The organism is Pseudomonas sp. IT-347P (genome assembly GCF_949768005.1).
Taxonomy (GTDB): Bacteria; Pseudomonadota; Gammaproteobacteria; order Pseudomonadales; family Pseudomonadaceae; genus Aquipseudomonas.
In genome coordinates this window covers 113,176-169,125 of record NZ_CATKPQ010000058.1, presented here as the reverse complement: position 1 = coordinate 169,125, position 55,950 = coordinate 113,176, and the positions used below count along the sequence as shown (strand labels likewise).

General features: G+C 60.3%; 54 protein-coding genes and 2 pseudogenes (2 of these 56 cut by a window edge). 26 read left to right on the top strand and 30 right to left on the bottom strand.

Annotated features, from left to right (window positions below; translation table 11 throughout):
- Positions 1-261, top strand: the 3' end of a protein-coding gene (locus ACM6IV_RS25030) for an alpha/beta hydrolase (RefSeq protein ID WP_414872074.1). It extends 693 nt beyond the left edge of the window; 261 of the gene's 954 nt are visible here — the last part of the coding sequence; its start codon lies beyond the left edge, outside the window; its stop codon occupies positions 259-261.
- A 142-nt stretch (positions 262-403) separates the two neighbouring features.
- On the opposite strand, the gene ACM6IV_RS25025 is transcribed toward ACM6IV_RS25030, so the two are convergent.
- From ACM6IV_RS25025 to ACM6IV_RS25015, 3 genes are all read right to left on the bottom strand, one after another.
- Positions 404-997: an HAD family hydrolase gene (locus ACM6IV_RS25025; protein WP_414872073.1), complete on the bottom strand. Its 594-nt coding sequence runs from the start codon at positions 995-997 to the stop codon at positions 404-406.
- Positions 994-1,863, bottom strand: coding sequence for an acyl-CoA thioesterase II (gene tesB, locus ACM6IV_RS25020; RefSeq protein ID WP_003228466.1), 870 nt, complete (start codon positions 1,861-1,863; stop codon positions 994-996). The genes ACM6IV_RS25025 and tesB overlap by 4 nt, the downstream gene beginning before the upstream one ends.
- Positions 1,864-1,974: 111 nt before the next feature.
- Positions 1,975-2,544: a GNAT family N-acetyltransferase gene (locus ACM6IV_RS25015; RefSeq protein ID WP_414872072.1), complete on the bottom strand. Its 570-nt coding sequence runs from the start codon at positions 2,542-2,544 to the stop codon at positions 1,975-1,977.
- Positions 2,545-2,626: 82 nt separating this feature from the next.
- Between ACM6IV_RS25015 and ACM6IV_RS25010 the strand changes: the two genes are divergently transcribed.
- Positions 2,627-3,547 (top strand): histone deacetylase, encoded by a 921-nt coding sequence (locus ACM6IV_RS25010; RefSeq protein WP_414872071.1) that lies wholly within the window; start codon positions 2,627-2,629, stop codon positions 3,545-3,547.
- A 293-nt stretch (positions 3,548-3,840) separates the two neighbouring features.
- On the top strand, positions 3,841-5,088 hold the full coding sequence (locus tag ACM6IV_RS25005; protein ID WP_414872070.1) for a TIGR03862 family flavoprotein: 1,248 nt from the start codon (positions 3,841-3,843) through the stop codon (positions 5,086-5,088).
- A 363-nt stretch (positions 5,089-5,451) separates the two neighbouring features.
- Here the strand turns inward: ACM6IV_RS25005 and ACM6IV_RS25000 are convergent, their stop codons facing one another.
- Positions 5,452-6,789: a DEAD/DEAH box helicase gene (locus ACM6IV_RS25000; protein WP_414872069.1), complete on the bottom strand. Its 1,338-nt coding sequence runs from the start codon at positions 6,787-6,789 to the stop codon at positions 5,452-5,454.
- A 52-nt stretch (positions 6,790-6,841) separates the two neighbouring features.
- Complete coding sequence (gene yedA / locus ACM6IV_RS24995; protein WP_414872068.1) at positions 6,842-7,777, bottom strand: drug/metabolite exporter YedA; 936 nt, start codon at positions 7,775-7,777, stop codon at positions 6,842-6,844.
- A gap of 164 nt (positions 7,778-7,941) precedes the next feature.
- Between yedA and ACM6IV_RS24990 the strand changes: the two genes are divergently transcribed.
- Positions 7,942-8,397 (top strand): Lrp/AsnC family transcriptional regulator, encoded by a 456-nt coding sequence (locus ACM6IV_RS24990; protein ID WP_414872067.1) that lies wholly within the window; start codon positions 7,942-7,944, stop codon positions 8,395-8,397.
- A gap of 47 nt (positions 8,398-8,444) precedes the next feature.
- Here ACM6IV_RS24990 and ACM6IV_RS24985 read toward each other — a convergent pair whose 3' ends face one another.
- The 4 genes from ACM6IV_RS24985 to ACM6IV_RS24970 form a co-directional block, all read right to left on the bottom strand.
- A complete protein-coding gene (locus ACM6IV_RS24985; RefSeq protein ID WP_414872066.1) occupies positions 8,445-9,386 on the bottom strand; it encodes an IS110 family transposase in 942 nt (313 codons plus the stop codon).
- 314 nt (positions 9,387-9,700) lie between these two features.
- Complete coding sequence (locus tag ACM6IV_RS24980) at positions 9,701-10,306, bottom strand: PolC-type DNA polymerase III (protein WP_414872065.1); 606 nt, start codon at positions 10,304-10,306, stop codon at positions 9,701-9,703.
- A gap of 22 nt (positions 10,307-10,328) precedes the next feature.
- Positions 10,329-10,808, bottom strand: coding sequence for an NYN domain-containing protein (locus ACM6IV_RS24975; RefSeq protein WP_007949802.1), 480 nt, complete (start codon positions 10,806-10,808; stop codon positions 10,329-10,331).
- A 138-nt stretch (positions 10,809-10,946) separates the two neighbouring features.
- The gene (locus ACM6IV_RS24970; RefSeq protein ID WP_414872064.1) at positions 10,947-11,702 is read right to left on the bottom strand and encodes a DUF2076 domain-containing protein; all 756 of its coding nucleotides are present in this window, start codon (positions 11,700-11,702) and stop codon (positions 10,947-10,949) included.
- 178 nt (positions 11,703-11,880) lie between these two features.
- Here ACM6IV_RS24970 and ACM6IV_RS24965 point away from each other — a divergent pair, with 178 nt between their 5' ends.
- From ACM6IV_RS24965 to ACM6IV_RS24955, 3 genes are all read left to right on the top strand, one after another.
- The gene (locus ACM6IV_RS24965; RefSeq protein ID WP_414872063.1) at positions 11,881-12,555 is read left to right on the top strand and encodes a YciC family protein; all 675 of its coding nucleotides are present in this window, start codon (positions 11,881-11,883) and stop codon (positions 12,553-12,555) included.
- A gap of 75 nt (positions 12,556-12,630) precedes the next feature.
- Positions 12,631-13,710 (top strand): endonuclease/exonuclease/phosphatase family protein, encoded by a 1,080-nt coding sequence (locus ACM6IV_RS24960; RefSeq protein WP_414872062.1) that lies wholly within the window; start codon positions 12,631-12,633, stop codon positions 13,708-13,710.
- Positions 13,711-13,761: 51 nt separating this feature from the next.
- A complete protein-coding gene (locus ACM6IV_RS24955; protein ID WP_414872061.1) occupies positions 13,762-14,682 on the top strand; it encodes a hypothetical protein in 921 nt (306 codons plus the stop codon).
- A 133-nt stretch (positions 14,683-14,815) separates the two neighbouring features.
- Here the strand turns inward: ACM6IV_RS24955 and ACM6IV_RS24950 are convergent.
- Positions 14,816-14,971, bottom strand: a pseudogene (locus tag ACM6IV_RS24950) (ABC transporter ATP-binding protein); the annotation flags it as partial.
- Between ACM6IV_RS24950 and ACM6IV_RS24945 the strand changes: the two are divergent.
- Positions 14,967-15,095 (top strand): annotated as a pseudogene (locus tag ACM6IV_RS24945) (LysR substrate-binding domain-containing protein); the annotation flags it as partial. The pseudogenes ACM6IV_RS24950 and ACM6IV_RS24945 overlap by 5 nt on opposite strands.
- Positions 15,096-15,173: 78 nt before the next feature.
- On the opposite strand, the gene ACM6IV_RS24940 reads toward ACM6IV_RS24945, so the two are convergent.
- The 3 genes from ACM6IV_RS24940 to hrpB form a co-directional block, all read right to left on the bottom strand.
- Entirely contained in the window at positions 15,174-15,599 is a 426-nt protein-coding gene (locus tag ACM6IV_RS24940) for a hypothetical protein (protein ID WP_093434651.1), read from the bottom strand.
- Positions 15,600-15,612: 13 nt separating this feature from the next.
- A complete protein-coding gene (locus ACM6IV_RS24935) occupies positions 15,613-16,185 on the bottom strand; it encodes a hypothetical protein (RefSeq protein ID WP_414872060.1) in 573 nt (190 codons plus the stop codon).
- A 128-nt stretch (positions 16,186-16,313) separates the two neighbouring features.
- Positions 16,314-18,833, bottom strand: coding sequence for an ATP-dependent helicase HrpB (gene hrpB / locus ACM6IV_RS24930; protein WP_414872059.1), 2,520 nt, complete (start codon positions 18,831-18,833; stop codon positions 16,314-16,316).
- A 364-nt stretch (positions 18,834-19,197) separates the two neighbouring features.
- On the opposite strand from hrpB, the gene ACM6IV_RS24925 reads away from it, so the two are divergent.
- Both ACM6IV_RS24925 and ACM6IV_RS24920 read left to right on the top strand, forming a co-directional pair.
- Positions 19,198-19,617, top strand: a complete 420-nt coding sequence (locus ACM6IV_RS24925; RefSeq protein WP_414872058.1) for a polyribonucleotide nucleotidyltransferase — start codon at positions 19,198-19,200, stop codon at positions 19,615-19,617.
- A 12-nt stretch (positions 19,618-19,629) separates the two neighbouring features.
- The gene (locus tag ACM6IV_RS24920; RefSeq protein ID WP_414872057.1) at positions 19,630-20,538 is read left to right on the top strand and encodes a cation diffusion facilitator family transporter; all 909 of its coding nucleotides are present in this window, start codon (positions 19,630-19,632) and stop codon (positions 20,536-20,538) included.
- Here the strand turns inward: ACM6IV_RS24920 and ACM6IV_RS24915 are convergent.
- Entirely contained in the window at positions 20,532-21,539 is a 1,008-nt protein-coding gene (locus ACM6IV_RS24915; protein ID WP_414872056.1) for a DUF6515 family protein, read from the bottom strand. The two genes, ACM6IV_RS24920 and ACM6IV_RS24915, sit on opposite strands and share 7 nt — an antisense overlap.
- A gap of 441 nt (positions 21,540-21,980) precedes the next feature.
- Between ACM6IV_RS24915 and ACM6IV_RS24910 the strand changes: the two genes are divergently transcribed.
- Both ACM6IV_RS24910 and ACM6IV_RS24905 read left to right on the top strand, forming a co-directional pair.
- Positions 21,981-22,460, top strand: a complete 480-nt coding sequence (locus ACM6IV_RS24910; RefSeq protein WP_008081091.1) for an Lrp/AsnC family transcriptional regulator — start codon at positions 21,981-21,983, stop codon at positions 22,458-22,460.
- A gap of 293 nt (positions 22,461-22,753) precedes the next feature.
- The gene (locus ACM6IV_RS24905) at positions 22,754-22,963 is read left to right on the top strand and encodes a DUF2788 domain-containing protein (RefSeq protein WP_007909655.1); all 210 of its coding nucleotides are present in this window, start codon (positions 22,754-22,756) and stop codon (positions 22,961-22,963) included.
- Here ACM6IV_RS24905 and ACM6IV_RS24900 read toward each other — a convergent pair.
- The 4 genes from ACM6IV_RS24900 to ACM6IV_RS24885 all read right to left on the bottom strand — a co-directional run bounded on the left by ACM6IV_RS24900 (position 22,958) and on the right by ACM6IV_RS24885 (position 29,443).
- Positions 22,958-23,593: a pseudouridine synthase gene (locus ACM6IV_RS24900; RefSeq protein ID WP_414872055.1), complete on the bottom strand. Its 636-nt coding sequence runs from the start codon at positions 23,591-23,593 to the stop codon at positions 22,958-22,960. The genes ACM6IV_RS24905 and ACM6IV_RS24900 overlap by 6 nt on opposite strands.
- Before the next feature lie 70 nt (positions 23,594-23,663).
- Positions 23,664-25,163, bottom strand: a complete 1,500-nt coding sequence (gene amn, locus ACM6IV_RS24895) for an AMP nucleosidase (RefSeq protein WP_163019592.1) — start codon at positions 25,161-25,163, stop codon at positions 23,664-23,666.
- A 180-nt stretch (positions 25,164-25,343) separates the two neighbouring features.
- Complete coding sequence (locus ACM6IV_RS24890; RefSeq protein ID WP_414872054.1) at positions 25,344-26,993, bottom strand: acyl-CoA dehydrogenase family protein; 1,650 nt, start codon at positions 26,991-26,993, stop codon at positions 25,344-25,346.
- A 95-nt stretch (positions 26,994-27,088) separates the two neighbouring features.
- A complete protein-coding gene (locus ACM6IV_RS24885; RefSeq protein ID WP_414872053.1) occupies positions 27,089-29,443 on the bottom strand; it encodes a 7TM diverse intracellular signaling domain-containing protein in 2,355 nt (784 codons plus the stop codon).
- A 303-nt stretch (positions 29,444-29,746) separates the two neighbouring features.
- Between ACM6IV_RS24885 and ACM6IV_RS24880 the strand changes: the two genes are divergently transcribed.
- The 4 genes from ACM6IV_RS24880 to ACM6IV_RS24865 all read left to right on the top strand — a co-directional run bounded on the left by ACM6IV_RS24880 (position 29,747) and on the right by ACM6IV_RS24865 (position 33,265).
- Positions 29,747-30,544 (top strand): hydroxymethylpyrimidine/phosphomethylpyrimidine kinase, encoded by a 798-nt coding sequence (locus ACM6IV_RS24880; RefSeq protein WP_007909650.1) that lies wholly within the window; start codon positions 29,747-29,749, stop codon positions 30,542-30,544.
- An 18-nt stretch (positions 30,545-30,562) separates the two neighbouring features.
- Positions 30,563-31,186 (top strand): thiamine phosphate synthase, encoded by a 624-nt coding sequence (thiE, locus tag ACM6IV_RS24875; RefSeq protein ID WP_414872052.1) that lies wholly within the window; start codon positions 30,563-30,565, stop codon positions 31,184-31,186.
- 15 nt (positions 31,187-31,201) lie between these two features.
- Entirely contained in the window at positions 31,202-32,485 is a 1,284-nt protein-coding gene (hemL, locus tag ACM6IV_RS24870) for a glutamate-1-semialdehyde 2,1-aminomutase (protein WP_414872051.1), read from the top strand.
- A gap of 225 nt (positions 32,486-32,710) precedes the next feature.
- The gene (locus tag ACM6IV_RS24865; protein ID WP_003228518.1) at positions 32,711-33,265 is read left to right on the top strand and encodes a tetratricopeptide repeat protein; all 555 of its coding nucleotides are present in this window, start codon (positions 32,711-32,713) and stop codon (positions 33,263-33,265) included.
- 112 nt (positions 33,266-33,377) lie between these two features.
- On the opposite strand, the gene ACM6IV_RS24860 is transcribed toward ACM6IV_RS24865, so the two are convergent.
- Complete coding sequence (locus tag ACM6IV_RS24860) at positions 33,378-33,707, bottom strand: DUF1820 family protein (RefSeq protein WP_003185742.1); 330 nt, start codon at positions 33,705-33,707, stop codon at positions 33,378-33,380.
- Positions 33,708-33,840: 133 nt separating this feature from the next.
- Here ACM6IV_RS24860 and miaB point away from each other — a divergent pair, with 133 nt between their 5' ends.
- From miaB to lnt, 5 genes are all read left to right on the top strand, one after another.
- Positions 33,841-35,169, top strand: coding sequence for a tRNA (N6-isopentenyl adenosine(37)-C2)-methylthiotransferase MiaB (miaB, locus tag ACM6IV_RS24855; protein ID WP_414872050.1), 1,329 nt, complete (start codon positions 33,841-33,843; stop codon positions 35,167-35,169).
- Positions 35,170-35,385: 216 nt separating this feature from the next.
- On the top strand, positions 35,386-36,384 hold the full coding sequence (locus ACM6IV_RS24850; RefSeq protein WP_414872049.1) for a PhoH family protein: 999 nt from the start codon (positions 35,386-35,388) through the stop codon (positions 36,382-36,384).
- Positions 36,377-36,871, top strand: coding sequence for an rRNA maturation RNase YbeY (gene ybeY, locus ACM6IV_RS24845; RefSeq protein ID WP_414872048.1), 495 nt, complete (start codon positions 36,377-36,379; stop codon positions 36,869-36,871). Before ACM6IV_RS24850 ends, ybeY begins: the two co-directional genes overlap by 8 nt.
- A gap of 5 nt (positions 36,872-36,876) precedes the next feature.
- Positions 36,877-37,716: an HlyC/CorC family transporter gene (locus ACM6IV_RS24840; protein ID WP_007909641.1), complete on the top strand. Its 840-nt coding sequence runs from the start codon at positions 36,877-36,879 to the stop codon at positions 37,714-37,716.
- A gap of 14 nt (positions 37,717-37,730) precedes the next feature.
- The gene (gene lnt / locus ACM6IV_RS24835) at positions 37,731-39,254 is read left to right on the top strand and encodes an apolipoprotein N-acyltransferase (protein ID WP_414872047.1); all 1,524 of its coding nucleotides are present in this window, start codon (positions 37,731-37,733) and stop codon (positions 39,252-39,254) included.
- Between the two features lie 105 nt (positions 39,255-39,359).
- Here the strand turns inward: lnt and ACM6IV_RS24830 are convergent, their stop codons facing one another.
- Both ACM6IV_RS24830 and ACM6IV_RS24825 read right to left on the bottom strand, forming a co-directional pair.
- Positions 39,360-40,139, bottom strand: a complete 780-nt coding sequence (locus tag ACM6IV_RS24830) for a YdcF family protein (protein WP_414872046.1) — start codon at positions 40,137-40,139, stop codon at positions 39,360-39,362.
- Positions 40,140-40,243: 104 nt separating this feature from the next.
- Complete coding sequence (locus tag ACM6IV_RS24825; RefSeq protein WP_414872045.1) at positions 40,244-40,567, bottom strand: hypothetical protein; 324 nt, start codon at positions 40,565-40,567, stop codon at positions 40,244-40,246.
- Positions 40,568-40,822: 255 nt separating this feature from the next.
- Between ACM6IV_RS24825 and leuS the strand changes: the two genes are divergently transcribed.
- From leuS to ACM6IV_RS24800, 5 genes are all read left to right on the top strand, one after another.
- On the top strand, positions 40,823-43,429 hold the full coding sequence (gene leuS / locus ACM6IV_RS24820; protein ID WP_414872044.1) for a leucine--tRNA ligase: 2,607 nt from the start codon (positions 40,823-40,825) through the stop codon (positions 43,427-43,429).
- Between the two features lie 87 nt (positions 43,430-43,516).
- Positions 43,517-44,122 carry an LPS assembly lipoprotein LptE gene (gene lptE, locus ACM6IV_RS24815; protein WP_414872043.1) on the top strand — a complete coding sequence of 202 codons (606 nt, stop codon included), beginning with the start codon at positions 43,517-43,519 and terminating at the stop codon, positions 44,120-44,122.
- Between the two features lie 39 nt (positions 44,123-44,161).
- On the top strand, positions 44,162-45,199 hold the full coding sequence (gene holA / locus ACM6IV_RS24810; protein WP_414872042.1) for a DNA polymerase III subunit delta: 1,038 nt from the start codon (positions 44,162-44,164) through the stop codon (positions 45,197-45,199).
- A 138-nt stretch (positions 45,200-45,337) separates the two neighbouring features.
- Positions 45,338-45,502 carry an alternative ribosome rescue factor ArfA gene (gene arfA, locus ACM6IV_RS24805; RefSeq protein ID WP_414872041.1) on the top strand — a complete coding sequence of 55 codons (165 nt, stop codon included), beginning with the start codon at positions 45,338-45,340 and terminating at the stop codon, positions 45,500-45,502.
- Between the two features lie 60 nt (positions 45,503-45,562).
- Positions 45,563-46,885 carry a lytic murein transglycosylase gene (locus ACM6IV_RS24800; protein ID WP_414872040.1) on the top strand — a complete coding sequence of 441 codons (1,323 nt, stop codon included), beginning with the start codon at positions 45,563-45,565 and terminating at the stop codon, positions 46,883-46,885.
- Positions 46,886-47,000: 115 nt separating this feature from the next.
- Here the strand turns inward: ACM6IV_RS24800 and ACM6IV_RS24795 are convergent, their stop codons facing one another.
- From ACM6IV_RS24795 to mrdA, 9 genes are all read right to left on the bottom strand, one after another.
- The gene (locus ACM6IV_RS24795) at positions 47,001-47,951 is read right to left on the bottom strand and encodes a S66 peptidase family protein (RefSeq protein ID WP_414872039.1); all 951 of its coding nucleotides are present in this window, start codon (positions 47,949-47,951) and stop codon (positions 47,001-47,003) included.
- Positions 47,952-48,090: 139 nt separating this feature from the next.
- Positions 48,091-49,089: a lipoyl synthase gene (lipA, locus tag ACM6IV_RS24790; RefSeq protein ID WP_162130488.1), complete on the bottom strand. Its 999-nt coding sequence runs from the start codon at positions 49,087-49,089 to the stop codon at positions 48,091-48,093.
- 25 nt (positions 49,090-49,114) lie between these two features.
- Complete coding sequence (gene lipB / locus ACM6IV_RS24785; RefSeq protein WP_414872038.1) at positions 49,115-49,762, bottom strand: lipoyl(octanoyl) transferase LipB; 648 nt, start codon at positions 49,760-49,762, stop codon at positions 49,115-49,117.
- Complete coding sequence (locus ACM6IV_RS24780; protein ID WP_027612895.1) at positions 49,762-50,037, bottom strand: DUF493 domain-containing protein; 276 nt, start codon at positions 50,035-50,037, stop codon at positions 49,762-49,764. The genes lipB and ACM6IV_RS24780 overlap by 1 nt, the downstream gene beginning before the upstream one ends.
- 85 nt (positions 50,038-50,122) lie before the next feature.
- Positions 50,123-51,280, bottom strand: coding sequence for a D-alanyl-D-alanine carboxypeptidase family protein (locus ACM6IV_RS24775; RefSeq protein WP_250607770.1), 1,158 nt, complete (start codon positions 51,278-51,280; stop codon positions 50,123-50,125).
- Positions 51,281-51,467: 187 nt separating this feature from the next.
- A complete protein-coding gene (locus tag ACM6IV_RS24770; protein WP_250607768.1) occupies positions 51,468-52,478 on the bottom strand; it encodes a septal ring lytic transglycosylase RlpA family protein in 1,011 nt (336 codons plus the stop codon).
- Positions 52,478-53,488: a lytic murein transglycosylase B gene (gene mltB, locus ACM6IV_RS24765; RefSeq protein ID WP_414872037.1), complete on the bottom strand. Its 1,011-nt coding sequence runs from the start codon at positions 53,486-53,488 to the stop codon at positions 52,478-52,480. The genes ACM6IV_RS24770 and mltB overlap by 1 nt, the downstream gene beginning before the upstream one ends.
- Before the next feature lie 17 nt (positions 53,489-53,505).
- Positions 53,506-54,609, bottom strand: a complete 1,104-nt coding sequence (gene rodA, locus ACM6IV_RS24760) for a rod shape-determining protein RodA (RefSeq protein ID WP_414872170.1) — start codon at positions 54,607-54,609, stop codon at positions 53,506-53,508.
- 31 nt (positions 54,610-54,640) lie between these two features.
- Positions 54,641-55,950 carry the 3' portion of a penicillin-binding protein 2 gene (gene mrdA, locus ACM6IV_RS24755; protein ID WP_414872036.1) on the bottom strand. The gene runs 586 nt beyond the window's last position, so only the last 1,310 of its 1,896 coding nucleotides appear in the window; its start codon lies beyond the right edge, outside the window; its stop codon occupies positions 54,641-54,643.

Here is a 55,950-nt window from a genome sequence, read left to right as displayed (position 1 = left end):
AGCAGTTACGTCAAACGCGAGGTGATTTATCTGCTCGGGCAGCAGGATATCGACCCCAAGCATCCGGCGCTGGACAAGCGTTGTGAAGCTGAGGCACAGGGTGCGTATCGCCTCGAACGTGGGAAGTTGTACTTCGGCTATTTGCTGCGTCGGCACCCGGAAGGGGTGAATCAGCGACTGGTTGAAGTGCCCGGGGTCGGGCATAACGGCGATGGGATGTTGACCTCGCCGGAGGGGCAGAAGGCCCTGTTCGAGCAATGAGTTTTGGGGGGTTGATCGGGCCTCTTCGCGAGCAAGCCCGCTCCCACATTACATCTTCAGTGCACAGAGATTTTGTGCATTGCACAGATCCAGTGTGGGAGCGGGCTTGCTCGCGAAGGCGTCCCTTCTGACAACATAAATCTCAGGCCAGAAGCATCCGCCGCAACTCGACACAATCCTTCGCATGCCAATCGGTCAGCTCGGGCCACGGGTTATCCGGCAGATTCACCAACACCGTCCGCGCTCCCGCCGCTCGCCCGCAATCGAGATCAAAGCGGTAATCACCGACCATCACCATCTCGCTGGCCGGCACGTCCCAGGCGTCAGCCAGTTTCAGCAAGCCACCCGGATGCGGCTTCGGCGGCGCTTCATCACGGCCCAACACATCGTCCACCGCAAAGCAGTCGGCCAGGCCAATCGCTTCCAGCGTCACATGCGCCAGTTCCCGCGCATTGCGGGTCAGAATGCCGAGGCGATAACCGCGCGCGTGCAGATCACGCACCAGCTCCACCGCCCCGGTCGCCGGGGTCGAACCCAGCGCCAGATCCCTTTCGTGTTCCAGCAGCCAGGCGTGCTTTGCCGCTGCTTCATCCGCCGGCAATGCCGCGAGATGAGTCAGGATGTCGTCCTCCGGCGGAATCGCCAGCGCCACGCGAATCGCCGCAAAGTCATGCACGGCGACGGTCAGCGTGCCGTCCATGTCGAACACCCAGTGCCTGACCTCTTTGAGGCTCATGCCCAATCCTTGCGATGGCGGATCAGGCCTTCCTGCGTCACCGACGCGACCAGTTGCCCGGCGCGGTTGTACACGCTGCCACGGGAGAATCCACGGGAATTGCCGGCCCACGGGCTGTCCATCGCGTAGAGCAACCAGTCATCGGCGCGCAGATCATTGTGGAACCACAATGCGTGATCGAGGCTGGCGACCTGCATGTCTTTCTGCCAGACCGATTTGCCGTGGGGCAGCATCGAGGTGGTCAGCAGACCGAAGTCCGAGGCGTAGGCCAGCAGGTATTTGTGCAGCGCCGGGATGTCGGCCAAAGCGCCGTCGGCACGGAACCATACGTACTTCACCGGATCCGCCGGTTGCGGGTTGTACGGGTCTTTTTCGGTGACCGGGCGCACTTCGATCGGTTTCGGGCACAGCAGCTTTTCACGCATGTGCTCTGGAATCAGATGCGCGCGTTGCTGAGTCAGCTCCAGCTCCGACGGCAGGTTTTCCGGACCGACCACCACCGGCATCTGGCTCTGATGCTCAAAGCCTGCCTCGTCGTATTGAAACGAAGCGCTGCAGGTGAAAATCGGGTGACCCTTCTGGATCGCCGTGACGCGGCGAGTACTGAAGCTGCCGCCATCGCGCACGCGATCAACCGAATAGACCACTGGTAACTTGGCGTCGCCCGGACGCAGGAAATAACCGTGCATCGAATGCACGTGACGCGCCTCTTCAACGGTCTGACTGGCTGCCGACAGCGACTGGCCGAGCACCTGACCACCGAACAACTGACGGAAACCCAAGTCCTGACTACGGCCACGGAACAGGTTTTCTTCGATCGGTTCCAGGGTCAGCAGGTCGACCAGATCTTCCAACACTTGGCTCATTCAGACTCTCCTCACACAAAGCACTATGCCGCGCAGTCTTGGCTGCGGCGGCCGATTCAGATTCTGGCGCGGGCCAATGATATGGCGGCCATTGTAAACGTCCGTGTCGGCTTATCCATGCAAGGTTTGCAGCCATTGTTCGCGGCTGATGCGGTACAGCACATGCCGTCTTAGCGGATGATCGACAGCAAGCTTCGGGTGATCAAAATCGTCTTCCGGGGCGTGATGCATGCCGATCGCCTGCATGACTTTTTCCGAGGGCAGATTGGATTGCGCGGTGAAAGAGACGATTTCCTTCAACGCCAATCGATCAAAGCCGCAGCGCAGAGCGGTCCACGCCGCTTCACTGGCATAGCCCAGCCCCCAGTGTTCCTTGGCCAGGCGCCAGCCGATTTCCACTGCCGGGGTGAACGGCGCATCAAAACCGACCACGCCGAGTCCGGTGAAACCAATGAACTCACCGCTGTCCTTGCGCTCCAGCGCCCACAGGCCAAAACCGTGCTCGGCAAAATGTCCGCGCACGCGGCCAATGAGCGACGCGCTTTCCAGGCGGCTCAACGGTGCCGGGAAATAGCGCATCACCTGAGGATCGGCGCACATCGCGGCAAATGCCGGCAAATCCTCGTCCTGCCACTGACGCATCAGCAAGCGCGCGCTTTCAAGTTCCAGTATCGGCTCCATCGTGCCCCTCCGTTTCCATGCCGCAAGTCTACATCGCTGGTAGGATCCTTCACTCTTTCCTACGTTCCTACACGAAACCGCCATGCCATTGCCGCTGATCTACCACGAAGACTACAGCCCCGAGTTTCCGGCGGATCACCGCTTTCCGATGGACAAGTTTCGTTTGCTGCGCGATCACCTGGTCGACAGCGGTTTGACTCGCGATGCCGATCTGCTGCGCCCGCAGATTTGCCCCAACGACATCCTCGCCCTCGCCCATGACCGCAGTTATATCGAACGCTACATGAGCGGCGAGTTGTCCCGCGAAGACCAGCGGCGCCTTGGCCTGCCGTGGAACGAAGCGCTGGCGCGGCGTACGGTGCGGGCGGTCGGCGGTTCGATTCTGGCGGCGGAAAAAGCCCTTGAGCATGGTCTGGCCTGTCATTTGGCTGGTGGCACTCATCATGCGCACTACGATTATCCGGCGGGGTTCTGCATCTTCAATGACCTGGCGATCATCAGTCATTACCTGCTGCAAAGCGGTCGCGTGAACCGGGTGCTGATCTTCGATTGCGATGTGCATCAGGGCGACGGCACCGCGCGGATTCTGCATGACACGCCCGAGGCTATTACCGTTTCCCTGCACTGCGAGAAGAATTTTCCTGCACGCAAGGCAGAAAGCGACTGGGACATTCCGCTGCCCAAGGGCATGGGCGACGCCGATTATCTGAAGGTCGTGGATGACACGCTCAACTACCTGTTGCCGCTGTATCAACCGGATCTGGTGCTGTACGACGCCGGCGTCGATGTGCACAAGGACGACGCCCTCGGTTATCTGCAACTGACCGATGACGGCGTTGCCGCCCGCGATGAAAGCGTGATGCGCCATTGTCTGGGTCGCGATATTCCGGTGGTCGGCGTGATCGGCGGCGGCTACAGCAAGGATCGCCACGCCCTTGCCCGCCGCCACGGCATCCTCCATCACAGCGCGCAGCGGATCTGGCAGTCACACGGTTGTCATTGAGCTGTGCTGCGTTACCCACAATGGCTGTGGAGCTGCCTGTGGATAACCTGAGTGGAACGCCCTGCAGGCCATACCTACTGCGGCGTACAGAGCACTGGCTATTTTTTAAACAGATACTGAACTCACAAAACTCCCGCTGTGGGAGCGGGCTTGCTCGCGAAAGCGGCAGGCCCGTCAAAATATCAGGCGCCTGATACACCGTTTTCGCGAGCAAGCCCGCTCCCACAGGAGTCTCCTACATCGGATTGCGCTGTTAGAATGCGCGCCTTATCCCGCCATACCGCAGCGCAGCCATGACCCAGACTTCCGCCCCCTCCCCCGCTCACGTCGCCATCATCGGCGGTGGCCCTGCCGGCCTGATGGCCGCCGAAGTGCTGAGCCAGGCCGGAATCCGCGTTGATCTCTACGACGGCATGCCTTCGGTGGGCCGCAAGTTTCTGCTGGCCGGCGTCGGCGGCATGAACATCACCCATTCCGAAGCCTACCCGGCGTTCCTGTCACGTTACGCCGAGCGTGCTCCGCGAATCGCGCCATTGCTGCGCGGCTTCGACGCCGATGCGTTGTGCCAATGGATTCATGATCTCGGGATCGAAACCTTCGTCGGCAGTTCCGGCCGTGTGTTCCCCACCGACATGAAAGCCGCGCCGCTACTGCGGGCCTGGCTCAAACGCCTGCGCGACAGTGGTGTAGTTATCCACACCCGTCATCGCTGGCTCGGTTGGGATGAACACGGCGCTTTGCGCATCGACAGCCCGGAAGGTGAAATCACCGTGAAACCCGACGCCACCCTGCTCGCCCTCGGCGGCGGCAGTTGGGCGCGCCTCGGTTCGGATGGCGCGTGGATGCTGCCCCTGGAGCAAAAAGGTGTAGGACTGGCGCCGTTGCAGCCCAGTAACTGCGGCTTCGAAGTGCAGGCGTGGAGCGAATTGATGGTCAGCAAATTCGCCGGCGCACCGCTGAAAAACATCGCCATCGGTCTGAACGACGACGTCCCGCGCTTGGGCGAATGCGTGATCACCGCGACCGGGATTGAGGGCAGTTTGATTTATGCGCTGTCGGCGCCGATTCGTGAGGCGATCAATCAATATGGCGCGGCCGTCATTCACATCGATCTGCTCCCCGGGCGGCCTGTGGATAAATTGCAGGCGGCGTTGAGCAAGCCACGCGGTTCGCGTTCGATGGCCAAGCATTTGCACAGTCAGGTCGGGATTGATGGGGTGAAAGCGGCGTTGTTACGTGAACTGACTGACGCGGCGACCTTCGCTGATCCGGCGCTGTTGGCTCGGGCGATCAAGGCGTTGCCGCTGACCTTGGTGAAAACCCGACCGCTGGACGAAGCGATCAGCAGCGCCGGGGGCGTCAGGTTCGAGGCGATGGATGAGCGCTTGATGCTCAAGGCGCTGCCGGGGGTGTTCTGCGCAGGAGAAATGCTTGATTGGGAAGCGCCGACGGGCGGCTATTTGCTGACGGGGTGTTTTGCCAGCGGGCGGGCGGCGGGGTTGGGGATTGTGCAGTGGCTCAAGTCCGAGGCGTCTGCCTGAACCCTCACCCCAGCCCTCTCCCAGAGGGAGAGGGGGCCGACCGAGGTGTCTGACGTCATCCATCGACCTGAAAGACTGAGTCGATTATGGGTTTGGTCAACCGACCGAGGTGTCTGACGTCATCCATCGACCTGAAAGACCGAGTCGATTATGGGTTTGGTCAACCGACCGAGGTGTCTGACGTCATCCATCGACCTGAAAGACTGAGTCGATTGTGGGGTTTGTCAGCCGAGCGAGGTATCTGGCGAAGGTCCTGTTGATTATGGATTCACAGCAGTAGGGTCAGGTCGGCGTAATTCCCGAATATCCCCCAATCAGTCCCCTCTCCCTCGGGGAGAGGGTTAGGGTGAGGGGCTTTTGACTTTAAGGCTTACGCTTACGCGGACCGGTATTGAACACCGGCACTTTGCGCACAGGCTTGATCGATGGCTCCGGCGCCTGAGTCTCGCCACTATCAACCCACTTGCCCAGATTGCGCTTGCCGCCACCCCCGGTAGCTTTCGGCTTCTTCGGTTTCTTCGGCTTCTTGATCACCTGCCCACTGGCGTCGGTGTCCGGCACACGGTGCTCAGGCTCGAAGTCCGGCTCGTTCTGACGTTTCAAGGTCTGGCGCGTCAGCATCTCAATCGCCGACAGCATGTTCACTTCATCCGCGCACACCAGCGAGATCGCCTCGCCCGTCGCGCCGGCACGGCCGGTACGACCAATTCGGTGGATGTAGTCTTCAGCCACAATCGGCAGATCGAAGTTGATCACCAGTGGCAAATCTTCGATGTCCAGACCACGGGCAGCCACGTCGGTGGCCACGAGAATCTGCACTTCACTGAGTTTGAAACGATCCAGCGCACGCTGACGGGTGGCTTGCGGTTTATCACCATGGATACCGTCAGCATTCACACCCAGGCCCTGAAGCTTTTCCACCAGCGCATCAACGCCATTGCGGGTCTTGGCAAACACCAGTACCTGCTTCCACTTGTTCTTGCGCATCAGGTGCACGAACAGTTCGGCCTTGCGCTTCTTGTCCACCGTCACGATCCACTGCTTGACCGTGTTGGCGGCGACGTTGCGCGGGCTGACTTCGACGGTCAGCGGATCATTGAGCATCTGCCCGGCCAGCAGGCGGATGTCATCGGAGAAGGTCGCGGAGAACAGCAGGGTCTGGCGCTTTTTCGGCAGCATGCGATAAATGTTCGCCAGTTCTTCAGAGAAGCCCAGGTCGAGCATACGATCGGCTTCATCCAGCACCAGAGTCTGTAACTGATCGAGTTTCAGCGCGTTCTGGCGGAACAGGTCGATCAGGCGACCCGGCGTGGCGACCAGCACATCGACGCCGCCGCGCAGCTTCATCATTTGCGGGTTGATGCTGACGCCGCCGTACACCGCATAGGTGCGCAGCGGCAGGTTTTCGGCGTACTGGCGCACAGACTCATGAACCTGCTCGGCCAGCTCGCGGGTCGGCACCAGAATCAGCGCACGCGCCGAGTTGGCAGCGACTTTCGGCCCTTCCATGGCCAACAGCTGCAGCAGCGGCAAGGCGAAACCGGCGGTCTTGCCGGTGCCGGTCTGCGCGGCAGCCATCAGGTCACGACCGGCCAGCACGGCCGGAATGGCTTGCGCCTGAACCGGCGTCGGGGTCTGGTAGCCGAGCGTCTCAAGGGAGCGCAGCAAGGGTTCGATCAGGCCAAGGGTGGCGAAAGTCATGGGAGTACCGTAGGAAAATTCAGCGCGGGTGTGCAATGCCGCGCAGTTTACCCTAATTCGTACGCGGTTCTGTTGGAACGGCTGGCGGCGCCACGACTGGCGGCTGTGCTGGCCGGCGCCACTGCGGCAGGCCGATCAGCACCACGGCGCTGATGATCACCAGCATCGCCAGTGCCTCCTCAATACCAATGGTCTCGCCGACAAACACAATCCCCAGCAACACCGCCACCGCCGGGTTGACGTAGGCATAACTGGTCGCCGCTGCCGGGCGCACGTGTTTGAGCAGGTACATGTAGGAATTGAAGGCGATGATCGAGCCGAAGAAGATCAGATACGCCAGCGCCAGCCAGCCTTCAATCGGTGGCAGCGCTTGCAGGTGTTCACCGCTCGCCGCACTGCCGATCAGCAGCACCACACCGCCCACCAGCATTTCCACCGCACTGGCCATCGCGCCCTGCGGCAACGGCAAATGTCTGCTCCACACCGAACCAAACGCCCAGGTCGCCGCCGCGAAAATCAGCAACGCTGCGCCCAGCGGACTCGATTGCAGATTGGACCCCATATTGAGCATGGCAATACCGACAATCCCCAACGCCACTCCGGCCCACTCCAGGCGCGTGTTGCGCGCGCCCCAGAAATAACCAAACAGCAAAGTAAACAGCGGCACCGTCGCCACCGCCAACGCCGCCACGCCCGAAGCCACCCCGGTGTGCTCGGCCACGCTCACCGCGCCGTTACCGAAACTGAGCAGCAAAATCCCGATGAGCCCCGCCGCTTTCCACTGCGCCCAAGTCGGCGCCGGTGCCCCGCGCCAGCGCAGGAAGGCGTACATCAGGCTGCCGGCAATCACGAAGCGCACCCCGCCGAGCATCAGCGGCGGCCAGTATTCGACGCCGAGGCGAATCACCAGATAGGTCGATCCCCAAATCACGTACAGGGCGAAAAACGCGGCGATCAACGGCAAGGAAAAACGGCGCAAGGCAGGCATGGGCAGCTCGAAGGTCAGGGGTAGCGGATGGATTATTCTAGAAAGGCGCGCGGGCAAAAATAAGTTACAAAACCTGTTTATAGCGCCGATACACTTTGGAAATCACGGAGATCGACGGCGTAAACCGCGATTTCGAAAGTCTTGCATTTTTCAGGAGTCTGGCCGTGGACAAATACGACCGCATGCTGCTCAGCGCCCTGCTCGAAAACGGTCGCGCGTCCTACGCCGACCTCGCCCGCAAAGTGAACCTCTCCGCCCCCGCCGTCGCCGAGCGCGTGGCCAAGCTCGAGGCGGCCGGGGTGATAACCGGGTATGAGGCAAAAATCGACCTGTCGAAAATCGGTCTGCCGATCCAGTGCGTGATCGAACTGCGCCTGCACCAGAACGGCAGTCAGAAGGTGTATGACGAACTGGTGAAAATCCCGCAGTTGACCGAGTGTTTTCGGGTCACGGGGGATTCGTGCGTGATCATGAAAGGCGCAGTGGGCTCGATGCCGGAGCTGGAAGAGTTGATCAATCGCGTAGCGAAATTCGGCTTCAGCAAGACCTCGATTGTGTTGTCGAGCGCGATCGAAAAGCGTGTGCCGCTCGGCCAGATCGAAAGTAACGGCAAATCCTGATGACAATAAGCCCTACTGTGGGAGATTCTATGGTTGAGGGGAAGCCCTCAACTGACTTTTGCCTGATATTCGCTTTGCCCTTTCAGCAAGGCGAATACCACCCGAGCAAGTTTGCGAGCCAGCATCACCAACGCCTGCGTGGTGCTGAAACCCCGTGCTCTTTGGGCTTCGTAAAACCCTTTCCAGGCTATCGTACGGCTAGCCGACATCGCTGCGTTGTGCAAAAGTCGACGGGCCTCGGGGTCTCCGCGCTTGGTCAAGCTGCGGCGACCGTCCTTTTGCCCTGATTTCGATACCCGTAAATCCATTCCCAAGAAGGCGATAAACGCATCCGCGTTGCTAAATTCCCCCCGCTGAAACGCCGTGAGCAGGCGCGCTCCGGTCAGAAATCCAATGCCCTCAACTTTCAGGCAACGCTTCAATTGGCCGAGCAAACCGGCTTGTTTGAGCTGATCGTTGATCGTCTTTTCGATCATCGTTTCAAGCCGCTGCATGGATTTTATTTGTTCAGCAAAAGCTGCCTTCAACAGCGGCTCATTCGACCAGCTCTGCACCAGGCCGACCCTGGCCTGGACCAAAGCCGCGCGGCGGCGGAAAAGGCTCAGGAGCTGGCGGTACAGCGGTGATGGCGGAGTCCAGGGGTGCAATTCCTCGGCTTCGTTCTTCAGATAACGGGCCAGCAGCTTGGCATCCAATGCGTCGGTTTTGGCGCGGATCTTCACGCCTTCGCGGTAATGTTTGAGTTCATAGCCGCCCACCATGTAAACCGTGCAACCGGCTGCATAGGCCAAATCAGCGAATTCCAGGTGGTAGATGTTGGTTGCCTCAATGGCAATGGACACGGGGCCGAGCAAGGCCTTCAGCCACTGCTTGATGGATGTTTTGGTGTTGGGAATCGCTTCAAGCAAATCGCTATCGGCCTGATAAATCACCAGTTCATTTTTGGCGACATCCACGCCAACGATCGGATTTGATAGAGCGACTGGCATTGCCACAGGATTTCCTCCGGGATAAGGTTTGAGCACTTGAAGGGCTCACCCAGAGGCGCAGGCTTGTTCCTATCGTCGGTCTAGCCAGATGCATTCTTTATCGGCGCTTGGGTGAAAGGAGGAGGGGCGAAATCTCCCACGGTCTGTGCTGCGTCAACAGTCAGAATCGAGCCTTGTCCCTCCTCCTCCCTTCAAGTCCTACCATACAAGCGAGCTTGCTCGCGAAAGCGGTAGATCAGTCACATAGAAGTTGAATGACACACCGCATTCGCGAGCAAGCTCGCTCCCACAGGGTTTTTGTACTGGATTCAGGATCAGCGGTAACGCTGCAAGTGTTCGCTGACTTTCGCGGCAGGGACTTTCTGCAGTTTGCACAGCAGGTCGTGCGATAGCTCGCTGACGCCGTGCTTGTGCCGCAACTCTTCCGCCAAATGCGCCATCAGGTTGGCCGCCATCTCGGCATCGGCCATGGCCCGGTGAGCCTGGCCCGTGTGTGGCAGGCGCGCGAAGGTGGTGAGGGTGCCGAGCTTGTGATTCGGCGCCGCAGGCATCAAGCGCCGTGCCAGCAACAGCGAACAGGCAAAGTTCTGCAATCGCGTGCGTTTGATCCGCCCCAGTTCAAAATCCCAGAACTTCTGGTCAAACGAGGCGTTGTGGGCGACCAGTGGCGTGCAGCCGACAAACTCATTGACCTCTTCCATCACCCGCTCCGCCGGCGGTGCAGTGCGCAGCATGGCGTTGCTGATGCCGGTCAGTTGTTCGATGAACGCGGGCACGCGTACACCGGCATTCATCAGGCTCTGGTAACGCTCGACGATACGGCCGTTTTCCAGCATGACCACGGCGATTTCCGTGGCGCGGCAGCTGCTGTTCGGCGACAGGCCGGTGGTTTCAAAGTCGATGACTGCAATGCGTTCCAAACCGGGTTCTACTCCGTTCAAATTAATTCTTGAGCAACAGCGCGCCTTCGATCGGCACATAACGGCTGGCCGCGCGGATCAGCGAGTTGGCGGTCAGGCCCGGTACGCCGTAGGCGACCGCTTGCACGCCGTGTTTGCTGATGATGCGCTCCAACAGCATGTCGAAATCACCGTCACCGGAGGCCAGGACGATTTCGTCGACGTGGTCGGCGGCATCCATGATGTCGAGGGTGATGCCCACGTCCCAGTCACCCTTGGCCGAGCCGTCGCTGCGCTGGATGTAAGGCTTGAGCTTCACGGTGAAACCGAGGTTGCGCAGGATCTGCTGAAACTGCTGCTGTTTGCTGTCGCCGCGATCGATCGCGTAGGCGTAGGCCTCGACGATCTGCCCGTCTTTGCTGATGTCTGCCCACAATGCGGCGTAGTTGAAATGACAACCATAGGCCTGACGCACGGTGTAGTAGAGGTTCTGCACGTCGGCGAACACTGCGATTTTTTTCACCGGAGTTCCTGTGGGCGCGCAAGCGCACGAAGCGGGATCAGGCGCCAGGCCCGAAAAAGGCGCTCAGTATGCCAGTCCGAAGGAAGGTTCCGCGAATAATCAGCCCGGAGCCCTCACGGGCTCCGGACGAATGGTGAATCAGACGAAGGAATCGTCGTCATCAAAGAACGATGAGCTGTCGTCGCTGTAGTCGGTGTCGCTGAATCCGCTCTGGTCATTGCCAGAGAAGCCGTTATCGGCCACACGCAGGTCATCGCCCCAACCGTTATTGCTCTGGTCAGCGACCTGTGCCGGTTCTTCCTTGATCACTTCAACGATTTCTTCCGGTTGCTGGTTGTGGTGGAACAGGCTGCTGATGCCCTGCGCCAGCATCACGCCACCGGCCACACCCGCCGCCGTTTTCAAGGCGCCGCCGAGGAAGCTGCTGCCCGCAGCCGGAGCCGCTTGCTGCGCATAATTAGGCGGCGCTGCGCCGAAGTTCTGTTGTGGCGCCGGGGGCGCATAATTCGGCTGAGGTGCCGGTTCGCGCCAGCCGCCAGTCGAGGCCGGGGCGCTCTGGGTTGGCGCCGGACGCGAGTTGCCACCAAAAATGCTCGACAGGAAACCACCTCCACCGCTCGACGCCGGAGCGGTACTCTGGGCCTTGGCCGACTGCAACTCAGCCTGCAAACGCTGGACTTGCTGAGTCAATTGCTTGTTCTGCTCGTCGAGGCTCTTTAGCGCCGCCTCTTGCACCAGAATCGCCTGGGTCATGAAATAACCTGCCGCCGGCTGGCGGGTCAGGTGTTCCTTGATCCGCGCCTCTGCCTGGGCATCACGCGGGGCTGCCTCCGTTTCGGCCTGTTGCAGCCGGGAAAACAGTCCATCGATCAGGGTTTGCTCTTCGCTGTTCATGGCGACCTCATAGATTGCCGGGGATCACATTGCCCTCGTCCACGTTGGCCGAGGTGCTTTCCTGTAATGGAGACGGTGACAAAACGTTTCAATGACCTTTACCGAATGTTTACGTTTGTGTCGCGCCAGCCATCATCGGTTAAAGTGAGCCACTGTTTTCGACCTGCGATACCGACTGATGAATGCCCTAGAAGTACTGCGCGACTCTCTGTATTTTTTCAAACGCCATTTGGGCAGCATCGTACGGTTGTGCCTGCCGCTGGTGATCTTCGAAGCGTTCCTGCAACAGGTGGTCGATCACGCCAGCGGGCCGGAAAACATCTCGGCGATCAGCATCGTCGTCGGTTTGCTGGTGTATCCGCTGTACACCGCGGCGCTGATTCTGTTCCTCGATGCGCGCAGCCGTGGCGAGGCGCCGCGCAACCGTGACCTGCTGGCGATGGCCGCCACTCTGTGGCCACGCTTCGCGCTGCTCACGGCGCTGAATACCTTGCTGATCCTGTTGGGCCTGTCGCTGTATTTCCTGCCGGGCCTGATGTTGATGGTCATGCTCGCGTTCGGTGAATACTTGTTGGTGCTGCGCGGCATGGGCCCCTTGCAGGCCATGAAGGAAAGCCTGCGCCTGACCCGTGGGCATTTCTGGCGGATCCTGCTGTGTATCCTCTGCGTGATGACGCCGCTGTGGTTGCTCAAAGGCGCGACCTTGGCGGTGTACCCCGAACCGCAAAACCCCATGATCGCGATCCTGATCGACAGCGCTCACAGCTTCCTGCAACTGTTCACCAGTGTGGTGTTGTTCCGCCTGTTCATGCTGATCAGCGAATTGCCTGACAAACGTGACAGAACAATCTGACCGCTCTGCGCTTGGGCTTCGCGACGGCCGTCAGGTATGCTCGGGACCACTTTCTGTAACGCTATAAGCCGAGCCATGACCCGTCTACTGCGCTACACCCTGTTACTTGTCGTGCTCGCCATCGTCCTGATCGGCGGGCTGATGTTCAGCCTGACCTGGCGCCCCGACGCCCGCGAAACCCTGCCCGTCAGTTGCACGGGAACGCCACCGACGCTGGTGCCGGGCCAGGCATTGAAAGTGATGACCTGGAACGTGCAGTACCTCGCCGGCAAGCGTTACGTGTTCTGGAATGATCTGGCCAAGGGCAACGATGAAGCGCCGACCCCGGAGGACATGGCTTTCAGCCTCGACGAAGTGGCGCGGGTCATCCGCGACGAGCAGCCCGATGTCGTGCTGTTGCAGGAACTCGATGACGGCGCCAAGGCCAGCGATTATCAGAATCAGCTCAAGCTCTTGCAGGAACGGGTCGCCGATCTCTACCCATGCAGCGCCAGTGCGTTCGACTGGAAAGCCGAAGTCGTCCCCGATCCGCACATTTTCGGCAGCGTCGGCCGGCAACTGGCGACGCTGAGCCGCTACCGCATCGAACACGCCGAGCGCCTGCAATTGCCAGTGGCCCCGGCCAATGTCATCAGCCGTCAGTTCCAGCCGAAAGACGCTTTGCTTGCGACCAAACTGCCTCTGAGTGACGGCGGGCAACTGACCGTGTTCAACACGCATCTGGAGCGTGCCAGTCAACCGGACGACGCTTTGCAGGCGCAAGTGAGCGCTGTGGCCAAGGTGCTCGACAAATATGAGAGTCAGGGCCTGCCGTGGTTGATCGGTGGCGACTTCAACCTGTTGCCGCTCGGCCAGTATCGTCGCCTCCCCGCCGAGCAGCGCACGCCCTACTCCGCGGACAGCGAACTGCATGTGCTGTGGGACAAATACCCAATGATCCCGACCAACAACGAAGCCAGCGGCATCGACCGTGCGCAGTGGCTGACCCACTACCCCAACGATCCCGGCCTGAGTGGCCCGGACCGCACGGTTGACTATCTGTTCTACAGCCCGAAAATCAAGCGGGTGCAAGCGAGGGTGCGCCAGGACGACACGTTGCGCATCTCCGACCATCTGCCGGTGATTGCGCGCTTTCTGCTGCCGGCAGCGCCATAGACAGGGCTGAGGAAGATCGCCCCGTCGCCCGACTTCACGATATGGAATCTCATGAAAATCTTATTGGTGTGCAAGGACATTGGTGGTTACGCGCGCAAACTGGCGGACTATCTGATGATCGACAACGACGTGTGTTTCATCGATACCTCGTCGATGCAGAACAGCTTTGATCGAGCGCCGAAGATCTTGCGCCGCCCGCTGAAACGCTGGGCGCATTTACGCCAGTTCAATAAAGCCATTGCTGCGCACGGGCGATTTGATGTTGCGCTGATCATCAACCCGGCCCAGATCGATGCGAAACAATTGGCCGCCGGACTCAAAGTCTCTGACCGCAAGATCGCCTACCTCTATGACAGTTTCAGTCGCTGGCCGATGACCCGAGAGGAACTGGCCGGCTATGACGAGGTGTTTTCGTTCGACCCGCAAAACGCCGAAAGTTATGGTCTGAGGAAACTGCACAACTTCATTTACGACGACTACATCGCCGACGGCGAGCCCGGTGACTACTCGGCGTTTGTAGTGATGGCCGGCAAGGATCGGGTGCCGGTGCTGGAAGGCCTGGCGAAGGCTTTTGATCGACTGGGGGTCACTGACTACAAGTTTCTGGTTCAGTGCAAACCGATCCCCGGGGCGCATCCGGGCATCACCTTCCTGGAACAGAGAATATCGCTGGAGTCCGCGGGTGAGCTGGTCAAGCGCTCGCGGATCATTCTCGACATTGCCAAGCCCGGCCAGGCCGGGTTGAGCTTCAGGTTCTTCGAAGCCATGGCCGCACGGAAGAAAGTCATCACCGACAACAAAAGCGTTGTCGACTACGACTTCTACAATCCGGCCAACATTCTCGTGATCGATGAGGCCAATCCGGTGATTCCTCAATGGTTTATTACTGAGCCGTATGTCGATATCCCTGAACACATCTACCAGAAATACACCCTGCCGGGATGGGTCAAAACGGTCTTCGCCTTGCCGTGACAACAGCCTCGGCCACGAAACCCTGTGGGAGCGAGCCTGCTCGCGAATGCGCTGTGTCAGGCAATAATACATCGACTGACACTACGCCATCGCGAGCAGGCTCACTCCCACAGGGTTTTGTGCCGAGTCTGACTCAATGCACCTCTTCGAGGTCGCCATGGAGCAGCCCGAAGATCTGCCGTTTCATATCGAGGAACGAGCGCTCCATGACCATGTCCAGTGCGCGCGGGCGCTCGATCGGCACGTCGAGAATCTGCTTGATCCGCCCCGGTCTGGCGCCCATCACATACGCGACGCTGTACCTGCCGCAGTTGATCGCCGGGTTCTCGATGCTGTATCCGGGGGTTCAACTCCGCATCCGCGACGGTGAACAGCAAGAGCTGGTGCAAGGCCTGACCTCGGGTGCATTCGATCCTCAAGCGCGGGCAACTGACCAAACCGGCGCAGTTGTTCGCCGATTATTGCCGCGAACAACTGACCGCAAAGACCGCTCACATGCCTGGCGGAATATAACCGGGGACATACCTGACATTGGTGCACTTGCCATGCAGGATCCGTCCGTCTTCGATCAGGAACTGCGCGATCTTCTTCTGTTGGTTGATTTTCGCCTGCAATTTGCAATCGGAACTGTGCCCGACTTGTTGATAGTGCTCGGTGTACACCATGCCATTGCCGGTATGGGTCATCGAAGTCCCGGCCGCTTCGGTGGTGGTCCAGCTCGCGGACTTGTACCAGGTCAGCACCGCCAAGGGTTCTCCGTTCGGACCGATCTCCTTTTTCATCGAGTCGGGTTTGCCAAACAAGTCCAGCGCTTCCTGCGCATCGCGCCCTTCCCAGCGGCTTTGCGCAATGGTGGAACAGCCAGTCAAGAGCAACGCGGCCAACACGGTGGCCAGCAATAAACGTATGTAAGTCATGGGCTGTCCCGGCTTATTTTTTCAGTTCGAGCAGACTGTCGATGTTGTCCATCATCTGGCTCTTTTCCTGAATCGGTGCAAGTTTGAAGAACATCTGCTGCAGCATCTGGATCATCTGCATGTATTCCATCTTGCCCACGGCGGCCATGTCGTTTTTAGCCCGACTGCCCGGCGCGCAGGCAAACTTCAGCGCTTGCTGGACCCAGAACTCTTTCGGGGTCTGCCATTGGTTGGCAACTTTCAGATGACGCAGGGTGTAAGCCAGACGCTCGATGGATTGGCCATTGATAAAACGTACCTTGCCCGTAGAGCACTGGGCTTCGAGGTTGTACACGTCGATCATTGGTTTGCCGGGCTCTTCATAAACCAGGGTCACAGCGACCATGGTCGCGCCTTTGGTTTTTTCCGAGGGCACCACCGAGGTCGCATCCGCCACGTACATGATGTTTTTATGGGCAACGCCGTTGCCGTAGATAATCCACCAGTCGCCAACCGGGTTGGGCTCTTCGGCATTTGCCGAATGGGAGGCAAACAGCAGCGCAGCCGACAAGAAGATCAACTTCTTGAACTTGAGAAAAGATGACATGGGCAGTTCCGTTCCTTGGGCACAGGTTGCCAGGCAGCAACTTGTTATTGTTCGGGCCGCCACTTTAGGAGGCGGCCCGAACAGGGGCAATTAGGACGGATGGGCTAATGGCGCGCTGCCATTGCTGCTCAGGTGCCCCGAGGCTTCGCCCGCGCCGTGGCTTCGGCGACCAGGGGATCGTCCGGCCAGTAATGTTTCGGATAGCGACCCTTCAAATCCTTTTTCACCTCGGCATAGGTACTGCGCCAGAAGTTGGCCAGATCCTGCGTCACTTGCACCGGCCGCCGCGCCGGCGACAACAAGTGCAGCTTGACCACCTGCCGCCCGCCGGCAATCCGCGGCGTATCCGCCAGCCCGAACAACTCTTGCAAACGCACCGCGAGAATCGGCGGAACCTCGCTGTAGTCCAGACGAATCGACGACCCCGACGGCACGCTCAGATGATGCGGCGCCAGTTCATCGAGCTTCTGCGGCAGCGGCCATGGCAGTAAGTTACGCACCATGCTCGACAGGTCGAGACTGGCAAAATGGCTGAGCCGCGAGACCTTGCCCAGATAAGGCATCAGCCAGTCTTCGAGGGTATCGAGCAACGCCGCATCGCTGACATCGGGCCACTGACTGTCAACGTGATTGCTTAACTCCAACTGCCGCAACAACGCCACCCGCGCCTGCCACTGCCGCAGTTCCGGCGTCCATGGCAGCAGCTCCAGACCTTTGCGCCGCACGAGATTGACCAGCGCCTGACTGCGTGCATTTTCATCGAGACCGGTCAACGGTTCACGGCTGAGAATCAGCTCGCCGACCTTGCGCTGGCGCTCGGCGCGCAGTACGCCTTCGCGCTCGTCCCAGTCCAGTTGATCGACGTTGCGCACCTGTTCGGCGAGCACTGAATCGAACAGCGCCGGATCGAAATCCGCTGCCAGATAAATCCGTTCTTCGCGCTGGCCCTGACGGCTGCCGAGATCGGCGATGACGATCCACGGCTCTTTCATCAGGCTGTCGGCCTCGGCGAACAATGCCGCACGACCATTGGCCAGGCGATACTCGGCGCCGCCGGCACGCCGCTGTTGCGCGACACGGTCCGGATAGGCCAGCGCCAGCAAGGCGCCGAGCCAGCGCGGATGCTCGGGATCACTGACCGGCTCGCTCGCCTTGCCACGCAGATAACCGCGATATTGCCGCGCCAGTTGCCTGGCACGCTGCACCCCACCCTGCGCGCCGCGAGCCGCACGTTCTTCGCCAGAGAGCAAAACCAGGCGACTGTGCAAATCCGCCCCGGCGCCGCGCAAGATGTCGCGCTCGCCCAGCAGCGCAGCGACATCACAGGCCATGTTCGCCAGACCCAACGCCTGTCCGCGCAGGAGCAAATGAGCGATGCGCGGATGCGCCGGCAATTCAGCCATGGCCTGACCGTGACTGGTCAGAGTTTCACCGTCCAGCGCGCCAAGCCGTTGCAACAAATCCTGCGCCTGCGCATAAGCGGCCGCTGGCGGAATATCCAGCCAGACCAGTTCGCCCGGCGTCACACCCCAGCGCCCCAGTTGCAATGCGAGGCTGGCGAGATCCGCCGAAAGAATTTCCGCACTGCCATACGCTGCGAGTTGTTCGTGCTGATCCTGCGACCACAGGCGATAGCAAACCCCCGGTTCCAGTCGCCCTGCCCGACCTGCACGTTGCGTGGCGCTGGCCTTGGAAATCCGCTGAGTATCGAGGCGCGTCATGCCACTGCCGGGATCGAACCGCGGCACCCGCGCCAGCCCGGCATCGATCACCACCCGCACGCCGTTGATGGTCAGACTGGTTTCGGCGATGTTGGTCGCCAGCACCACTTTGCGCTGCCCGGTCGGTGCCGGATCGATCGCCGCGCGTTGCGCATTGAGGTCAAGTTCACCGTGCAACGGACACAGCAACACATCGCTGCGCTCTCCGATCGCGTCGGCTAATTGTTGATGGACGCGGCGGATTTCCGCCTGCCCCGGCAGGAACACCAACAGGCTGCCGGTTTCATCGTGCAGCGCTTCAAGCACGGTTTGCGTGACACGTTGATCGATATATTCGCCGGGCTGAAACGGCCGGCCCCAACGCATCGCCACCGGGTACATACGGCCTTCGCTACGCAGGATCGGCGCATCATTCAGCAACCCGGCCAGACGTTCACCTTCGAGCGTGGCGGACATCAGCAAAATCTTCAGCGGCTGTTCAGCCCGGAAGAGCTCGCGACCGTTCAGACTCAGGGCCAGCGCCAGATCAGCGTCGAGACTGCGTTCGTGGAATTCATCGAAAATCAGCAGGCCAACGCCTTCCAGCGCCGGGTCATCCTGCAAGCGCCGGGTGAGAATCCCTTCGGTGACCACTTCGATGCGAGTGTTGGGGCCGACCTTGCTGTCGAGACGGATGCGATAACCGACGGTTTCGCCGACCTTCTCGCCCAGCTCGCTGGCCAGACGCTCTGCGGCTGCACGCGCGGCGAGACGGCGCGGCTCAAGCATCAGAATGGTCTGCCCGGCCAGCCACGCTTCATTGAGCAAGGCCAAGGGTACGCGGGTGGTTTTACCGGCGCCGGGGGGTGCTTCGAGCACCGCTTCGTGGCGCGTCGCCAAGGCTTCACGCAGGGCGGGTAAAACTTCATCGATTGGCAAAGAATTCATGCTGGCTCCCCAGGGCGTGCCCACAGTAAATTGCGAGTCGTGTTAAAGCTGTGAGCGTGCCAGGCAAGGCGCGGGACGCAGGTAAGGGTCGTTTCCTTGCCAAGTCCTGCAACGCAGCATGGCGCGCTCACAGCTTTAGCCCGGAGGGCCGAACCCCGACAGGATTCATTAGCCTTCACGCGGTGTCGATCTGGAGAAAACAACTTCAATCCTCAACATATTTCGGTAGGGGTGAGACGAGGCCGCAATTTACTGTGGGCACGCCCTGCCAGCGGCGAGTATAACGGCGAACTGCTGAGCGTTCGTCAGGGTCTTAACTTCATACAACGACGCTTCGTTCTTAGATGAATCAGGAGATTTTCCCATGCGCTTACCTTTTCGCCTGATCGGCGGTGTACTGGTCGCCACCCTGCTCACGCAAATCACGGCGTGCGGTTCGATTTTCTACCCGGACCGGCGCGGTCAGATCGACGGCAAGATTGACCCGGCAATTGCCGTGCTCGACGCCGTGGGCCTGCTGTTCTACATCATTCCCGGGCTGATCGCGTTTGCCGTCGACTTCGCCACCGGCGCGATCTATTTCGAACCGGGCCACACCGCGCAGATCGATCCAGCCAGACTCAAACAAGCCATCGGCCCGGACGGTCAGGTCGATAATCACAAGTTGCAGGCTATTCTCGAAAGCGAGTTGGGCCGAGATTTCCCACTCGACGACCCGCGCCTGATTCAACACAAAGGCAGCACTCAACAACTGGCGATGTTCGGCCTGCAACCCGCCGCTTAACAAGGACGTTCAATGACCTCCAGCCCCGAACACGCCCGCCTGCTCAGGCTGGCGACCCGCGCCTCGGTGGCGGTGGCCTGCACGCTGATCATCGCCAAAGCCATCGCCTGGTGGCTCAGCGGTTCGGTGAGCATGCTCGCCGGCCTTACCGATTCGGCGCTGGATGGCGTCACTTCGCTGCTCAATTTGCTGGCAGTGCATTACGCGCTGCGCCCGGCCGATGACGATCACCGTTATGGCCACGGCAAGGCGGAATCGCTGGCGGGGATGGCGCAGGCGCTGTTCATTGCCGGCAGTGCGGTATTGATCGCGTTTCAGGCTTATGAACGCATCCAGCATCCTGAACCACTTGGCGCGCCGTGGCTGAGCATCGGCGTGATCGTGTTCTCGCTGCTGCTGACGGTGGCCTTGCTGGTGCTGCAGCATCGAGTGATCAAGCAGACCGGTTCCAACGCCGTGCGTGCCGACTCACTGCATTACCGATCGGATCTGTTACTCAACGGCAGTATTCTGCTGGCGCTGGTGTTGGCCGGGTTCGGCTGGCATCAACTGGATGCCTGGTTCGGACTCGGCATTGCTGCCTATATCCTCTGGAGCGCCATCCAGATCGCCCGGGAAAGTTTTTCAGTGCTGATGGATGAGGAGCTGCCAACAGACGTCAGCCGGCACATGCTCGAACTGGCCTGCAGTGTGCCGGGCGTGTTGGGTGCGCATGACTTGCGCACGCGGATCTCCGGCAACCACTGGTTTGTGCAGTTGCACTTGGAATTACCGGGAGAATTGACCTTGTCAGTGGCCCACGGCATCAGCGATCAAGCCGCCGATGCCATTCACAAAGCCTACCCGCGAGCCGAGGTGCTGGTGCACGCCGACCCGCAGGAAGTGGTCAAATCCGAACGGGTGCAAACCCGGCTTCAGTAACTGACCTGATAACCGCGACTGCTCAGGCAATTGCCCTGCGCCTGACGGTACGCCTGCACCACTTCGGGCGCCGGTTGATAGGTCGCGGTGCGCGGATCGAAACCGCTTTGCTGCACCGCGTACTGATAGCACTGATAACCGTCCTGCTGCACTTGCTGCGGCGACTGGCCGTTGGCCGGATAGGCCTCGACGTCATAACCCTGAGATTGCGGCTGCGGCGGTTGCTGCACCGGCGGCTCGACGACCACGTAATCCTGGGTCGCTTCCTGATAGGCGTAGTAGGCACCGGCGGCGAGGAACAACAACGAACCGCCGATCCACACTTCACGGGCATAATCCGGCAAATACTGGATGCGAATCCCGCGCGGTGGCTGCACGACGATGTAGCGCGGGCCCTGCGGGCGATACCAGTAACCACCGGAATAGAAGTAATCCTGACCGCGGTACGGCACGCGGTAGTCACGATCCGGGAAACGCTCGATCACATGCCCCGGCCGATATTGCGGCCCCGGCCCCCAGCCATTGCCATGACCGTCGGGACGGCCCGGCCAGCGATGATCGTTGGGCCGGTTGCCGGTCTGCCATTGCTGATTGTGATAGCCGTTCTGCGGACGTTCGTCGCGGTAGTAGCCCTGGCGCGGTTCCTGAGTCTGGCGCACAGCATCGGGCCGTGGCTGGATCGGCAGGCTGTTGGCCGGCAGCTGCGGCGGCTGGCGCACCGGGTTGGGGTTGTACCCCGGACGGTTCTGATCGCGATTCTGCCACTGACCATTGTTGTTGCCGTTGTGCTCGAACTGGCGGCTGTTGTCGCCACGAATGATCTCGTTGTTCTGCGGGCGCGTCTGATGATCGCCGCCACGCCCCTGATTGTTGCCCTGATGGTCCTGACCATGGCCACCGCCATCCGGCCCGCGATTCTGCGGCTCGTCAGCGAGCGCTTGCGCACCGATGCTCATACACAGCAAACCAACACCGGCCAGACGCCAGATGCGCGAATTCATGCTTTTCCTCACTGCGGGGTTGGGACCTATAGCTAAGACCCGGGACAGGTACACCGGGTTCTGCAACAGGTTATCAGTCACGCAACTTATTTATTGAGCGCGACAGCCTCAAATCGCAGGCAAGAAAAAAGGGAGACCCGTCGGCCTCCCCTCTAGAGAACTTCGTCCTGGCTCGACGCTTTTGACGTCGGCTCACCTCACGCCGTCTTCTGGACAGTGTGCAGCTCGGGGGCCGGCACAACCCCGGTGGGGGTGGCGACCGCGGCGGGCCTGATAGGGCGGGCCGCTGTGGACTGTGTTACCGAGCAGTGATTCTGGTGATAAGAATAGGCCTGAGGCCGCGACAGATGATTGCGAAGATTGCTGAAATAAACACCACTTGCGCAATTTTTAACCCTGGATAGATAATCCGCCGCAATAGTTACAACCAAGGACAGATTGATGAGCAAACTCGACCGTTACGACCTGAGTATTTTGGCGGAATTGCAGCGCGACGCCCGCATCTCCAACCAGGAGCTGGCCGAGCGCATCGGTCTGTCGCCGTCCCCTTGCTCGCGCCGGGTCAAGCAGCTGGAAGACGACGGATATATTTCGCGTCAGGTGGCGTTGCTTGATCGCAAGATGCTTGGGCTGAGCCTGACAGCGTATGTACTGATCGGCATGGATCGGCACACGCCGGAGCGATTCGAGAATTTTGAGGCAGCCATTCGGACGTTGCCGCAGGTGCTGGAATGTAGTCTGGTGACGGGTGTGGATGCCGATTACCAGTTGAAAGTGGTGGTGCCGGACATGGATCACTACCAGAAGCTGTTGCTGGGGCACCTGACCCGGATTGAAGGCGTGACCAGTGTGCGTTCGAGTTTTGTGCTGAATCAGGTGCTCAACAGCACTGAACTACCCTTGACCCACCTGCGCAACTGATCAAAAGCCCCTCATCGGAACGCCGCCCGCCCAGCCCTCTCCCCGAGGGAGAGGGGGCCGACCGAGGTGTCTGAAGTCATGCATCGACCTGAAATATCGGGTCGATTATGGATTCACAACATCTGGACCAAGTCGGTGTAGTTCTCAAGCATCCCCCGGTCAGTCCCCTCTCCCTCTGGGAGAGGGTTAGGGTGAGGGCAACAGTTCCGGATCAGACCCAGATCAATGCCACCCCACACACCTTGGCGTATACTCGCCGCGCCCTTTTGCCCCGTGCGCGCCGGAGAAACCCAATGGATCCAGCATTATTAGAAGAGTGGATGATGACCGGACTGGTCAGCATCCTGATCATTTTCATGGGTTTCATCGTCTGGGATCTGGCGAAGAAGTCCAAGGCCGGGCGCTTTGGCTCGTTCATTCTGTTCTTCGTGCTGGGCCTGGGCGTGGCCGCGTTCATCATCAAGAGTGTGGTGATCGGCCTGATCGAATCCGGCGCTTTATAAGCGCGCCGGCACTTCCTTCCATTGGCCCTGATCAAGGCCATCGATCGTCCAGTCACCAATTCTCACCCGCACCAAGCGCAAGGTTGGCAGCCCGACTGCTGCGGTCATGCGCCGTACCTGACGGTTGCGCCCTTCGCGAATCACCAGTTCCAGCCATGAAGTCGGTATGGTTGCGCGAAAGCGTACCGGTGGATTGCGCGGCCACAACTCGGGTTCATCCAATTGCCGCGCTTCGGCGGGCAAGGTCATGCCGTCGTTCAACTCAACGCCATCGCGCAGACGCTGCAGCTGTTCGGTCGTCGGCACGCCTTCGACCTGCACCCAATAGGTCTTCGCCAACTTGTGTTTCGGATCGGCGATGCGCGCCTGCAACTGGCCGTCGTTGGTCAGCAGCAACAATCCTTCGCTGTCACGATCAAGACGTCCGGCCGGATAGATGCCGGGCACATCGATGAAATCCTTGAGCGTCGCCCGCCCTTCACCGTCGCTGAATTGCGTCAGCACATCGAACGGTTTGTTGAACAGGATCAGCTTCGGCTCGGCCGGCGGTGCCTTGGCAACACGACGCGGGGAAGAAGACTGAGGCTTCGCGCCGGGGCGGCGGGAAGGTGGACGTGGAGGACGGGACATGGCGAAAAGAACATCTAACGGTCAGGGCTGACAATGCTAGTAGCCTGACCGTTAAATGACCATCAACAAATCAGCGGAACGGCGGCTCGTCGAAGCTGCGCAATTTGCGCGAGTGCAGCGAGTTGAGTTCGGTGCGCAGCAGATCCACCGCTTCGATGCCGATCTTCAAGTGCTGGCTGACCGCACGCTCATAGAAGGCGTTGGCTGAGCCTGGCAGCTTGATCTCACTGTGCAACGGCTTGTCCGAAACGCAGAGCAACGTGCCGTACGGCACCCGCAAGCGATAACCCTGCGCGGCAATCGTGCCGCTTTCCATGTCCACCGCGACCGCGCGGGACAGGTTGATCAACGGCCGCTCCTGCGCCCAGCGTAATTCCCAGTTGCGGTCGTCGTAAGTCAGCACGGTGCCGGTACGCAGGCGTTTCTTGAGGTCATCGCCCTTCTCGCCGGTGACATTCGCCGCAGCCTGTTGCAGCGCCATTTGCACTTCGGCCAGTGCCGGGATCGGAATGTTCGGCGGCACTACACGGTCGAGAATCCCGTCGCGACGCATGTAAGCGTGGGCCAGCACGTAGTCGCCGATGGTCTGCGACTGCCGCAGGCCGCCGCAGTGACCGATCATCAGCCAGCAATGCGGGCGCAGCACGGCGAGGTGGTCGGTAATGTTCTTGGCGTTGGACGGGCCGACGCCGATGTTGACCAGGGTCACACCATGGCCATCGCTGGCGATCAGGTGATAGGCCGGCATCTGGTAACGGTGCCAGACCACACCGGCGGCAATGGCCGACGCTTCGCCATGATCCATGCCCTTCTCGATGATCACGTTGCCCGGCAGCACCATGCGCACGAAACGCGGGTCGCGGCGTAGTTGCTCCAGACCATGGACGATGAACTGGTCGACATAGCGGTGATAGTTGGTCAGCAGAATCCACGGCTGCACATGACGCCAGTCGCTCCCGGTGTAGTGCACCAGCCGGCGCAGCGAGAAATCCACGCGCGCCGCATCGAACAACGCCAGCGGCAGCGGATCAGTGTTTTCCCAATCGTACAGACCGTCGGCGATGCCATCGGTGGCGGCGGACAGGTCGGTACTCGGGAACACCCGCGCCAGCACGGCGGCAGTGACGCCGGAACCGGCCAGTTCATCGCCCTGCTCGACCACGTACGGATACGGAATGTTCTGCTGGCTGACGCCGACTTCCACGGTCACGGTGAAGTCGTGCATCAACGGTGTCAGTTGTTCGAGCAGGTATTTGCGGAATGCCGCCGGGTGGGTGACGGTGACGCTGTACGTGCCCGGCAGCTGCACCTTGGCATAAGCGCGGGTGGTCTGCGGCACTTCGCCCTGGCAGTGATAGGTCAGACGCAGTTCGGGATAACGAAACAGGGCACGCTGCGCTGCGTCGGGTTCGACGCGATCCTTGAGGTAACGCTTGAGCGCCGAGTTCAGCGCAGTGGTGGCCCGCTCATGCAACTCGGCCAGACGGTCCACGGCTTGTTCGGCGGTTTGAACGACAATAAACGCTTCGGTCACGATCAGCTTCCTGTGTTCTGACTTGCAGAGCTTCATCTTGCCTGCATCGTGGTCTCACGGGAACAGTGGCATGTTGGCAACCGCACAATATGTCAGGCATACCCGATCCCTGTAGGAGTGAGCCTGCTCGCGATAGCGGTCTACCTGTCGACATTTGCATTGACTGATACACCGCAATCGCGAGCAGGCTCACTCCTACAAGGGACTTGTGGTGGGTCAGAGAATCTGTGGCGTTGAGCGGACAACCAGGGCTTCGACGTCGAGGCCGCGTGGCAAGGCGCCGTAGACCCGGCCACCACCGCTCAATCGGCTGGCAATAAATGCATCACTGACCGCTGAGTTGCCGGCCTCCAATAGAAGCTTGGCCTGCAAACCGAGTGCGATGTCTTCGGTGAGTTGGCGTGCCCGGTACTGAATGTCGCTGGTGTCCTTGAACTGCGCCTGCAACTGCTGAATATGCGCAGCCAGCCGCTTATCGCCGTGGCCGTCACCCAACTCACTGAACAACACATCCAGCACACCCGGTTCTTTCGACAACGCCCGCAGCACGTCCAGACACTGCACATTCCCCGAGCCTTCCCATGTCGAGTTCACCGGCGCTTCGCGATACAAGCGCGGCAGGATGCTGTCCTCGACATACCCCGCGCCGCCCATGCATTCCGCTGCTTCGTTGATCATCCCCGGCGCACGCTTGCAGATCCAGTATTTGCCCACCGCCGTCACCAGACGCGCAAATTGCGCTTCATGGCGATCATCCAGATGATCCAGCGCCTTGCCCATGCGCAAACTCAGGGCCAGCGCGGCTTCGCTTTCCAGGGCCAGATCGGCCAGGACGTTTTGCATCAACGGCTGCTCGCTGAGCAGTTTGCCGCCGACCTTGCGGTGTGCGCAGTGGTGACTGGCCTGCGTCAGCGCCTGACGCATCAGTGAACTGGAACCGACCATGCAATCGAAACGCGTCATCGCGACCATCTCGATAATGGTCGGCACCCCGCGCCCTTCCTCACCGACCATCCACGCCAGCGCGCCACGGAACTCCACTTCGCTGGAGGCGTTGGACTGATTGCCGAGCTTGTTTTTCAGACGCTGGATGTAGAACTGATTACGCGTGTCGTCCGGGCGATGGCGTGGCAGCAGGAAGCAACTCAAGCCCTTGTCGGTCTGCGCCAGCGTAAGGAAGGCATCGCACATCGGTGCCGAACAGAACCACTTGTGCCCGACCAATTCATAGGCCTGGCCCGGGCCACTGGCGCCAACCGGATACGCCTTGGTGGTATTGGCCCGCACGTCGGTGCCGCCCTGCTTCTCGGTCATGGCCATGCCGATGGTCACGCCGGCCTTGTGCGCCATGCCGACGTTGCGCGGGTCGTATTCGGTGGCGAGGACTTTCGGCAGCCATTGCTCGGCCAGGTTGGCTTGCAAACGCAGGGCCGGCACGCTGGCGAAGGTCATGGTCAACGGGCAACCGCTGCCGGCTTCGGCCTGACTGTGCAGATACGTCATCGAAGCGCGGGCGACATGCGCGCCGTCCTGGGGATGCGCCCATGGCAGTGAGGTCAGACCGTGCTCGATCGCCGTGCGCATCAGTTCGTGATAAGCCGGGTGAAACTCGACCAGATCGATGCGATGACCGTAGCGGTCATGGCTGGCAAATACCGGTTTGTTCTGATTGGCAAGGAACCCGGCTTCCATCAACGGTCCGCCAGCGAGCGCGCCGTAGGCATCAATCCGCGACTCCGCCCAACCGGCCCCAAAGCGCCGCGACCACTCCTGCAACGGCAGGTCGATGCGGTACAGGTTGGTGCCGTCCAGCGACGGTGGCTGGTTGGTGACTTCGTGGGTTTCGGCGAACTGATGCAGGTTCATGACGGTGCTCCTTGGTCATTCAGAAGGTCAGTTAAGCACCGCCCCCAGATCGATCAAAGTGTCATATCCGCCGAATTTGCGGCGCTTTTACCCTATCAGCAGCACAGTACCCGGCGCTCTAATGCGGACTGCAACTCTTCGAATTTCACCGGTTTGTTCAGATAATCAATCGCTGCACTGGCGATGCACAGCTCTCTGTCGGCATTCGGAGCCAGCATGAATACCGGCAGGTGGGCGCAGCCAGGCAGCGCGTGAATCTGGCAGCACAACGACGTGCCATCGTGAGCGGGTAGCTGGCAATCGATAAGCACTGCATCGAAGGTTTCCCGCTGCAGGCAGTCCAATGCCGCTGGCCCGTTGTCGGCGGTGCGCACGCGAAAGCCGAGCTTGAGCAACATCCCGCGCATCACCAGTTGGTTAACGCTGTTGTCATCGACCAGCAACACGGTGCAATCCTGTGGCACCCGAACACGACCGTGCGACGGCTGGTCGATCGGCACAGATTCCACCACCGGCAGTTCGAACTCGACGTCCAGTTGAAAGCGGCTGCCGCGCCCGGGTTCCGAGCGATGCGTGAGCTTGCCGCCGAGTAATTCGACCAGCTGTCGACAGATCGCCAGACCGACGCCCAGGCCGCCGTATTCGCGAGTCATCGAACCGTCCAGCTGGAAGAAGCGCTGGTACATCGTCGCTTCACCCAGATCGGTAAAACCGATGCCGGTGTCGATCACCGCAAATGACAATGCCAGGCGATTGGTCGTCGACGGCTTGCCAGTCACCCGCAGCGCCAGCCCGCCGACGCGGGTGAACTTGATTGCGTTATCCAGCAGGCATTCCAGGCATTGCGCGAGTTTGGCGCTGTCGCCGTGCAGGCGATCGGGCAAAGTCGGCAGCACCTCGACCTTGAAGTCCAGCGACTTGCTCGCCGCATTGCCGTCGAACTGCACCCGCAGCGCTTCGACCACCGCGCGCAGGCTGAAGCTGCCCGGCGACGCCTTGAGCTTGCCGGCCTGCAATTCGGTAAGGGTGAGGATGCCGTTGACCATGCGCATCATGTCCCGCGCGGAACCGGCGGCGGTCTGCTGGTATTGCTCAAGCTCCGGATCCAGCTCGACGGTCTGCATCAGCTCAAGCGAACCGATCACACCGTTCATTGGCGTACGCAATTCGTGGGTCAGCGTTGCGAGGAATTCGTCCTTGAGCTTGTTGCTGTGGGCCAGTTGCTGGTTGAGTACTTCGAGTTTCTGCCCGGCGTCGTACAAGGTCTGCGCCTGTTGCTCACGCATCGCGTTGATCCGGTCGGCCAGTGCCAGCGACAGCAACGCCACTTCGATCGCCGAGCCGATCTGGCTGGCGTACATGGTCAGGAACACATTCGGCAGCAAGCCAAGCACCATCAGCGTATTGACGATGCCACCGAGCAGAAACGCCGACCAGGCAATGATGAAGTACCGCGCCACGCGCAAGCCGCGCCACCAGGCCAGAATCCCGGCGGCGAAAATCACCACGGTGAAGGTCAGCGCCAGTATCGTCGCCAGGCGCAACGACAACGCATAACTGGTCATCAGCGACAAACCGACCACCAGCGCGCCGAACGCGATCAGCGCAAGCAGCAAGCGATCGAGCCAGCGGCTATGGTTTTTGGTCTGCAGGAAACTGCGAGCAAACTGACTGCCGAACAGCCCCGCACAGCCGATGAAAAATGGCGTGGCCGCGTTGGCCCACCACGGATTGTCCGGCCAGAAATACTCCACCGCCGCGCCGTTCACCGACAGTTGATAAAGGCCGAACGAGGCAATATAGAAGATGTAATAGAGGTAACTGGTGTCGCGCACGCTCAGGTAGATGAACAGGTTGTAGACCAGCATCCCCAACAGCACGCCATAAATGATGCCCAGCACATACAGGCGCACCGGTTGGTCTTCGAGGTAAGCCGTGCTCGACCACAACGTCACCGGTGCCTGAATCGAACCTTCGCTGGCCAGTCTCAGGTACACGGTTTGCTGTTGATCCGGTTTGAAGGAAAGGTCGAACAAATAGTTGTTCTGGCGAATCTCGCGACTGGCGAATGGCAGGGCGTCGCCGGTTTGCCGGACGAGGCGGTAGTCACCACTGGCGTCAGGCATATAGAGGTCGAGATGATCGAGCGGCGGATACGCCAGTTCCAGCAGCCAGGTGCGCTGGGCGGCAGGATTGCTCGGACGATAATGCAGGTCGATCTTCAGCCAGAACGCCGAGCGCGAGTATCCGGCATTGAGCGTGGCTTTATCGTGAGCCTTGAAATTACCGGCGGCAGCTTGCGCGCGAACATCGGCAATGTTCGCCTGACCGCTCGGGTCTTCGAACACTTGCAATGACCGGCCCAGAGGGAGGCTCTGAGTAAATTCGTCGAATTCGACAGCGCTCGCCATGAGGGGCAAGCAGAACAACAACATCAGCAAATAGCGCATTGAAGCCCCAGCGTGGCTCGTCCGGTTGTGTCAGGAAGCCCCCCATTCCCTTTGAGTAGACGTAAAACCGGTATTACCTGTTATTGGTTTGGATCCAGACTAGCATAGCCGTTGATGGCCATTAAGCACCATCGAAATTTTTCCTACAAAGGCTCTAGAACGGGCGTTTCAGAGCAAAGCAGCGGACTAGAGCTGTTGAGTCGGTCAAGTTGTGACAGTACGGTCGGATTTGTCTGCCGGGTTATCGGCCATGCACAACGGCACCGAACCCGAAAATCAGGTTTGGTGGTAAGCTCGCGCACCATGAATATCTACAGCTCTCGCCCCGTTGTCCTCTGTCTCTCCGGCCACGACCCCAGTGGTGGCGCCGGCTTGCAGGCAGATATCGAAGCCTTGCTCGCGCAGGGTTGCCATGCGGCTCCGGCCGTCACCGCCCTGACTGTGCAAGACACCGTCAACGTCACTGACTTCCGCGTCCTCGACCGTGAGTGGGTGTTGGCTCAAGCCAATGCCGTGCTCAACGACTCCGAAGTCGCGGCGGTCAAACTGGGCATGCTCGGTTCGCTGGAAATGGTCGACACCGTTGTCGAACTGCTTTCGGCGCACCCGCACTTGCCGGTGGTCTGCGACCCGGTGCTGCGCGCCGGCGGCGGCGGTCGCCTGGGCAAGGACGAGGTCGGTTATGCGATGCGCGAGCGTCTGCTGCCGCTGTCGATCATTGCCACCCCTAACCTGCCTGAAGCACGCATCCTCGCCGAACTGCCGGAAGGCACTGCCGACGAGTGCGCGGAAAAACTCCTGCCGTTCGTCAAAAACCTGCTGATCACTGGCGGCCACGGCGACGAAACTGAAATCCATAACCGCGTGTACAGCCGCGACGGCCTGCGTGAAACCTTTATCTGCCAGCGTCTGCCGGGCAGCTATCACGGTTCCGGTTGTACCTTGGCCAGCGCCCTCGCCGGCCGATTGGCCCAAGGTGAACACCTGGCCAGCGCTGTACGCAGCGCACTGGATTACACCTGGCGCACTCTGCGCGATGCCGAACAACTGGGCAAAGGCCAGTTCGTCCCGCGTCGCCTGCCGCTGGATTTCTGCTCGTAACGTCGTGAGGTCTGCCCGATGAAACTACGTGGCCTGTATGCCATTACCGACAGCCAACTGCTGGCGGGCAAGTTTCTGTCTTACGTGGAGGCGGCGCTGGAAGGTGGCGTCACCCTCCTGCAATACCGCGACAAGAGCAGCGACGAGGCTCGCCGCTTGCGCGAAGCCGAAGCGCTGCGCGATCTGTGCGAACGCTACAAGACCCAACTGATCATCAACGATGATGCTGAACTGGCGGCGCGCCTCAACGTCGGTGTGCACCTCGGCCAGACCGACGGCCCGCTGTCGCCGACCCGCGCCCTGCTCGGTTCGAAAGCGATCATCGGCTCGACCTGCCACGCGCAGATCGCACTGGCCGAACAAGCGGCCAAAGAAGGCGCGAGTTATGTCGCCTTCGGCCGTTTTTTCAATTCCAACACCAAGCCCGGCGCGCCGACCTGCAGCCTCGATCTGCTCGCCGAAGCCAAACGCACGCTGCACCTGCCGGTCTGCGCGATTGGTGGCATCACCCTCGACAACGCCGCGCCGCTGGTGGCCCATGGGGTCGACCTGCTTGCCGTGGTCCACGGTGTGTTTGGTGCCGAGAGCACCGCCGAAGTGACCCGCCGCGCCCGCGCGTTCAATGAATTACTGAAAGTCTGATTTGAGAGCCCGATCATGTCTCGTTCCGAAACCCTGTTTGCCAATGCCCAGAAACACATCCCCGGTGGCGTGAACTCGCCGGTTCGCGCGTTCAAGAGCGTCGGCGGCACACCGCTTTTCTTCAAGCACGCCGAAGGCGCTTACGTCACTGACGAAGACGACAAGCGTTATGTCGATTACGTCGGCTCGTGGGGGCCGATGATCCTCGGCCACAGCCACCCGGACGTACTTGATGCCGTGCGCAATCAGCTGCAACACGGCTTGTCGTACGGCGCGCCGACCGCGATGGAAACCGAGATGGCCGACCTGGTCTGCTCGCTGGTGCCTTCCATGGACATGGTGCGTATGGTCAGCTCCGGCACCGAAGCGACCATGAGCGCGATCCGTCTGGCCCGTGGTTACACCGGCCGCGACAGCATCATCAAATTCGAAGGCTGCTACCACGGTCACTCCGACAGCCTGCTGGTCAAGGCCGGTTCCGGCGCATTGACCCAAGGCGTGCCGAGCTCGGCCGGTGTGCCAGCGGCTTTCGCCAAACACACCCTGACCCTGCCGTTCAACGACATCGACGCGGTTGAGAAGATGCTCGCCGAAGTCGGACAGGACGTGGCGTGCATTATTGTCGAGCCGGTGGCCGGCAACATGAACTGCGTACCACCGGCGCCGGGCTTCCTCGAAGGCCTGCGTTCGCTGTGCGACAAGCATGGCGTGGTGCTGATTTTCGACGAAGTGATGACCGGTTTCCGCGTCGCCCTCGGCGGCGCCCAGGCGTACTACGGGGTCAATCCAGACCTGACCACCTTCGGCAAGATCATCGGCGGCGGCATGCCGGTCGGCTGCTTCGGCGGCAAGCGTGAAATCATGCAGCGCATCGCGCCACTGGGTCCGGTTTATCAGGCCGGCACCTTATCGGGCAACCCGCTGGCGATGGCGGCTGGCTTGACCACGCTGCGTCTGATCAGCCGTCCGGGCTTCCATGCCGAGCTGACCGACTACACCACGCGTCTGCTCGACGGCCTGCAACAGCGCGCCGATGCTGCTGGCATCCCGTTCGTGACGACTCAGGCAGGCGGCATGTTCGGCCTCTACTTCAGCGGCGCCGATGAAATCGTCACGTTTGAAGACGTGATGGCCAGCGACGCAGCCCTGTTCGGTCGCTTCTTCCACCTGATGCTGGAGGGTGGCGTCTACCTGGCTCCGAGCGCCTTCGAAGCCGGTTTCACCTCGATCGCCCACGGTGAGGCCGAGTTGCAACTGACGCTGGACGCTGCCGAGCGCGCTTTCGCCGCACTGAAGTAATCGCACCAACGCTGACGTTGGCTATCGCCAGCGTCAGCATTCGCCTACATCCGTGCTGTTTTTCCGAGGCTCCTGCTAAAAATCTCCCCTGAAGTGGGCGATATATTCCCCGCGCAGCAGAAAAACGAGTAAAGACTTTGTAAGGTTGGCCCTGCTTATTTCATAATGCGCGCTTATTGGATCCCTCGACGGGTCCGCGTGCCCTTCAGAGGTAAGTCGATTCCCATGAACCGCACCGGCCGCACCCTTGCCTTGGGCTGCCTGTTGCTCCTTCAGCCCCTGCTCGCGCATGCACAAGCAGGCGGCAACTCGTTGTTGATCCCGGCGATGGGTCGTTGCACCCTCAATACTCAGCCGCAAGACGTCACGCAGGCACTGGCCGCCTGCCAGAAAGCGGCGGACGAAGGGGATGCACAAGCGCAATACGAGTTGGGTGAGTTCTACTACGACGGCAAGAACGCGCCGCGCGACCTCAATCAAGCCCTGAGCTATTTCGAAAAGGCCTCGTTGCAAGGCCACGCTCAGGCGCAATTCAAACTGGGCACCATGTTCTTCCACGGTGAAGGCGTGCAGGCCAACAACATTCAGGCGTACATCGTGCTGAAGATGGCGGCGGTCAACGGCGCTGAAGATGCGCTGGACACGGCCGACGAAGTTTCCGAAAAAATGTCCCGCGAAGATCTCGAAACCGCCACTCAGGTACTCGGGCAAATCTTCCGTAAATACCTGATGGAACTGCAAAGCGCCGATGGGCGTACGCCGTTCTCACCTCTTCCCTGATTTCTCTATAGATTTTTCTGGCCGCATTCGCGAGCAAGCCCGCTCCCACATTGGAATGCATTCCTCTGTGAGAGCGGGCTTGCTCGCGAATGCGGCGACGCGGTCTTGAGGCTTACTTCTCAGGCATCGGCATCGGAAACGGCATCACATTGCCGACCGCGCCGCGGGCTTCGCTGATTTTCGGGGTGCCCAGACGTTCCACTTCGTCGATGCGCACGATCGAGTGCATCGGCACAAAACTGCGCACCACGCCTTCGAACTGTGCCTTGAGCTTTTCTTCGCTCGGGTCGACGACCACTTGCGTGCGCTCGCCAAAGACGAACTCTTCCACTTCCAGAAAACCCCACAGATCACTTTGATAGATCTGCTTGGCGTACATTTCGAACACCTGGCCCTGGTTGAGGAAAATCACCTTATAGATTGGAGCTTCGCGTTTGGTCATGGCGGGGGGATAACATCGGGGATAAAAATGAGGGCGCAAACTATAGCATAGCCACCGGACGCGCAGCGGTAGGAACCTGAGTGCTTGTTCCCTATAATGCGCGGTTCTTTGAATCACGTGATGACCCTAATCCATGGCCAAGAAGCTTTACATCGAAACCCACGGTTGCCAGATGAACGAGTACGACAGCTCGCGCATGGTCGATCTGCTGGGTGAACATCAGGCCCTGGAAGTCACCGCGCGTGCCGAAGACGCCGACGTGATTCTGCTCAACACCTGCTCGATTCGCGAGCGCGCCCAGGATCGCGTGTACTCGCAGCTCGGCCGCTGGCGCGAACTGAAACTGGCCAACCCGGACATGGTGATCGCCGTCGGCGGTTGTGTGGCCAGTCAGGAAGGCGCGGCGATTCGTGATCGCGCGCCGTACGTCGACGTGGTATTCGGCCCGCAGACCCTGCACCGCCTGCCGGAAATGATCGACGCCGCGCGTATCACCAAACTGCCGCAAGTCGACGTTTCGTTCCCGGAAATCGAAAAATTCGACCACTTGCCCGAACCGCGTATCGATGGCCCGAGCGCTTACGTGTCGGTGATGGAAGGTTGCAGCAAGTACTGCACGTTCTGCGTGGTGCCTTATACCCGTGGTGAAGAAGTCAGCCGGCCGTTCGACGACGTGATCGCCGAAATCATCCACCTCGCCGAAAACGGCGTGCGTGAAGTGACCCTGCTCGGGCAGAACGTCAACGGCTATCGTGGCGCTACCCATGACGGACGTCTGGCCGATCTGGCGGAATTGATCCGCGTAGTCGCTGCCGTCGATGGCATCGACCGCATCCGCTACACCACCTCGCACCCGCTGGAGTTCTCCGACAGCCTGATCCAGGCTCACGCTGAGGTGCCGGAACTGGTCAAGCACTTGCACCTGCCGGTGCAATCGGGTTCCGACCGGATTCTCGCGGCGATGAAACGCAACCACACGGCGCTGGAGTACAAATCCAAACTGCGCAAACTGCGCGCAGCGGTACCGGGGATCTGCATCAGCTCGGACTTCATCGTCGGCTTCCCTGGCGAGACCGAGAAAGACTTCGAACAGACCATGAAACTGATTGCCGATGTCGGCTTCGACTTCTCCTACTCGTTCGTTTACAGCCAGCGCCCCGGCACCCCGGCGGCCGATCTGGCCGACGACACCCCGGAAGAGCTGAAGAAGGAGCGCCTCAACGCGCTGCAACATCGCTTGAATCAGCAGGGCTTCGAGATCAGCCGACAAATGGTCGGTTCGATCCAGCGCATTCTGGTGACCGACTATTCGAAGAAAGACCCGGGCGAGCTGCAAGGACGCACCGAGAATAATCGTATCGTCAACTTCCGCTGCGACAATCCAACCCTGATCGGCCAGTTCGCCGACGTGCACATCGATGCGGCACAACCGCACTCGCTGCGGGGCTCGCTGATCCAGTAACACCACATTCCCCTTGTGGGAGCGGGCTTGCTCGCGAAAGCGGTGTATCAGCAACGTTCAGGGTGGCTGACACGACGCTTTCGCGAGCAAGCCCGCTCCCACAGGTACAGCGCCAGAGTCTGAAATCGGGCGACCTTATTTAAGAGCTTTCGCACCCAGGCCTCTGGCGTTATCCTTGATTTCATCTTAATTGCCCCAGGGCGGCTAAATACGACCTTGAACGCACCCATAGAACCACATCGTTTTATCCTCGAGCCCTTTGAGGCTCGCCGCTTCGCCAATCTGTGCGGGCAATTCGACGAGCATTTGCGCTTGATCGAACAGCGCCTGACCATCGAGATCCGCAACCGCGGAAACCAGTTCGAGCTGATCGGCGATCCCAAGCACACCACGTCTGCGGAAAACCTGATTCGCCGCCTGTACCGGGAAACCAAGGGTTCAGAGCTGTCGCCCGATACGGTGCATCTGTTCCTGCAGGAGTCGGCTGTCGAGCAACTGGACAATCACGCCCCCGCCGAAGCCTCCGTCGCCCTGCGCACCAAGAAAGGCATGATTCGCCCGCGCGGCTTGAATCAGCTGCGCTACGTGAAGGAAATCCTTGGCAACGACATCAACTTCGGCATTGGCCCGGCCGGTACCGGCAAGACCTATCTGGCCGTGGCCTGCGCTGTCGATGCACTGGAGCGCGAGCAGATCCGGCGCATCCTGCTGGTGCGTCCGGCGGTCGAGGCGGGTGAAAAACTTGGCTTCCTGCCCGGCGACCTGTCGCAGAAGATCGACCCGTACCTGCGCCCGCTCTATGACGCACTCTACGAGATGCTCGGCTTCGAATACGTGGCCAAGCTGATCGAACGCCAAGTGATCGAAGTTGCGCCGCTGGCCTACATGCGCGGTCGCACACTGAATAACAGCTTCATCATTCTCGACGAGAGCCAGAACACCACCGTCGAACAGATGAAGATGTTCCTCACCCGGATCGGCTTCGGCTCCACCGCAGTCATCACCGGTGACATCACCCAGGTCGACCTGCCACGCGGTACCAAGTCCGGTCTGCACCATGTGATCGAAGTGCTCAAAGACGTGCCGGGCATCAGCTTCACGCACTTCCAGCCTAAAGATGTGGTGCGCCATCCATTGGTGCAGCGGATCGTTGAAGCCTACGAGCGCTTCGAAAATCGTGATGAAGCCCCGAAGGACACCTCGCGCGATGCTTGAGCTAGACCTGCAAATCGCCACTGACGCGAGCGCACCGAGCGAGGCCGACTTCCGCCTGTGGTGCGAACTGGCCCTGCGCCAGCGCACCGCCGACTCGGAAATGACCATTCGTCTGGTCGACGAGGAAGAAGGACGCGAGCTCAATCACACCTGGCGCCACAAGGATTACGCGACCAACGTCCTGTCGTTCCCGGCTGAAGTGCCTGATGAGTTTCTCGACATCCCGCTGCTGGGCGATCTGGTGATCTGCGTGGCGGTGGTCGAGCGCGAAGCCGTCGAACAAGGCAAGGAACTAAAGGCCCATTGGGCACATCTGGTCATTCACGGCTGCTTGCATCTGCTTGGTTACGACCATATAGAGGACGAAGAAGCCGAAGAAATGGAAGCACTGGAACGCGAGTTGCTAGCTGAACTGGGCTATCCCGATCCGTACGCGGACGACGAACCCGCAACATCCCCTATCGTTACAACAAAGGATTCAGAGTAATCGCTATGAGCGAAGATCGATCGAGCAACGGGCAGAAGTCATGGCTGGGTAAACTGACCCAGGCTTTTGCCCACGAGCCGAAGAACCGTCAGGAGCTGTTAGAGCTGCTGCGTGATGCACATCAGAACAAACTGCTGGACAGCGAAGCGCTGGCCATCGTCGAAGGCGCCATTCAGGTGGCTGACCTGCAAGTACGCGACATCATGGTGCCGCGCTCGCAGATGATCAGCATCAAGGCGACCCAGACACCCCGTGAATTCCTCCCGGCCGTGGTCGACTCGGCCCACTCGCGCTACCCGGTCATCGGCGAAAGCCATGACGACGTGATGGGCGTGCTGCTGGCCAAGGACCTGCTGCCGCTGATCCTCAAAGAGAACGGCGACAGCTTCAACATCAAGGACCTGCTGCGCCCGGCCACTTTCGTGCCGGAGTCCAAGCGTCTGAACGTGTTGCTGCGTGAGTTCCGCGCCAACCATAACCACATGGCCATTGTCATCGACGAATACGGCGGCGTGGCCGGTCTCGTGACCATCGAAGACGTGCTGGAACAGATCGTCGGCGACATCGAAGACGAGCACGACGTCGAAGAAGACAGCTATATCAAGCCGCTGCCCAGCGGTGACTTCCTGATCAAGGCCCTGACGCCGATCGAGAACTTCAACGAGTTCTTCGACAGTGAATTCTCCGATGACGAGTTCGACACGGTCGGCGGTCTGGTGATGAGCGCGTTCGGGCACTTGCCAAAACGCAACGAAATCACTGAAATCGGCGCCTATCGTTTCCGCATCCTGAACGCCGACAGCCGTCGGATTCATTTGCTGCGACTGACGCCAATTGCTCGTTAATTCTAAGGACTGAAATGCGCTGGACAACCCGCCCCGGCTGGCCCGGTAACCTGCTGGCCGTGGCGGCCGGTGCAATCACCACGTTCGCTCTGGCGCCTTTCAATATCTGGCCGCTGGCTTTGCTGGCGGTCGGGTTGTTCTATGCCGGTCTGCGCGAGCTGAAACCGCGTCAGGCTTTGGGACGCGGCTGGTGCTTCGGATTCGGCCTGTTCGGCGCCGGCACCAGCTGGATCTACTACAGCATCCACCATTTCGGCGGCGCTTCGGTGCTGCTGGCCGGGTTCCTGATGCTGCTGTTTACCGCAGCGATCGCGTTTTTCTTCGCCCTGCCCGCGTGGGTCTGGGCACGCTGGTTGCGTCGCAACGAGGCACCGCTGGCCGATGCCTTGGCGTTTGCCGCGCTATGGGTCGGCCAGGAGGCATTTCGCGGCTGGTTCCTGACCGGGTTCCCGTGGCTCTATTCCGGTTACAGCCAGCTCGACGGCCCGCTGTCCGGGCTCGCGCCGGTCGGCGGCATGTGGCTGGTGTCCTTTGTGCTCGCACTGACGGCGGCGCTGATCTATAACGCCCCCCGCCTGTTGCAAACCGGTCGCAAGGGCTTTATCGCCGCCGGCCTGTTGTTGCTGGTCGGGCCGTGGGTGGCCGGCATTGCTCTCAAGGGCCACGCCTGGACCAGTCCGTCCGGCCCGGCACTCAGCGTTGCTGCGATTCAGGGCAACGTCGAACAAAGCATGAAGTGGGACCCGGCGCAGCTCAATGCGCAACTGGCACTGTACCGCGACCTGAGTTTCCGTTCGAAACCGGTGGACCTGCTGATCTGGCCGGAAACCGCCGTGCCGGTGTTGAAGGAGTCCGCCGAGGGCTACCTGAACATGATGGGCACCTTCGCCGCGGAGCGTAAATCGGCGCTGATCACCGGTGTGCCGATCCGCGAGATGGTCCGTCACGAAAAACGCTTCTTCAACGGCATCACCGTGGTCGGCGAAGGCGATGGCACCTACCTGAAGCAGAAACTGGTGCCGTTCGGTGAATACGTGCCGCTGCAGGATGTATTGCGCGGGCTGATCGCCTTCTTCGACCTGCCGATGTCCGATTTCGCCCGTGGCCCGGCCGATCAGGCATTGCTGCAGGCCAAGGGTTATCAGATTGCGCCGTTCATCTGCTATGAAGTGGTGTACCCGGAATTTGCCGCTGGCCTGTCGGCACGCAGCGATCTGTTGCTGACCATCAGCAACGATACCTGGTTCGGCACTTCGATCGGTCCGTTGCAACACTTGCAGATGGCGCAGATGCGCGCACTTGAGGCGGGCCGCTGGATGATCCGCGCAACCAACAACGGCGTGACCGGGCTGATCAACCCGTTCGGGCAGATCACTGAACAGATTCCGCAGTTCGAGCAGGGCATTCTGTACGGCGAAGTGGTGCCGATGCACAACCTGACGCCTTATCTTGAGTGGCGTTCGTGGCCGCTGATCATTCTGTGCGTGCTGTTGTTTGGCTGGGCGCTGATGGCCAGCCGGATGTCGAAAACCCTTTAAAAGTTTCGCGAGCAGGCTCGCTCCCACATTGAAATCCATTCCAGATGTGGGAGCGACGGTGCGACGATTCGACCTGCTCGCGAAGAGGGCATCAAAAGCACCAGATCAATCCGGTGTCGCGCCACCTCGATAGAACAGCGAATACCCCACCTGCCCGACCGCCTCATTCAGCAACTGCCCGCTCTGCCAGATTGATTTGAATTCTGGCAACCAGCCACCAAAGGGTCTTGCGTTATCGGTACCCAGAAAACCGACCGGCGCTGGCACCACGTCAAACCCTGCCTGCTGAAAACTCCACACCGAGCGCGGCATGTGCCAGGCCTGCGTTACCACAACCACGCGTTTGATCCCTTGCGGCAACAGGATATCGGCCGTGAACCTGGCATTTTCCCACGTCGTCCGGCTTTCACCCTCCTGCCAACGCACCGTCACGCCAAAGTCGTCGCGGAGCGAATCCGCCATCAGCTTCGCCTCGGTCGGCGGCGTACCGTAATGCAAGCCACCCGAGGTCAGAATCGGCAAACCGGAGGCTTTGGCCAGACGCGCCGCATAACGCTGACGCTCAAGCCCCACGCCGGTCGGCTGATCCTCACCCCAGGCCAGATCACCGCGCTCACGCCCGGAACCCAGCACCACGATCGCATCCGCCCGCTGCGCCAGCGTCGCCCATTCTTCATGGGCCAGCGGCGGTTCGCGCTCCAGCGCTTTAGCGCCCCACTGCACGACCACCGGCAGGCTCATCAGCCACATCCCGCCAAAGCCGATGGCAAAACACACGCCCGCCAGCCGCGGCCGGGAGCGGCGCAACCACCACGCAGCCAGCAACAGCAGGAAAAGGATCCCGGGCGGCAATAAAAGTTGTTTGATGAAATAACGAAAAGGCATCGAGCATCTCCACAGATGCCCGAAGCCTAAAAGCGTTAATAATGCGTTACAACCAATAGGTGGGATCCTGTTGAAAAAGATCCGTTTCTTGACCTGCCATGCGCTTACTTGGCCTGCACAGAGCGAACCTTGACGGTGTCTCTGCCGGGCGCCTTGTCCTTGAGCCAGATGACCTTGGCCGAATGTGCCGCATCGAGCTGCTTCACTGCCTGTGACAAGCTTCCGTGCGTTTCACGTTCACTGCGATCCAGATAGGCCTTGACCAGTTTGAACTCGGCGGGACTCAAGCCACGCAATTCCAGTTCCAGGGGGCGCTCGTCGCGCAGCCGGTCAGCGGTTTTTACTGCGTCCAGGGCCATGCCCAGACGATCGATCAGCCTTTCGTACAACTCGGGTTTCGTCACGTTTTTTCGCCGTTGCTCCACCATCCCTCACCTCATTGAAGATAAGACTCACTCCCCAGTTAGAGCTTAGCTTCGCTGCACAAACCGGCTGCACGCCGCGACCAACGGCCCTCACCATGGATTTGTCGGGACAAACAGCTGTAATCAGGGTTTCCCTAGGCCAAGCGCGGTCATGTATGCTACGGCGCTTCCTGTAATTCCACTTCCAGCTCGTCCGGGCCAACCCCGGAACCTGCGTTGAAGAGGATTAGGCCACCCCTATCCAGTACAAAAGTAGCCATGCACGAACAATATCAGCCCCGTGAAATCGAAGCCGCCGCCCAATCATTCTGGGACGAGCAAAAGTCCTTTGAAGTCAGTGAACAGCCAGGCAAGGAAACCTACTACTGCCTGTCGATGTTCCCTTACCCCAGCGGCAAGCTACACATGGGGCACGTGCGCAACTACACCATCGGCGACGTGATTTCCCGCTATCAGCGCATGCTCGGCAAGAACGTTCTGCAACCAATGGGTTGGGACGCGTTCGGCATGCCGGCGGAAAACGCTGCGATGAAGAACAATGTCGCGCCGGCCAAGTGGACCTACGAAAACATCGCCTACATGAAAACCCAGCTGCGCAGCCTGGGTCTGGCGGTCGACTGGTCGCGCGAGGTCACCACCTGCAAGCCGGATTACTACCGCTGGGAACAATGGCTGTTCACTCGCCTGTTCGAAAAAGGCGTGATCTACCGTAAAAACGGCACCGTGAACTGGGACCCGATCGACCAGACCGTTCTGGCCAACGAACAGGTGATCGACGGTCGCGGCTGGCGTTCCGGCGCGCTGATCGAAAAGCGCGAAATCCCGATGTACTACTTCAAGATCACCGCTTACGCGGATGAGCTGCTGGAGAGCCTCGACGAGCTGACTGGCTGGCCTGAACAGGTCAAGACCATGCAGCGCAACTGGATCGGCAAATCCCGCGGCATGGAAGTGCAGTTTCCGTACAACGTCGACTCGATCGGCGAAGCCGGCACCCTGAAAGTCTTCACTACCCGTCCGGACACCCTGATGGGCGCGACTTATGTCGCCGTGGCCGCCGAGCACCCTCTTGCTTCGCTGGCAGCAAAAAACAACCCTGGGCTGCAAGCGTTCATCGCCGAATGCAAGGGCGGCAGCGTGGCTGAAGCCGACGTCGCCACGCAAGAGAAGAAAGGCCTGCCGACCGGCCTGTTCGTCGAGCACCCGCTGACCGGTGAGAAACTCCCGGTGTGGGTCGCCAACTACGTGCTGATGCACTACGGCGACGGCGCGGTCATGGCGGTCCCGGCGCACGACGAGCGCGATTTCGAATTCGCCCACAAGTACAACCTGCCGGTGAAATCGGTAGTGCGTACCAGCTCCGGCGACACCAACCCTGCCCCGTGGCAAGACGCCTACGGCGAGCACGGCACGCTGATCAACTCCGGCGAGTTCGACGGTCTGGACTTTGCGGGCGCGTTCGACGCCATTGAAGTGGCCCTGATCAAGAAAGAACTGGGGGCCTCGCGCACTCAGTTCCGCCTGCGCGACTGGGGCATCAGCCGTCAGCGCTATTGGGGCTGCCCGATTCCGATCATCCACTGCGAAGCCTGCGGTGACGTGCCTGTGCCGGAAGATCAACTGCCTGTGGTCCTGCCGGAAGACGTGGTGCCGGACGGCGCCGGTTCGCCGCTGGCACGCATGCCTGAGTTTTACGAATGCAGCTGCCCGAAATGCGGCCAGCCTGCCAAGCGTGAAACCGACACCATGGACACCTTCGTCGAGTCGTCGTGGTACTACGCCCGCTACGCCTCGCCGCACTTTGAAGGTGGCCTGGTGGAAAAATCCGCCGCTGATCACTGGTTGCCGGTCGATCAGTACATCGGCGGTATCGAACACGCGATTCTGCACCTGCTCTACGCGCGCTTCTTCCACAAGCTGATGCGTGACGAAGGTCTGGTGAGCTCCAACGAGCCGTTCAAGAACCTGCTGACCCAAGGCATGGTGATCGCCGAAACCTATTACCGTCGCGAAGCCAACGGTGCCTACACCTGGTTCAACCCGGCGGACGTGGAACTGGAGCGCGACAGCAAAGCCAAGGTCATCAGTGCCAAGCTGAAATCCGACGGCCTGCCGGTGGAAATCGGCGGCACCGAGAAGATGGCCAAGTCGAAAAACAATGGCGTCGACCCACAGTCGATGATCGATCAGTTCGGCGCAGACACCTGCCGCCTGTTCATGATGTTCGCTTCGCCACCTGACATGAGCGCTGAGTGGTCCGACTCCGGCGTTGAAGGCTCGCACCGCTTCCTCAAGCGTGTCTGGCGTCTGGCGCAAGCCCACGTCACCCAAGGCTTGCCGGGCAAGCTCGACATCGCCAGCCTGAACGACGAGCAGAAGGCCGTGCGCCGGGCCATTCACGTGGCCATCAAGCAGGCCAGCCACGACGTCGGCCAGAACCACAAATTCAACACCGCCATCGCCCAGGTGATGACGCTGATGAACGTGCTGGAAAAAGCCGCGCAAGGCACCGAGCAGGATCGCGCACTGATTCACGAAGGTCTGGAAGCCGTGACACTGCTGCTGGCGCCGATCACCCCGCACATCAGCCACGAACTGTGGAACAAGCTGGGTCACGCCGACGCCGTCATCGACGCTGGCTGGCCGGCGGTGGACGAAAGCGCACTGGTGCAGGACAGCCTGACCCTGGTCATCCAGGTCAACGGCAAACTGCGCGGCCAGATCGAAATGCCGGCCAGCGCGACTCGCGAAGAAGTTGAAGCAGCAGCGCGCGCCAACGAAAACGTACTGCGTTTCGTCGACGGTCTGACCATTCGTAAAGTGATCGTGGTGCCGGGGAAACTGGTCAACATCGTCGCCAGCTAATTGGATCGGGTGTCAGGTTCGCCTGGCGCCAAGTAAAACCTTTCGGGCCGCAGGGTCGGCCCACATGGTTTCAAGGGGAGCAACACAATGATCAAACGCAATCTGCTGGTGATGGGCCTCGCCGTTCTGTTGAGCGCCTGCGGGTTCCAGCTGCGCGGCACCGGCACCAACGAACTGACGATCAAGGAACTTGATCTGAGCGCCCGTAACACCTACGGCGAGACGGTCACGCAACTGCGTCAGGTGCTGGAGTCGAGTGGCGTCAAGGTTTACAGCGGCGCGCCGTACAAATTGTTCCTGGCTGACGAGCAGGAAAGCCAGCGCATCCTCAGCTACGCCGGTGCCGGTCGTACGGGTGAATACCAGGTCAGCACCGTGCTGAGCTACGACATCCGTGGTGATAAAAACCTGCAACTGCTGAGCGACAAGCTTGAAGTGCAGAAAGTGTTTATCCACGACGGCAACAACCTCGTGGGCTCCGATCAGGAAGCCAACGACGCCCGTCGCGAAACCCGTCGCGAACTGGTTCAGCGCATGATGCTGCGTCTGCAGCAACTGACGCCGGGCCAACTGCAACAACTGCAGCAAGCCGCCAATGATCGCGCCAAGGCAGAAGCCGATGCGCTCGAAGCGGCGCAAAAGGCTGAAGCGGAAACCCCGCGTCAGTCGCCGCTCGAAGTACCGCAGCAGTAAGACGTTCGGGGCGCTCAGGCGCCCCGTTCGACCTTTCTTATGAAGCTCGCTCCCGCGCAACTCGGCAAACACCTGCAAGGCGCTCTCGGCCCTGTCTATATCATCAGCGGCGATGACCCGCTGCTGTGCCAGGAAGCTGCCGACGCCATCCGCAGTGCTGCCCGCCAGCAAGGTTTCGACGAACGCCAGGTCTTTGCCGCCGACGCCAATTTCGATTGGGGCACGTTGTTGCAGGCCGGCGCGAGCATGTCGCTGTTCGCGGAAAAACGCCTGCTGGAACTGCGCCTGCCTTCGGGCAAACCCGGTGACAAGGGTGCAGCAGCGCTGATCGAATACTGTTCGCGCCCCGCTGAAGACACGGTCCTTCTTATCAGCCTGCCCAAGCTCGATGGCAGTGCCCAGAAGACCAAATGGGGCAAGGCGCTGGTCGAAGGCCAACAGACCCAGTTCATCCAGATCTGGCCAGTAGATGCCAATCAGTTGCCGAGCTGGATTCGTCAGCGCTTGTCTCAGGCCGGCTTGTCAGCGAGTCAGGACGCGGTTGAACTGATTGCCGCGCGCGTCGAGGGTAATTTGCTCGCCGCCGCGCAGGAAATCGAGAAGCTCAAACTGATGGCTGAAGGTGGGCAGATCACCGTCGAAACCGTGCAGGCCGCTGTGGCGGACAGTGCGCGGTTTGATGTGTTCGGCCTGACCGATGCCGTCCTCAACGGCGAACCGGCTCACGCCTTGCGCATGCTCGAAGGTTTGCGCGGTGAAGGTGTCGAACCGCCGGTGATTCTCTGGGCGCTGGCGCGGGAACTGCGGCTGTTGGCCAACATCTCGTTGCAATACAGCCAGGGCACGCCGCTGGACAAGTGCTTCAGCCAGGCGAAACCGCCGGTCTGGGACAAGCGCAAGCCATTGATGAGCAAAGCCCTGCAGCGCTACTCGGCGCAACGCTGGGCGCAGTTGTTGTTTGAGGCGCAACGTATTGATGCGCAGATCAAGGGCCAGGCTGCCGGTTCGCCGTGGATGAGCCTGAGTCGCTTGGCGCTATTGATGTCTGGCCAGCGCCTGGCATTACCCGCCGAATAACCTGTCCTGGCGAATAAAGGCTGTTCGCGAGCCTGCTCGCGAAAGCGCCAGAACATTCCTGCACAACAGGAACTGGACAGACGCCCGACATCGGCAGATTATTTGCCGCGCAAAACCCACTCACTCGAGAGAACCCTCATGAGCAAAAAGCCAGCGAAACATCGGCCCAACAAGGCCAAATCCATCGTCGCCCAGCCCCTGTTCCGCAGTCGCCAGGAACGACCAGCCAAGGGTAAAGGCAGCTACCGCCGCGAAGCCTTCCAGTCTGACAGCTGGGAGGCTTCTTACTTTCTGGCTGCTTAAAGCGCAGTACCCCCCGGTCATGTTAAGGTCTGCACTTGATTCGTTTCCCTGGAACTGTGCATGCCCCTAAGTCTTTCCCATCGTTGGCCTGTTCGCCAATTGATCGCTGCCTCCAGCTTCATTCTGCTTGTCGCCTGCGCGGAAAAACCGACCGCCGCCGACGCGCAACCCCTGCAAGCCGCGCCTGTCGCCACGGCCCCAGCGATCATCCCGCCGGTAGTGCCGTCCGCCGACCCTCTTGATCTTCAGCCGACCCAGACCTTTGCCGAATGGCAGGCCGGTTTCCGCAAGGATGCCCTGGCCGCCGGGATTCGCCCTGACCTGTTTGATCGCGCCTTTGCCAATGTCAGTTTCGACGCCAGTGTGATTCGCGCTGACCGCAGTCAGCCGGAGTTCTCACGCCCGGTGTGGGAATACCTTGATGGCGCGCTCTCGCCACTGCGGGTGCGCAAGGGACAGGCGCTGATCGACCAATATGCCGACATTCTGCAAAGCATCGAACAGCGTTATGGCGTTGACCGTCAGGCGCTGGTGTCGGTGTGGGGCATGGAAAGCAACTTCGGCCAGTTCCAGGGCAGCAAGTCGGTGATCAACTCGCTGGCCACCCTCGCTTACGAAGGCCGCCGCCCGGGCTTTGCCCATGCGCAATTGATCGCAGCCCTGCAGATCCTGCAACAGGGTGATATCACGCCCGAGAAGATGCTCGGTTCCTGGGCGGGCGCCATGGGGCAGACCCAGTTCATTCCGACCACCTACAACACTCACGCTGTGGACTTTGACGGCGATGGCCGCCGCGATATCTGGGGCAGCCCCGCTGATGCCCTGGCCTCGACTGCGCATTACCTGCAAAGCTCCGGTTGGCAACGCGGTCAGCCGTGGGGTTTTGAAGTACAGCTGCCGAGCACTTTCAACTACACGCTGGCCGACGGTGCGATTCGCAAGAGCGTCGCTGAATGGCGTCAACTGGGCGTGATCCTGCCTAACGGCGCTCAGGTGCCAGCAGGTTCCGAGCAATTGTCGGCTGCCCTGCTGCTGCCGGCAGGCTATCGTGGCCCGGCGTTCCTGATCCTCGACAACTTCCGGGCGATCCTCAAGTACAACAATTCTTCGTCATACGCGCTTGCAGTGAGCCTGCTGTCCGAGCGCTTCAATGGCGCAGGATTGATCAACGGAACCTGGCCGAAAGACGATCTGCCGCTGAGTCGTACCGAGCGCATCGAACTGCAAACCCTGCTGAGTGCGCGCAATTACGATGCCGGCACGGCGGACGGGATTATCGGTGCCAATACGCGCAAAGCGATTCGTAGTGCCCAGCAGTCGCTTGGCTGGCCGGCGGATGGGTATCCGACGCACAAGTTACTTGAGAGCCTGCGGACTCAATAGAGCGATTGTTGTAGGGTTGATGCCGCTTTCGCGAGCAAGCTCGCTCCCACATTGAAATTCATTCCAAATGTGGGAGCGGGCTTGCTCGCGAAGACTGACTTTCTGGCAATAACCTTTAAGCCTTGATCACCACATCCTGCTCCAGCATCAACTCCTGCTTCCCGGCATCCAGCCGCACCAGCGCGCCCATCGGTAGCGTCAGGTTCGGATCACAATGCCCGCTGCGCCAACCGGACAACACCGGGATCCGCAATGGTTCAAACGTCTGCTTGAGCAAGCGGTTCAATGCCGCGACATCCACCCCAGCCACATCCCCGACCAGCACGCCACGCAATCTGGCCAGTTTGCCGGCCAGACGCATCTGCGTCAGCAACCGGTCGATGCGATACAGCGGCTCGTTGATGTCCTCAATGAGCAGAATCACCCCTTCGACATCAATCTCGTAAGGCGTGCCCAAGGTGGCGGCAATCATCGCCAGATTACCGCCGAGCAAGCGCCCGTGAGCGATACCGGGTTCAACGGTGGTCAACGGATAAGCCACCGGATGGCTCAGCACACTCCCCGCCTTCAATTGCCCGCGCAGCATGGCGAAGAACGAAGTGACCGTCGGCGGCTCTTTGTCGCCCAACAGGTCTGCGTTGAGCAACGGTCCGTGAAAGGTCACGAATCCTGCGTATCGACTGATGGCTAGGTGCAGAGCGGTGATATCGCTGTATCCAACGAAAGGCTTGGCGTTGCGGCTCAGCAGGTCGTAGTCGATCCGGTCGAGCAGGCGCGGCGTGCCGTAGCCGCCGCGCAGGCAAATAATCGCGTCGACCTCGGGATCGACGAACGCCGCGTGCAGATCGCGCAAGCGCACGTCGTCACTGCCGGCCAGATAACCGTCCTGTTCATAAACGCCAGGGAACACCTTCAGCCCGTAACCCCGGGCGCGCATCCATTGCACAGCCTTGTCGGTGTCCAGTGCGCCAGGGCCGGCAGGTGCAATGACGCCGATCAGCCCTTCTGACGGCAATGCAGGCACAGGCTTGTGCGCGTAGAGGGTGTGGCTCGGTCGAACGGTCATCCATGGGTCTCCGGTGAATTCATGCACACACAGTAGTCAGGTACCGCGGCAAACAGAAGAGGCGAAAGCACTCGCCACAGGCAAAAAAATACCCGCAGGGCCTTAAACCTTGCGGGTACTTTTGTAGCTTAGTGCCGGATCAGGAACCCAGCAGTTCAGCCTTGACCAGCTTCGCCTGCTCGTCGGCGTGGTACGACGAACGTACCAGCGGGCCGGAAGCGACGTTCTTGAAGCCCATTTTGTAACCTTCTTCGGCGAACCAGGCGAAGGTGTCCGGATGCACGAAGCGCTGCACCGGCAGGTGGCTGCGCGACGGTTGCAGGTACTGACCAAGGGTCAGCATGTCGATGTCGTGCTCGCGCATACGCTTCATCACTTCGATGACTTCGTCGTCGGTCTCGCCCAGACCCAGCATCAGGCCGGATTTGGTCGGAATGTGCGGCATCATCTGCTTGAAACGTTGCAGCAGGGTCAGCGACCACTGGTAATCCGAACCCGGACGCGCAGCCTTGTACAGACGCGGCACGGTTTCCAGGTTGTGGTTGAACACATCCGGCGGCTCGGCTGCGGTGATTTCCAGCGCGATGTCCATGCGGCCACGGTAGTCCGGGACCAGGGTTTCGAGCTGCACGTTCGGCGACAGTTTGCGAATTTCGCGGATGCAGTCGGCAAAGTGCTGGGCACCGCCGTCACGCAGGTCGTCACGGTCCACCGAGGTGATCACCACGTACTTGAGCTTGAGGTCGGCGATGGCGATGGCCAGACTTTCCGGCTCATTGACGTCCAGTGGCTTCGGACGACCGTGGCCGACGTCGCAGAACGGGCAGCGACGGGTGCAGATGTCACCCATGATCATGAAGGTCGCGGTGCCACCGGAAAAGCACTCACCCAGGTTCGGGCAGGACGCTTCTTCGCAAACGCTGTGCAGTTTGTGCTTGCGCAGCAAGCTCTTGATCCGGTCGACTTCCGGCGAAACCGGGATGCGCACGCGAATCCAGTCAGGTTTCTTCGGCAGTTCGGTAGTCGGGATGATCTTGACCGGGATGCGTGCAACCTTCTCGGCGCCGCGCAGCTTGACGCCGGCTTCTACCTTGGGACGCGGGGCCGGGCGCTCGGTCACGTCGAGCGTCGGGATCATGGTTTGCACTGCATCAGTAGTCATATCAGTCGATTCCGCCCGTCAGGGTCGTCTGCTCAGCATAGTCGAGGTGTTTGACGAGCTGCGCGCGCAGCCGGGCACTTACCTCGGCAAATTCAATCGATCCTGCGTGGTCGCTCAGCTGGGTCATCGCCAGCCCGGCATAGCCGCAGGGATTAATCCGTCGAAACGGTTCCAGGTTCATATCCACGTTCAGGGCCAGGCCATGAAAGGAACAACCGCGGCGAATACGCAAACCCAGGGAAGCGATTTTCGCTCCGTCGACGTACACGCCGGGAGCGTCTGGCTTGGCTGCGGCGGTCACGCCGTAGCTGGCCAGCAGTTCGATCAGGCATAGCTCCATGCGCGTGACCAGATCCCGTACGCCGAAACCCAGCTTGCGCACGTCCAGCAACAAATAGGCCACCAACTGGCCGGGACCATGATAAGTCACCTGCCCGCCGCGATCGACCTGCACCACCGGAATATCCCCCGGCAGAAGCAGATGTTCGGCCTTGCCGGCCTGGCCTTGAGTGAACACTGGCGGGTGTTCGACCAGCCAGATTTCGTCGGCGGCATCGCTGCCGCGTTCGTTGGTGAAGCGTTGCATGGCGTGCCAGACCGGCTCGTAAGCCATCTGGCCGAGCTCACGAAAGCCCAGCGTGCCCGGCATCACAACACCATGTGCACAAAACCGGAAGCCCGCAGTTCGCTGTTGATGTTGTACAGCTGATCCTGGTCGGTGGCGACGATGTGCAACTGAATGGTGGTGTATTTGCCATTGCTGCTTTGACGCTCGTCGATGCGTTCATCATTGATGGTCGCGTGTTTCTTGACGATGTCGATGATCTTGTCTTTGTTGCCGACGCCCGTATCGCTGATCACCTTAATCGGATAATCAGTCTGCGGAAATTCGATCTTTGGCGCCTTTACTTCGGTATCGGTCATGGCGTAACGGCCTCTAGAGCGCAAGCCGTGGTAACGCACATGGCCCCGCACCGGATCGGGGCGGGGCCATGCAGGTCAACACAAATCAGTTGAACAAGCCGTAGAAGAATAGACGGATGCTATCCCACATGCGGCGGAAGATACCACCCTCCTCGACGCCATCCAGAGCGATCAGGTCAGCGCTGTGCACAACCTTGTCTTCCAGTTTGACTTCGACTTTACCGATCACGTCGCCCTTGGCGATTGGCGCGGTCAGTTGCGGGTTCATGGTCATGCTCGCAGCGAGCTTCTTCAGCTGGCCTTTTGGCAGGGTCATGGTCAGGTCTTCAGCCAGGCCGGCCTTGACTTGACTGGTGGTGCCTTTCCACACCGGGGCCTGAGCCAGTTCGGTGCCCTTCTGGTAGAAGGTCTGGGTTTCGAAGAAGCGGAAACCGTAGGTCAGCAGCTTCTGGGTTTCAGCGGCGCGGGCCACTTCGCTGTTAGTACCAAACACCACCGCGATCAGACGCTGGCCGTCACGTACGGCCGAAGACACCATGCAGTAGCCGGCTTCGTCGGTGTGACCGGTTTTCAGACCGTCAACGGTCTTGTCGCGCCACAGCAGCAGGTTGCGGTTAGGCTGCTTGATGCCGTTCCAGAAGAACTCTTTCTGCGAGTAGATCGCGTAGTGAGCCGGGTCTTCGTGAATGATCGCGCGGGCCAGGATCGCCATGTCGTGAGCCGACGAATAGTGCTCCGGGTTCGGCAGACCGGTCGGGTTCATGAAGTGGGTATTGGTCATGCCCAGTTCAGTGACAGTCTTGTTCATCAGATCGGCGAACGCGTCTTCGCTGCCGGCGATGTGCTCGGACAGTGCCACGCTGGCATCGTTGCCGGACTGGATGATGATGCCGTGCAGCAGGTCGCTGACGGTCACTTGCGAACCAACTTTGATGAACATCCGCGAACCGCCGGTACGCCAGGCGTTTTCGCTGACGGTCACCGGATCGTTTTCACCGATCTGGCCACGACGGATTTCCAGCGTAGCGATGTACGCGGTCATCAGTTTGGTCAGGCTGGCCGGTGGCAGACGCTGGTCACCGTTGTTCTCGACCAGCACGTTGCCGCTGGCGGCATCCATGAGGACGTAGGCTTTGGCGGCCAGTTGCGGTGGCGACGGCATCATCTCGGCCGCGAAAGCGGCTGGCGAGAGGAGCAGCGGGACTAGCAGACACAGGCGTTTGGCAAAGGTGGTGATGTTCATCCGTCTCTCGAAATCGCTAATGGAAACTGTCCTTGCGGACAAAATTTAATCAGATGACTTTCTAACGAGCCATCGCGTGTTCAGTTGCTCACTCCAGTCACCCTTGCCGGGCTTTTGTTCTTCGACGAGCCAACAACCTGGTTCACCCCCCAATACCGCAAGTGAACCGTCAATCAAGTTCTACGTATTACTCGGTGACCACACTCGGCGACCCCAGGTTGGCCAGGCGTACGCTGTTCTGCACCTGGGCAATTTCACCCGGCGAGCCGATCGGCCCCAGGCGCACCCGGTGCAGGGTCTGCTGATTGCGCACGATCGAGCTGATGAACACCGGAGCGCTCACCATCCCGCTGAGCTTCGACCTCAGCAGCTCTGCAGCGTCCGGGTTGGCGAACGCGCCCACCTGCAGATACTGGCCAGACGCTGGTGCAGAAGCGTTTTTTTTTGCACTCATCGGCACTGGGACGGTGTCGGCGGCATGTTGCTGCGGCGGTGGCGTCCATTGCTCGACGGTGCCGGCCGAGGCCGTGATCACCGGGGCGCTATTCTGCGCGACTTGCGGCTCGTTGAGCATCAACGGCGCCGGACGGCCCTTGGCGGCCCACCATTGTTGAGGATCGATGCCTTCAACCTTGACCCGCGCGGTGCCGATTTCGGCGTAACCGAGCTTCTTCGCTGCGGCGTAGGACAAGTCGATGATGCGGTCGGAATAGAACGGCCCACGGTCATTCACCCGCAGGATCACGCTCTTGTTGTTGTCCAAGTTGGTCACCCGCACATAACTTGGCAGCGGCAACGTCTTATGGGCGGCACTCATGCCGTACAGGTCGTAGACCTCGCCGTTGGCGGTGTTCTGACCGTGAAACTTGGTGCCATACCAGGACGCCGTACCCGAAGCCACGTAGGTCTTCGATTCCTGCAACGGAAAGTAGGTCTTGCCCAGCACGGTGTACGGGTTGGCCTTGTACGGGCCGGTGTGCAGGGTCGGTGTCGCATCGGGGATGCGCGACACATCGACATCCCACCACGGCGCGCCGTCTTTGTGCGCACGGTTGATGTCCAGGCCCGGCTGGGCGCGCACAGCGGTCGAGGAGGTTTTCTGGGTCGGCGAACGGCTGGTCGAACAACTGGCGACCAGCACCGCCAACGCAGCGAATGCCACCAGCTTCAGGGGTTTATTGTTAGGCAATGCCCGCATTACTTGACGCCCCGTGCTTGTACCAGCTGTTCAGACAGTTGATGTACGGCCATGGCGTACATCACGCTGCGGTTATAACGCGTGATTGCGTAGAAATTCTTCAGGCCCATCCAGTATTCAGGACCGTTGTCGCCTTCGAGGCGAAATGCAGTAACCGGCATATCATCGCGCAGCGCATCATGACTTGACCAGCCCAGCGCCCGCAACTCTCCGACAGTCTTCGTCGGTTCGATACCAGTGGTCAGGCCTTCATCGACCTGCTCGCCGCGGATATCGGCGCGACTGACCACCGGCTCACCCGCGACCCAGCCGTGACGCTTGAAATAACTGGCGACGCTGCCGATCGCATCATCCGGGTTGTTCCAGATATTGATGTGGCCGTCACCGTCGAAATCCACCGCATAGGCGCGAAAACTGCTCGGCATGAACTGCGGCAGGCCCATGGCCCCGGCGTACGAGCCCTTGAGGGTCAATGGGTCGACCTGTTCTTCACGCGCCAGCAGCAGGAACTCGCGCAGTTCCTTGCGGAAAAATTCGGCACGGGGAGGATAGTCGAAACCGAGGGTGGACAAGGCATCGATCACCCGGAAATTACCGGTATTACGTCCGAAAAAGGTCTCAACGCCGATGATCGACACGATGACTTGTGCCGGCACGCCGTATTCCTGCTCGGCACGGGCCAGCGTCGCCTCGTGCTGGCGCCAGAAATCCACACCACGGGCGATGCGCGCGTCAGTGATGAACATCGGACGGTATTCTTTCCACTGTTTGACCCGTTCGGCGGGCTTGGAAATGGCGTCAAGAATCGACTGCTTGCGCTCTGCCTCGCGGAACACACCCATCAGTTGTTCACCGGCGAAACCGTAGTCGCGGGTCATTTCACCGACGAACTCGGCCACCTGTGGCGAGCCTTCGTATTCGCCGGCCAGCGCTTCCTGCACACTGCCCAGCAGGCCCATCAGGCCAACCAGCGGCGCGCATCGAGTCGCCCAGCCACGCATTACTTGCATTGAACTCTTCACCTTATTCAAACCTGTGCGATCCACTTGCGATGGGTATGGATCGACATCAAAACCCCAAACGCTGACAGCAGCGTCACCAGCGAAGTTCCTCCGTAGCTAATGAACGGCAACGGCACCCCTACGACCGGCAACAGGCCACTGACCATACCGATGTTGACGAAAACGTAAACAAAAAACGTCATGGTCAACGCACCGGCGAGCAATTTGCCGAACAGTGTCTGAGCCTGAGCGGTAATCACCAGCCCCCGGCCGATCAGCAGCAGATAAATCAGCAGCAGCGCGCAGATGCCCACCAGACCGAACTCTTCGCCGAGTACGGCAATGATGAAGTCGGTGTGGCTTTCCGGCAGGAAGTCCAGGTGCGACTGAGTGCCGAGCAGCCAGCCTTTGCCGAATACGCCGCCGGAGCCGATCGCGGCTTTCGACTGAATGATGTTCCAGCCGGTGCCGAGCGGATCGCTTTCCGGGTCGAGGAAGGTCAGGATTCGCTGCTTCTGGTAGTCGTGCATGATGAAAAACCACATCGCCACCGACACCGGAATTGCCGCCGCCAGCACGCTGAGAATCCAGCGCCAGCGCAGCCCGCCCATGAACAGCACGAACGCACCGCCCGCAAGGATCAGCAGCGAAGTCCCCAGGTCAGGCTGGCGCACGATCAACACGAACGGCACCCCGATCAGCATCAGACTGATGCCGACATGCTTGAGTTGCGGCGGCAGCGTGCGCTTGGACAGGTACCAGGCGATCGTCGCCGGCATCAGGATCTTCATGAATTCCGAGGGCTGGAAGCGGATCACCCCGGGGATATTGATCCAGCGGGTGGCGCCCATGGCGTTGTGGCCCATGATATCCACGACCATCAGCAAGACCACGCCGATCACATAGCCGAGCGGCACCCAGCGTGCCATGAAGCGCGGCTCGAACTGGGCGATGATGATCATCGACACCAGACCGATGCCGAAGGACGTGGCCTGTTTGGCCAGCAAATCCCAGCTCTTGCCGCTCGCCGAATACAGCACGAACAGGCTGCCGGCGGCGAGAATCAGCAGCAGGATCAGCAGCGGGCCATCGATATGCAGTCTTTGCAGCAACGTCGCACGGCGACGCATCACATCCTCACTGGAGAGCATGCGATCAAAGTTATTCATCACGGGCCGTAGCCTCCGCACTGATTGGGCTGGCGTATTCGGCCTTCAAACGTCCGTCCTGATCGAGCAGCCAGGCGTCCATGACCTGACGCACCACGGGCGCGGCAACGCCGGAACCGGATTCACCGTTCTCGACCATCACCGATACGACGATGCGCGGATCATCTGCCGGGGCAAAACCGACGAACAAGGCGTGGTCGCGGTGGCGCTCCTGGACCTTGGAGCGGTCGTACTTCTCACCCTGCTTGATCGCCACCACCTGCGCGGTACCCGACTTACCGGCGATGCGATATTGCGCGCCGATCGCCGCTTTGCGCGCGGTACCGCGAGCACCGTGCATTACCTGCTGCATGCCGTGGTTGACCTTGGTCCAGTCCGACGGATCACGCAGAACGATGTCCGGCATCGGATTCTCGTCCACCGGTTTCACCCCTTCGAGGGATTTGGCCAGGTGCGGACGGTTCCACACGCCTTTGTTGGCGACCAGTGCCGTGGCTTGCGCCAACTGCAGCGGGGTCGATTGCATGTAGCCCTGGCCGATCCCGAGGATCAGGGTTTCACCGGGGAACCACGCTTGTTTGCGCGTCGCCCGCTTCCATTCACGGGACGGCATCAGGCCGGGGGATTCTTCGAACATGTCCAGCGAGACCTTCTGGCCGATGCCGAACTTGTTCATGTAGGCCGACAACCGATCGATGCCGAGCTTGTGGGCCAGGTCATAGAAGTAGGTGTCGTTGGAACGCATGATCGCCGTGTCGAGATCGACGAAGCCGTCACCGGTGCGGTTCCAGTTACGGTACTTGTGATCGTAGTTGGGCAGCATGTAATAGCCCGGGTCGAACACCCGGCTCGATGCCGTCACGACACCGGAATCGAGACCGGCAATCGCCACCGCCGGTTTGATCGTCGAACCCGGCGGGTACAGACCGCGCAGCACCCGGTTGAACAATGGCCGGTCGATGGAATCACGCAATTCGGCATAAGCCTTGAAGCTGATCCCGGTGACAAACAGGTTAGGATCGAAGCTTGGCTGACTGACCATCGCCAGCACTTCGCCAGTCTTCGGATCCAGCGCCACCACCGCGCCGCGTCGCCCGCCCAACGCTGCCTCGGCGGCCTCCTGCAACTTGATGTCGAGGCTCAGGACGATGTCCTTGCCGGGAATCGGATCGGTGCGCTTGAGCACACGCAGAACGCGGCCACGGGCGTTGGTCTCGACTTCCTCGTAACCGACCTGACCGTGCAATTCCGGCTCGTAGAAACGCTCGATGCCGGTTTTGCCGATGTGATGGGTGCCGCTGT

What these genes read in the sequence shown, in the direction of transcription:
- ACM6IV_RS25025 (WP_414872073.1), bottom strand. Translation starts at nt 997, where the DNA reads ATGAGCCTCAAAGAGGTCAGGCACTGGGTGTTCGACATGGACGGCACG.
- tesB (WP_003228466.1), bottom strand. Translation starts at nt 1,863, where the DNA reads ATGAGCCAAGTGTTGGAAGATCTGGTCGACCTGCTGACCCTGGAACCG.
- ACM6IV_RS25015 (WP_414872072.1), bottom strand. Translation starts at nt 2,544, where the DNA reads ATGGAGCCGATACTGGAACTTGAAAGCGCGCGCTTGCTGATGCGTCAG.
- ACM6IV_RS25010 (WP_414872071.1), top strand. Translation starts at nt 2,627, where the DNA reads ATGCCATTGCCGCTGATCTACCACGAAGACTACAGCCCCGAGTTTCCG.
- ACM6IV_RS25005 (WP_414872070.1), top strand. Translation starts at nt 3,841, where the DNA reads ATGACCCAGACTTCCGCCCCCTCCCCCGCTCACGTCGCCATCATCGGC.
- ACM6IV_RS25000 (WP_414872069.1), bottom strand. Translation starts at nt 6,789, where the DNA reads ATGACTTTCGCCACCCTTGGCCTGATCGAACCCTTGCTGCGCTCCCTT.
- yedA (WP_414872068.1), bottom strand. Translation starts at nt 7,777, where the DNA reads ATGCCTGCCTTGCGCCGTTTTTCCTTGCCGTTGATCGCCGCGTTTTTC.
- ACM6IV_RS24985 (WP_414872066.1), bottom strand. Translation starts at nt 9,386, where the DNA reads ATGCCAGTCGCTCTATCAAATCCGATCGTTGGCGTGGATGTCGCCAAA.
- ACM6IV_RS24970 (WP_414872064.1), bottom strand. Translation starts at nt 11,702, where the DNA reads ATGAACAGCGAAGAGCAAACCCTGATCGATGGACTGTTTTCCCGGCTG.
- ACM6IV_RS24965 (WP_414872063.1), top strand. Translation starts at nt 11,881, where the DNA reads ATGAATGCCCTAGAAGTACTGCGCGACTCTCTGTATTTTTTCAAACGC.
- ACM6IV_RS24960 (WP_414872062.1), top strand. Translation starts at nt 12,631, where the DNA reads ATGACCCGTCTACTGCGCTACACCCTGTTACTTGTCGTGCTCGCCATC.
- ACM6IV_RS24955 (WP_414872061.1), top strand. Translation starts at nt 13,762, where the DNA reads ATGAAAATCTTATTGGTGTGCAAGGACATTGGTGGTTACGCGCGCAAA.
- ACM6IV_RS24940 (WP_093434651.1), bottom strand. Translation starts at nt 15,599, where the DNA reads ATGACTTACATACGTTTATTGCTGGCCACCGTGTTGGCCGCGTTGCTC.
- ACM6IV_RS24935 (WP_414872060.1), bottom strand. Translation starts at nt 16,185, where the DNA reads ATGTCATCTTTTCTCAAGTTCAAGAAGTTGATCTTCTTGTCGGCTGCG.
- hrpB (WP_414872059.1), bottom strand. Translation starts at nt 18,833, where the DNA reads ATGAATTCTTTGCCAATCGATGAAGTTTTACCCGCCCTGCGTGAAGCC.
- ACM6IV_RS24925 (WP_414872058.1), top strand. Translation starts at nt 19,198, where the DNA reads ATGCGCTTACCTTTTCGCCTGATCGGCGGTGTACTGGTCGCCACCCTG.
- ACM6IV_RS24920 (WP_414872057.1), top strand. Translation starts at nt 19,630, where the DNA reads ATGACCTCCAGCCCCGAACACGCCCGCCTGCTCAGGCTGGCGACCCGC.
- ACM6IV_RS24915 (WP_414872056.1), bottom strand. Translation starts at nt 21,539, where the DNA reads ATGAATTCGCGCATCTGGCGTCTGGCCGGTGTTGGTTTGCTGTGTATG.
- ACM6IV_RS24910 (WP_008081091.1), top strand. Translation starts at nt 21,981, where the DNA reads ATGAGCAAACTCGACCGTTACGACCTGAGTATTTTGGCGGAATTGCAG.
- ACM6IV_RS24905 (WP_007909655.1), top strand. Translation starts at nt 22,754, where the DNA reads ATGGATCCAGCATTATTAGAAGAGTGGATGATGACCGGACTGGTCAGC.
- ACM6IV_RS24900 (WP_414872055.1), bottom strand. Translation starts at nt 23,593, where the DNA reads ATGTCCCGTCCTCCACGTCCACCTTCCCGCCGCCCCGGCGCGAAGCCT.
- amn (WP_163019592.1), bottom strand. Translation starts at nt 25,163, where the DNA reads ATGAAGCTCTGCAAGTCAGAACACAGGAAGCTGATCGTGACCGAAGCG.
- ACM6IV_RS24890 (WP_414872054.1), bottom strand. Translation starts at nt 26,993, where the DNA reads ATGAACCTGCATCAGTTCGCCGAAACCCACGAAGTCACCAACCAGCCA.
- ACM6IV_RS24885 (WP_414872053.1), bottom strand. Translation starts at nt 29,443, where the DNA reads ATGCGCTATTTGCTGATGTTGTTGTTCTGCTTGCCCCTCATGGCGAGC.
- ACM6IV_RS24880 (WP_007909650.1), top strand. Translation starts at nt 29,747, where the DNA reads ATGAATATCTACAGCTCTCGCCCCGTTGTCCTCTGTCTCTCCGGCCAC.
- thiE (WP_414872052.1), top strand. Translation starts at nt 30,563, where the DNA reads ATGAAACTACGTGGCCTGTATGCCATTACCGACAGCCAACTGCTGGCG.
- hemL (WP_414872051.1), top strand. Translation starts at nt 31,202, where the DNA reads ATGTCTCGTTCCGAAACCCTGTTTGCCAATGCCCAGAAACACATCCCC.
- ACM6IV_RS24865 (WP_003228518.1), top strand. Translation starts at nt 32,711, where the DNA reads ATGAACCGCACCGGCCGCACCCTTGCCTTGGGCTGCCTGTTGCTCCTT.
- ACM6IV_RS24860 (WP_003185742.1), bottom strand. Translation starts at nt 33,707, where the DNA reads ATGACCAAACGCGAAGCTCCAATCTATAAGGTGATTTTCCTCAACCAG.
- miaB (WP_414872050.1), top strand. Translation starts at nt 33,841, where the DNA reads ATGGCCAAGAAGCTTTACATCGAAACCCACGGTTGCCAGATGAACGAG.
- ybeY (WP_414872048.1), top strand. Translation starts at nt 36,377, where the DNA reads ATGCTTGAGCTAGACCTGCAAATCGCCACTGACGCGAGCGCACCGAGC.
- ACM6IV_RS24840 (WP_007909641.1), top strand. Translation starts at nt 36,877, where the DNA reads ATGAGCGAAGATCGATCGAGCAACGGGCAGAAGTCATGGCTGGGTAAA.
- lnt (WP_414872047.1), top strand. Translation starts at nt 37,731, where the DNA reads ATGCGCTGGACAACCCGCCCCGGCTGGCCCGGTAACCTGCTGGCCGTG.
- ACM6IV_RS24830 (WP_414872046.1), bottom strand. Translation starts at nt 40,139, where the DNA reads ATGCCTTTTCGTTATTTCATCAAACAACTTTTATTGCCGCCCGGGATC.
- ACM6IV_RS24825 (WP_414872045.1), bottom strand. Translation starts at nt 40,567, where the DNA reads ATGGTGGAGCAACGGCGAAAAAACGTGACGAAACCCGAGTTGTACGAA.
- leuS (WP_414872044.1), top strand. Translation starts at nt 40,823, where the DNA reads ATGCACGAACAATATCAGCCCCGTGAAATCGAAGCCGCCGCCCAATCA.
- lptE (WP_414872043.1), top strand. Translation starts at nt 43,517, where the DNA reads ATGATCAAACGCAATCTGCTGGTGATGGGCCTCGCCGTTCTGTTGAGC.
- holA (WP_414872042.1), top strand. Translation starts at nt 44,162, where the DNA reads ATGAAGCTCGCTCCCGCGCAACTCGGCAAACACCTGCAAGGCGCTCTC.
- arfA (WP_414872041.1), top strand. Translation starts at nt 45,338, where the DNA reads ATGAGCAAAAAGCCAGCGAAACATCGGCCCAACAAGGCCAAATCCATC.
- ACM6IV_RS24800 (WP_414872040.1), top strand. Translation starts at nt 45,563, where the DNA reads ATGCCCCTAAGTCTTTCCCATCGTTGGCCTGTTCGCCAATTGATCGCT.
- ACM6IV_RS24795 (WP_414872039.1), bottom strand. Translation starts at nt 47,951, where the DNA reads ATGACCGTTCGACCGAGCCACACCCTCTACGCGCACAAGCCTGTGCCT.
- lipA (WP_162130488.1), bottom strand. Translation starts at nt 49,089, where the DNA reads ATGATCCCGACGCTCGACGTGACCGAGCGCCCGGCCCCGCGTCCCAAG.
- lipB (WP_414872038.1), bottom strand. Translation starts at nt 49,762, where the DNA reads ATGCCGGGCACGCTGGGCTTTCGTGAGCTCGGCCAGATGGCTTACGAG.
- ACM6IV_RS24780 (WP_027612895.1), bottom strand. Translation starts at nt 50,037, where the DNA reads ATGACCGATACCGAAGTAAAGGCGCCAAAGATCGAATTTCCGCAGACT.
- ACM6IV_RS24775 (WP_250607770.1), bottom strand. Translation starts at nt 51,280, where the DNA reads ATGAACATCACCACCTTTGCCAAACGCCTGTGTCTGCTAGTCCCGCTG.
- ACM6IV_RS24770 (WP_250607768.1), bottom strand. Translation starts at nt 52,478, where the DNA reads ATGCGGGCATTGCCTAACAATAAACCCCTGAAGCTGGTGGCATTCGCT.
- mltB (WP_414872037.1), bottom strand. Translation starts at nt 53,488, where the DNA reads ATGCAAGTAATGCGTGGCTGGGCGACTCGATGCGCGCCGCTGGTTGGC.
- rodA (WP_414872170.1), bottom strand. Translation starts at nt 54,609, where the DNA reads ATGCGTCGCCGTGCGACGTTGCTGCAAAGACTGCATATCGATGGCCCG.